Genomic DNA, 57671 nt, shown 5'->3' with positions numbered 1-57671 from the left:
CAGAGCTCGGCGCATAGTCGATCCCGAGGTCCAGGCCGTAGGCATAGGATTCTTCGGCATTGATCGTGTAGGTGTTGAACACGCCCGGAGAGACTTCGTTGAGCACGTTGTACTGTGCATTGGCGTAATCCATGTAGAACAGGTTCGCCGTCAGGAACATCTGATCCCCCATCAGCCGCGCACGTGCAAAGAGCTCGTAGTTGTCGATGGTTTCTGCTTTGAACTCTTCCCAAGTGTAGGTCGTGAAATTCGGCGACAGGCCGCCCGGATTATAGCCTTTGCTGTAAAGCGCGCCCACGGTCCACTCGGGCGTCAGCTCATAGGACAGCGCCAGACGCGGCAGCACTTCGGTAAAGGTTTCGTCGTAATCGGCAGGTTCAGTGATCCAGTTTGAGGTCCCGGTCCGCTGGATGCGGTCTTTCTCGATGCGAAGCCCCGCATTCAGGCTCCAGCGATCGGCAAAGTTCCACGTCGTCTCGCCAAACAGCCCGAGATAGGTTTTCTCGTCTTCATACACCGTGTCTGGGGCGACGCCATCGGCTTTGGCGATGAACAGCCAAAGATCGTCGCTGCGGTCGACCTTCTTGGCGTAGAAGCCCACGAGGCCGGACAGCTCATCCTCCGTGTCACCAAAGGAGAGTTGGATTTCATTGGACACCTCATCGGATTTAATGATCGCATCCCCGCGCCCGATCCCCGTGGTGCGCAGCGTGTCGGCCTGACTGACCTGCAACTGATTGAACAGTTTCATCCCGTTGAAAAAGTCGTAATTGACATCGAGCGTCGCGGTGTTCACCTCGACATCGAGGCTCGGCAGAGAGGTCGCGTAGCTGTTGTCGAGATCGTCATAGGGGGTGGTTGCCATTTCCTGCGTCGGGCGATTTCCGTCACTATGCGCCAGCGTCAGCATCATCTCGAGACCGGCAATTTCGGCCGGCGCCCAGAGCAGCTTGCCGCGCAGGTTAAGGTTCTCGAAATCGAGATTGGCGTCTCCCGGCACAAAGCCCGGGTTGGTGTAATCGATGATCCCGTCGCGACCGGAATAATCCACCGCAATCCGCCCCGCCAAATCGTCGCTCAGCGCATTGGAATAGGCAAAGGACAGACGCCGCGTGTTGTAGCTGCCGTATTCGGCGCGGTAGGCGCCTTCGGGGGTGAAGGTCGGATCTTTGGTATTCACCACGATCGCCCCCGCGATGGCATTGGCGCCTTGTGAGGTGGTCTGTGGCCCGCTGAACACTTCGACGGTGTCGACATCCCAGGTCGAGGAGGCCCCGAAGGTCAGTTCGTAGAAGTCCTGATAATGACCGTCGACGCTGACCGTGCCACGCGGCACGGTGCCGCCGAAGAACGCCACGGCACCGTTTTGCGGCCCCTGTGTGTCGATGCCACGGATCACCGGCGCGCTGACATTGTCCGGGTAGATCACGTTGGGTGTCGAGGCGACCACTTCGTCGATGGTGGCACGGCCGACCTTTTGGTTTTCGATTTCCGCCTCACCGACCACCGAGACGGAGGTCGCTGTCTCGGACAGGTCACGGTCCACCTTTTCGCCGCTCACGATGATCGGGTCGAGCATGATGATCTCGCCTGCGCCTTGTGCCATCGCGCCGTGTGCAGACAGGGACGCGACCAAAGCCATGAGACTGGTGGTGCGGATGAATTTAGATTGGGCTGTTGCCATGTTTCCCTCGGGTGTTCGCAGTGACTGGCCCGCTGGCTAGGGAAGTGGCTTGCAGCATTTCGTTCCGCATTGCATTACGCATTCCGCATGTCAACTCGCCTATTGCGGAAAACCATGCAAATTTGTACCTCCGTTGCACCGATGCACTTAAACTGACCAACATATCTCAATTTCGGGGGCGCGCAGACGTTGAGCCAGCACACACCGACCGTCGACACACCGGAGACAGCGAAACCGCGCGATGGCACGGTGCAATCGGTCTCCATCGCTGCGGATTTCTTGCGCGTGCTCTCGGCCGCCGAGCAGGCTTTGCCCTTGGGGGAGATCGCCAAACGGGTCGGAACCGGGCGCTCAACGGCACACAGATACATGCAATCTCTGGTCAAAGAGCGGCTCGCGCAACAAGACGCTGTCAGTGGCCATTACGATCTCGGCCCCTTGTCTCTGTCGATCGGCGTGGCTGCCTTGCGCCGTGTGGATCCTGTCGAGATTGCGGGGCGCTACATCAAAGAGCTTTGCCAGACCCATGCGCTCAGCGCCGGTGTGGCGATCTGGACGGAGCGCGGCCCCACAGTTGTGCGCTGGCACAACAGCGCTTATTTTGCGATCTCCGCCATCGGGCTTGGCACCATTCTGCCCATCGACAACACCGCTTGCGGTTTGGTGTGTCAGGCCCACCTTCCGGCGCGCTCCATCGCTGAGGCGCGCGAGCATCAACCCGAAGATTTTCGCGGCACGCCACCGACAGCTGCGCTTTTGAAGCAGGTCTATGAAGAGAGATGGTGTGAGATGACCAACCATCTTCTGTCGAATGTCGCCGGCCAGGCCGCTCCGATATTCGATGCGCAGGGGGAATTGGCGTGTATCGTGACCTCCGTCGCCGATCTGGGTCGGATGCAAACCGCAGATCAGCTTTCTGCGCTGAAATCTGTTGCCGATGCGATCAACCGTGAGACGGGCGGATCACACGCTTTCGCATGAGCGGGCAGATGTGCGCGCCTTGCGCGCCGCAGGGCGGGGTACGATCATCGGCAGGCCGGTTTCCGGGTCCTCCACAATCCGTGCCGACAAGCCAAAGACCTCCGCGACCATGTCTTCTGTGACAATTTCAGAGGGCGCCCCTTCGGCCATAATGCGGCCGTCCTTGAGCGCGATCATATGTGTGGCAAAGCGACAGGCCTGATTGAGTTCGTGCAGCACGGCGACAATGGTCCGGCCCGCCGCGCGCAACTCTTCCAGCAGTTCTAAAAGCTCCATCTGATGCGCGATGTCGAGATAGGTCGTCGGCTCGTCGAGCAAGAGGATCGGTGTTTCCTGCGCCAGAGCCATGGCAATCCAGACCCTCTGGCGCTGACCGCCCGACAGCTCTGACACCATCCTCTGCGCATGGGGCGTCATGCCGGTTGCTTCCAGCGCGCGGGTGATCGCCTCGCCATCTTCTTTCGACCATTGGCGCAAGAAACTTTGATGCGGAAAACGCCCTCGCGCCACCAGATCGGCGACAGTGATCCCATCCGGCGCGGTGAGGCTTTGTGGCAAAAGCCCGAGTTTGCGGGCAAAGGCGCGCGGCGGATAGTGCCGCACATCTTGCCCCTCCAAAGTGACGCGCCCGGATGTCGGCTCCAGCAGACGTGACAAGGCTCGCAAAAGTGTCGACTTCCCACAGGCATTCGGCCCGACCACGACGGTGAACGAACCGTCCGGGATCGACAGGGACAGGTCGCGGGAAATCTCCCGGCCCTCATAGGCCAATGTGATATTTTCGGCCTGCAAGGCCCCTGTCTGTCGCATGCTGCGCCTCATTTAACTGAGTCTTTCTGTCGGTATTGCATTGTGGAACGCATTCTGCAATATCAGTCGCAATCTTCCAGAGAGCCATACGCCATCTGCGCCGATCTCAAGCCCGAAAGAGTTTTTCCGCATGAACCGCCGCACTTTGCTTAGCAGCGCCTTCGCCCTTCCGTTGACCCTGATCACGACGCCGCTTTGGGCACAATCCGATGCGGATTGGCCGCGCGCCCTGACGCATGACAGGGGCACGCTGACGTTGAAAACCGCCCCTCAGCGCGTGATCTCCACATCGCCGAGCCTCACCGGGCTGCTTTTGGCCATTGACGCGCCGCTCGTTGCCACCGCCGCCACCACGCCGGGCGAGCTGACCGATGAGGCAGGCTATTTTAGCCAATGGGCCGAGATAGCACATGCGCGCGGTGTCGAAAGCCTCTATGCCAATCGGGATTTTGACATTGAATCTTTGATTATCGCAGGCCCCGATCTGGTCGTCGGCTCCTCGACCGGCGCAGACAGCCTTTTGCCCTATCTTGCAGAGGTCGAGGCACAGGGCCTTCCAACGCTTATCCTCGATTACTCCGACACAAGCTGGCAGGCCATGGCGCGCACGCTTGGTCGCGCAACGGATCGCGAGGCGGAGGCCGAAACCGCGATCCAGGATTTCGAAAGCCGGGCGAAAGAGGCCGCAGACCGGTTGGCGCTGAACGGGCGCCCGGCGACTCTTGTCGGCTATGACATCGCGGGAACCTATTCCATTGGCCGCGATCACAGCCCGCAGGCCGAGGTTCTTGAGGCGCTTGGCTTTGCCATCACGCCCCTGCCAGAAGAATTCAAAAGCGCCGTGACCCGTGTCTCCAACATGGATTTTATCTCGCGCGAAACCCTGAGCGCGGCCATCACCGAAGAGACCGTTATCCTGCTCAGTGCCGATGGCAAGGACGTCGAGGCCTTTCTGAACGACCCGCTTTTGGCCAATCTGCCCGCTGTGCAAAAGCGCCAAGTCTATGCGATGGGTCTGTCCTCTTTCCGCGTCGATTATTATTCTGCCCTTGAGATGATCGAAACCTTGGACGCCGCGCTTTCGGCTGAATGATGCGCCCCACGATTGCCTCCGCACCGCTGCGACAGCGGGTGATGCCTCTGGCCCTGACGGCGATTTTGCTCTGCGCGGCGGGGCTGATCAGCCTGACGGTCGGCGCACGCGCCATTCCAATCGCTGAGATCACACAAAGCCTGACCGCCTATGATCCGACCAATGATCTGCATGTCATCATCCACGCCCTGCGTCTTCCGCGCACCGTATTGGCGCTGCTCGCCGGGGCCGCTCTCGGTCTTGCGGGGGCCTTGATGCAGGCGGTGACGCGCAATCCTCTGGCTGAGCCGGGCCTGCTGGGCATCAACGCAGGCGCCGCCGTGGCGGTGCTTTTGGGCGTGAGCCTTTTTGGTTTGACCCGCATCGACCAATACCTCTGGTTCGGCATGTTTGGCGCAGGGCTCGCGGGCGTTGCCGTCTTCCTTCTGGGACGCGGCCATGACGCAGGGGTCGACCCGGTGCGGCTTGTGCTGGCAGGCGCCGGATTGTCGGTCATGCTGGGGGCTTTGAGCGGCATCATCATCATCAACGCGCCCGCAGAGGTTTATGAAGACTTTCGGCAATGGGGGGCGGGATCGGTCGAGGGACGCGGTGGTCCGGTTTTGATTGCACTGTCAGCGACCCTGTTGTTTGGCGGCGCGCTGACCATGGCGATTGCCCCCGGCTTGAATGCGTTGGCGTTGGGCCGTGATGTCGGTCGAGCTTTGGGCGCGCGTCCCGTGCTGATCTGGAGTTTGGCCTGCCTTGCCATCCTGACGCTTGCGGGCGGGGCGACCGCTGCCGTTGGCCCTATCGGTTTCGTCGGGCTGGTGGCGCCGCATATCGCCCGGCTGTTTTCCGGGCCGGACTATCGCTGGATCCTGCCGTATTCCGCGTTGATTGCGGCGCTTCTGCTGCTTCTTGCGGATATTCTCGGGCGCGTGCTTGTCAGCCCTGCCGAAGTCGCCGCCGGCATCGTGGCGACCATCCTCGGTGGGCCGTTCTTTGTCTTTAGCGTCCGACGCTTCAAGATGGTGCGGCTCTGATGCGGCCCTCTGTTCTCTCCATTGGTCCCATCTCCTTGGCACTTCATCCGCGGGCAATGATTGTAACGGTGCTTCTGGCGGTGTCCATTTTGGGTCTCGGTGTTCTGTTGCTCACCACGGGGAAAATGCCCATCGGCCTCGACGATTTTGTCGCCGTGCTCCGGGGCCAAAGCGACGACAGCCCCGCCGCCAAGGTGCTCTGGCGTATCCGTCTGCCGCGTGTGCTGACCGCCTGCCTTGTGGGATTTGGCCTTGGGCTTGCGGGGGCTGCGTTTCAAACTGTCTCGCGCAATCCGCTTGGTTCCCCCGATGTGATCGGTTTCACCACCGGGGCCGCGACGGGCGCCATCGTACAGATTGTGATGATCAACTCCGACCCGCTGAGCATCGCGGCCATGTCGATGCTGTCCGGCCTTGTGACCGCTTTTGTCGTGCTGATGCTGGCGCGCAAGTCCGGGCGATCAGAAGGCTATCGCCTTGTTTTGGTGGGCATCGGTGTCGGCGCGACACTGTCGGGCGTCAATACGGTGTTTCTGGTGATGGGCGATCTGGATCAATCCATCGCCGCGCAACTTTGGCTTGCGGGCTCTCTCAACACCCGCACATGGGCGCATGTCTGGCCCGCCGCGCTGGGTCTGATGCTGTTGGCGCCTGTCGTTTTGAGCCTCTCGCGCAGGTTGGCGCTGTTTGAGATGGGTGATGATGCGGCGGCGGCGCTTGGCGTTTCGGTCGAGCGCAGCCGCATTGCTGCCATCCTCGCCGCCGTCGGCATGACCGCGATTGCCACCGCCGCCGCAGGGCCGATCAGCTTTATCGCACTGGCCGCACCGCAACTGGCGCGCCGTGTGAGCGGCATGGCGCAAATCCCCTTTTTTGCCGCCGGCCTCATGGGAGCGGCTTTGTTGTTGGGTGCGGATTTGATGAGCCAGCGTCTGCCAACCGGGCTGAGCCTGCCGGTCGGGCAGATGACCGGGCTTTTGGGTGGCGGCTATCTTTTGTGGGTGCTGACGCGGCGTTCACGGTGAGGAGACAAGAGAATGACACAGAAACCTCTGCATATCGGCATGACGCTTGCCCCGACGTGGCTGTCCGGTGAAGGCTGGCGACGGCCTGACAGCGGGATCGAGGGCCTGTTGGGCTATGATTATTACATCGACATCGCCCGGCGCGCCGAGGCCGCTAAGCTCGATTTCGTCTTTCGTCCCGACGTTTTGGCCGTCAACAAAGCCATGATGGGGCAGGGTGGTGGTATGGGCGGCCTCGATCCGACGCTTTTGTTGGCAGCGATTGCGCATGCGACCGACAGGATCGGGCTTTTGACCACCGTTTCCACCACTTTCTATCCGCCGTATGTCCTTGCGCGAATGATCATGTCGCTGCATTGGCTGTCCAAGGGGCGCGCGGGCTGGAACATCGTGACGGCGCTCGATGGGCAGAGGAACTTTTCGCTCGACGACATGCCCACGCCAGAGGATCGTTATGCCCGTGCCGCCGAGGTGACCGAGATCGTGCTCAAGCTCTGGGCGAGCTATCCGCGGGACGCCATTCTTCAGGATCGCGACAGCGGGAGGATGGTTGATCCTGAGTTGGTTCAGCCAATCAATTATGAAGGGGACTTTCACCGGGTCGAAGGCCCCTTGGGGACCCCGAACATGGGGGGAGGCGACTATCGCATTCCGCTTATTCAGGCGGGGGCCTCGGAGACGGGGCGTGATTTCGCGGCGCGCGTGGCCGATGCCACTTTTGCCTCGACCCCCGATATGGAGGTTGCCATCGAGCTGCGCCGCGATTTGCGCCGTCGCGCGAAGGCGCATGGGCGCGGCGAAGAAGCCGTGCGGCTTATGCCAGGGATGAGCCTGTATCTGGCTGACACGGAGGCCGAAGCCCGCGATCTCTACCGTGCCACCCATGCGCGGGCGGATGACGCCCGCAAGTTTGCCAATATTCTGGAAATGACCGGCCTCGACCTGAGCGATTGGCCAAAGGAACGGAACATTCGGGCCAATGATCTGCCGCCACCGCCCGCCAAAGTGCGGTCGCGCACCCATGCGGGGCTCTTGCGGCGCGCTATTGAGCGCCATGAGCCGACGGTGGGCGATCTTTTGCGGATGCCCGAAGTCATGGGGTCGGCGCATTGGCAGGTGATCGGCACTGTTGCGCAGGCGGTGGATGAGGTGCGCAGATGGCGGGACGCGGGCGCGCTCGACGGGTTCATCCTGTTTCCTGGCGGCTCGGTCGATTGCATGCATCTCTGTCTTGACGCTCTTTGTCCCGCGCTCAGTGACGCAGGTTTGCTGCGCCGTGACTATCATGGCACAACATTCGCCAGCCATTTAGAAAGACCATAAGCGGTGTTTTGACCTCACGTTGACGGGTTGAGGCCTCAGATGAAATTAATTAACATAATACAGATTATCCGATTTTCTTATTGTGGCCGGGTGCGTGCACCTTTGAACATCAAAGAACGGCATAAAGCCGTCTGAAACAACTCCGCGACCGGCGCAACAATACGCCTGGAAAATGCTTTGGCTGGAAGACCCCTGCACTGGAAGACCCCTGCAGAGGTCTTCCGAGAAAGGATGCGGGCGGAGATGGGTCGATCACCTTCCCCTTGGAAGCAATAGAAGTAGCGCGGACAGATGGCCGAAAAGTTACCCTTCGTCTGCCAACAAAGGCGCCGCTCGTTCGCCAATCATGATCGCTGTCGCGTTCGTTGGGCATGAGACGATCTTGGGCATGATGGACGCATCTGCTACAGCAAGCCCCTTCAAGCCATGAACACGCAGCCGGTGGTCCACCACCGCATCTTCGCCAGTCCCCATTCTGCAGGTCCCGGCCGAATGATAAACTGAACTCGCGGTGCTTCGCACATAGGCGAGCAATTCGTCGTCGCTTTGCAAATCCACTCCAGGGCGCATCTCTCGGTCGACAAGACCCATCAATGGTGCCTGCCCGACGATGCGGCGGGCGGTGCGCAATCCCCTCACCAGTGTCTCAGCGTCGCTTGGCGCATCAAGGAAATTCGGAGCAATGACAGGAGCATCCTTTGCAGATGGGGAGGAGATCGTCACCGTTCCTCTGCTGTCTGGACGCTGGAGGCATCCGGCGATCGTGAAGCCCGCAAAGGGATCGAGCCCGTTGCGCAAATCAGCACTTGAGAACGGCATGACGAAATACATGATGTCGGGCCGCGCAAGCGTCGGGAGCGTTTTCAGAAGGCCGCCGCTCTGCCCACCTGCATAGGCAAGGGGTCCGCGGCGCAACACTGCGTATCTCAAACCCATTGCCGCAAGCGACAACGGATTGCGGACAGCAAGATTGACCGAGGGAAGCGCCTTCGCCTCCAAAACCAATCGTGCCTGCACATGATCCTGAAGGTTTTTTCCAACCCCGGGCAAGGCATGGCGGACCGGGACACCCGCGGCGCCCAGCACGCTGGGATCGCCGATCCCCGATCTCTGGAGCAAGGCAGGTGAGTTCAACGCACCGGCAGACAAGACGACAAGACGCTTTGCCTCAACGTCCTGCGTCGTGTCTCCGACGCGATACCGTAGCCCTGTCACACGGCCCTCATGGAGCGTCAGTGTCTCGACCATAACATTGGTGCGCAGGCTGACATTCGGGCGTCGCTCGGCCCTTCGCAGGAAGGACACTGCCGTGCTGGCCCGGCGACCGTTGCGAGCGGTCATCTGGAACCGGCCTACACCCTCGGATTGGGCGCCATTGAAGTCCGGCGTCTCATCATAGCCTGCCGCACGGGAAGCGGCGATAAAGGCGTCGTTCAAAGGATGCTCGTCCCGCAAATCAGAGACCCCAAGCGGACCGTCGACACCGTGATAGGCGTCAGCGCCACGCTCTTGGTGCTCGGAGAGACGAAAATAGGGGAGCACGTCGTCATACCCCCAGCCTTCGTTGCCCAGCTCTCGCCAATGGTCAAAATCTTCGCGAACTCCCCGCATATAGACCAGACCGTTGATTGAGCTGGAGCCGCCGAGCACCTTGCCCTGAGGGGCATAGCCGCGCCGACCATCGAATCCCGGAATGGGCTCCGTCTCGAAACACCAGTTCAAACGTTCATTGAAAAACGTCTTTGCGTAGCCGAGTGGAATATGGATCCAAGGATAGCTGTCGCGTCCTCCGGCTTCGAGAACGAGTACACTGCGTGTGCCGTCCTCGCTCAGGCGATCCGCCAACACACACCCCGCCGAGCCTGCCCCGACGATAATGTAGTCAAAACGTTCCAAGATCTCTCTCCAATGAGTTGATAAATGCGCGGGCGGTCAGGAACGCGGGCGGCAATCGGCCGCAAGCCCGATCCGCCCGCGCGTCAATTGTTATTCGACCCGGTAGGTGTCGTAATCGATCTTGTCGAAAATTTCGGTCCGCGCGAGGTTGTAGAGCGTTTTCGCGTCGTCGCGGTCCACGCCGTCCAGCAGGCCCTTCCACTTTTCGACGAGTGTCGTGAAGCTGGCCAGGCTGGCCTCGTAATCGGCAACCCCTCGTTGCTCAGCGATCCGTTTCAGGCCGCCGATATCATCGGCGACAAAAGCGTCGCGCGCAGCCAGAAGGCTCTCGGAAGGTTCGAGGATCTGAACCCCCAAGGCCTCTCCGCCATCGTAGCTTTCCTGAATCTTTTCATCCATGCCGCCCAAATAGCGCGCGATCGACCGAGCGCTTTCATCCAGCAGAAGATATCTCTGATCACTGCTCAGGCCCGCCCAGAACCGTTCGTTGAACGCCCATGTGGCATGTGAAAAGAACGGCCCCATCGGCAGCTTTATGATCGAATCCACCACCTCTCCGGTCCGCGCACCCTCGGTGATCTGTGCCTCATCAAGGGCGACGCAGTCGAGAGCCCCCCGCTCAAGGCTTGCGTAGATTTCGCCTGAGGTCAGGTTCACAGGGACTGCGCCGATGTACTCTGCAAATCGTGCCCAGCCGTTGCCTGCCGTCCGAATGGAGAGCCCCTTGAAATCGTCGAGTTCATTCGGAGTCCCGCGGCAGTGGAACACATACTGACCGGTCGACAGATTCCCGCCGAAGATCACGTTATTGTTCTCCCAATCGCGCATGCCATACTCATCAAGCAAGCCAAACTCGGTAGCGGCCATCGAGATGACAGCCATGTCCGGTTCGATCCACCCCATGTCACCGATGAGCGCCCAAATGGGCATCTGCGCGGGGATATAGCCTGCTGTCACAAAGGCGGCGTCCGCCACCCCATCGGCAAGCCCCTCAAGCACATCGCCGCCGGGCAAGAGAACGCCGCCGGCAAAAATCTGGAAGTCGATTTCACCATTGCTCGCCTCGCGCAAAGCGTCAGCCCATGGGTCTCCTCCCAGCACGGTCTGCGGGTGATCCGGCTGCAGCAAGGTGGAATAGGTGTAATCTGCGGCCATCGCCGCGCCGCCCCACAACGTCACCGCCAGTGTCAGCGCGTAACTGGGCATATTGAATGTCTTGGTCATTTGAGTCCTCCCTGTTTGTCACGTGATGGCGAACCATCGCCTTCTTCACCGGCGCGCAGACGAAAACCTCCCAGGCTGCGCGCCGAAGAATAAAATGTCCTATTTCATCATCATGCCCGGCAGCCACAGCGAGATGATTGGGAAAGCAATCAACACCGCCAAGACGAGCAGATCGGTCAAGAGGAACCATGCGGCGCCGCGGAAGATCGTCGGGAGACGAACTTTGTCGCCAAGAGCGGCCTTGACCACATAGACGTTCAGCCCGACCGGCGGCGTGATGAGGCCGATCTCGAGCAGTTTGATGGTGATGATACCGAACCAGACCATGTTGATGCCCAACTCGCCGAGCAGTGGCATAACGACAGGTAGGGTCAGCAGCATGATCCCTATCGAGTCGATGAACATGCCAAGGAAAATGAAGATCAGCGAGATCATCAAAAGGATGACAAAGGTGTTGTCGCTGACGCTCAACACTTTGTCCGCGAGGAATTCGGGCACGCCAGTCAGCCCCATGAGCCGGATGTACATCGCCGCGCCGACCGCGATCACGAACATGATCGTGGTGGAAACCGCTGCATCCTTAGCCGCTTCCAACAGCATTCGGATGCTGAATGAACGGCGGACCACAGCGATCACACACACCAGAAGTGCACCGATGCCCCCGGCCTCCGTGGGGGTAAAGGCCCCGGCAAAGATCCCGCCGAGAACGCCCAAGATGATCGTGGGCAGCGGCCAAATGTCTCGGAAGGCCTCGAGTTTTTCTTGGCGCGTGAAAGTTTCGTTGGACTTCGGGGCAATCTCCGGGCGTAGCCGTACCCTGATCGTGATCATAAGGCCGAATGCGAAGGCCGTCAGGATGCCGGGGATGAACCCCGCAAGGAACAGCGCGCCGATCGAGGTGCCGGTGAACAGACCGTAGATCACCATCAGGATCGAGGGCGGAATAAGGGAGCCCAGCGTGCCTGCCGCGGCGATACAGCCGGTCGCAAGCGCTTTGTCATAGCGCGCCTTGAGCATTTCCGGGACCGCGATCCTTGCCAGGGCCGCAGAGGTGGCGACCGACGATCCGGAAGCCGCCGCGAAGAGCGCGCTGGCTGCAACCGAAGCGGTTGCGAGGCTACCGGGTATCCTGTTGAGAAGAATTCGCATGGAGGTAAACAGCCCTGTCGTCAATTCAGAGCGGGCCGCAAGATACCCCATCAACAGGAACATTGGCACGGCGCTGAGTTCCCAGGACGCAACGAAGTTGTAGGGGATTGCATTCGCGATGCTCCAGGCCGCCCGGAAGTTCAGGACAGACGCGATCCCGCCGATCGACACGGCGATCAGGGCAATCCCAATGGGCATACGCAGCGCCATGAGAAGCAGTGTGACGGCGATGCTGATGAGGCCGATGTCGACCTTTGAGATCATATCAAGCAACATGTGACTTACTCCGGGCTATGGTTTTCGGCATCGGCATCGCTCTCGCTCTCGGAGAGCCAAGCATCTCGTTCGAAGCCGATGAGGAAGGCGATCAAGTGCCAGAGGCTGACGAGGCTTGCCGCAGCGAAGCCGATCGGCAGCGCGAAGCGCGGCGGCCAAGTGATGATCTCAAGCGAGGCCCCTCCCATGAGGAAGTCCTTGCGGGCGAAGGACGTCATAGCAGTGCCCCAAGTATGGTAGGACAGCATGCCATAGATCAGCACCATCGAGAGAAGGGAGAACACCACGCAGATGACTTTCAGCCAGACGGGAAACAGCCCGTAGAAGACGTCTACCGTGATCGAACTGCGCGTCCACTCCACGAGCCCGAGCGGCAGGAACACCGCGATCACCATGTAGTAAGCCGAAACGACTTCGAGCGTCCCCTGAATGGGGTTATTGAAGAACAACTTCATCACGACATCGGCGCTCACATGCAGCATCATCACGACGAGCAGCAGCCCCGCAATCATGGCGAGCCCGTTGAACAGGCCGTCCACGGCACGGGTCGCAGAATTGGTGTTGATCATATTTCCCCCCTCCCGAGAGTGTTGTCACGCTCATACAGCGTTCGTAAAAATGAGGCGGTGCTGAAGACTTTACTGCGGCGCTGGACAAGACCTTCCGGGCCTTGAATAGGCAGCGCGCAGCCTTTGGCCTGAGCTATGCGCTCAGACGGAAACTTGTGGGATGTCTCACTGATCGTCGATTGGGGCGCTCGTCTCGGCTCTCCCCAAGGCGCACAGGCAAGGCACGGCTTTGAGGGGCCGTGACAGCAGGTCTATTGCGCCAGAACCGGAGTCAGCCAGAGGGCGCGAGCTATCTTGAAATTTTTCATTCTTCCTCCCTTTAGTCCACGCCAAGAGCCGAACGCAGGCGGAGACACTCCTCCTCCTGCAGGCCAGGCTTACCGTCTCTCGGACCGCATCTCCTTTGTGGCACATGGCCCAAGCAGGCGCGTTCGAGCATCTCCTCATACTCGATCCGAACGGATTAAGTTTAGTAATCTCATCATTAGAGAAATTGTCAAACATAAAATTTTAAAAGACATATCTCCCCAAAAATCTCTCTAGGATTTCTTCGGTCATCCATTTTATTTATGTTTTTCCAGAGGAATTTGCCTCTGCTCTGATGTCCGCATTGTCTCATATCAGAGAGATGACTTGCCAAAACCTCACTTATTTCTTTGACATAATCCTATAAATCAGGATTAATTTAATTATTGGGGCCACCGTGGCGTCAGTATTTAATATATTGGTGACTGAGGCTTGGCACGATTCGCGACCGTAGAAGCAAATATTGTGGGAGGCCGTATCTTGAGGCATGACGTGCGAACATTTTGTCCAAGACGCAAACAGTTCTGAGGTGCCGGGAGGACTCCCGGGCGCAAATACAACTGCCTAAATGAGGCGCCGTGAAGAAATGCGTGCCCTTGATGCGGCTCAAATCGGAACCGAAAGACATTCTCAAACGAAGTTGTCCCGCTGAGCGAGGGAGATACGGCGTGCGATCTTAGCCTTGCGCATAGGATCTTGCCGGCCAGCCGCGCAGGACAATCGACACCAAACAGATTTCTTTCCGACACGCGGAGGACGTGGAGGAGAGAGAACAGACCGCGACGGACCGCAGGTAGAGTGCTGTCGTCGAGGCCTTGCACGCGGATTTTGCGATCCGCTTCAGCGATACAGGCCCCTGTGCCTGTGTTCACGAAAGATTGAAACTGGAAAGAGGAGAGACCAGGTGGAAGATCATTTGATGTTCATTGACGGGACACTTTGTTCCGCCACGAAAGGCGATTGGCTGGAATCATTGGACCCTTATAGCGGAAAGGTCTGGGCGCGGATTCCGCGAGGGAATGCCGACGACGCCGACCGCGCAGTCAAGGCCGCGCGCAAGGCACTCAAATCGGGCCCATGGGCCGAAATGTCCCCCACCAAGCGCGGCCATATCATGCGCGCGATTGGCGATGGCATCGCCAAAAATGCCGACAGGCTCGCTGCGATGGAGACCTCGGACAACGGCAAAATCCTTTCCGAAATGAAAGGGCAAATGGCCGCTATCCCTGAATTCTGGTACTATTATGCTGGTCTTGCAGACAAGATCGAAGGATCGCTGCCGCAGGTCGACAAACCCGATACGCTTGCGATGACTGTGCGCGAGCCGGTGGGGGTCGTGGCTGCGCTGACGTCTTGGAATTCGCCACTCATGTTCGTTGCGATGAAATGCGCGCCTGCTTTGGCAGCAGGATGCACGGTGGTGTTGAAACCTTCGGAATTCGCGTCAACAAGCTCGCTCGCGTTTGCGCAGATCGCGAAGGAGGCGGGCCTCCCTGATGGGGTCATCAATATCGTCACCGGGCTGGGCCAAGAAATCGGCGCCCCTCTGATTCAGCACCCGATGGTCGACAAGGTAACGTTTACCGGATCGGATTCCACCGGCCGTATGATCTACCAGATGGCGGCCGCCTCGATGAAACGTGTGACGATGGAATTGGGGGGCAAATCTCCGAACATCGTGTTCGAGGATGCCGATCTCGATGCTGCCGCAGTTGGCGCCGTAGCGGGAATCTTTGGCGCCGCCGGACAGATGTGCACGGCCGGGTCACGCCTGTTGGTTCAGAATTCGATCAAGGAGGCGTTTACAGAAAAGCTCATCGCCCTCGCGCGCGAAATCCGTATGGGCGACCCGACCTCGCCAGAGACCAACATCGGGCCGATCGCCACCCCTCCGCAGTTCCGCAAGGTTCTGGAGTACATCGACACAGCAAATTCCGAGGGCGCGCGCTGCATCATGGGCGGAAAGGTTGCGACCGTGGATGGCAGCACCGACGGGCAGTTTGTCGAACCCACGATTTTCACCGATGTCAGCAACCACATGCGTGTCGCTCAGGAAGAGATCTTCGGTCCGGTCCTCTCCATCATCGGTTTCGAAGATGAGGCGGAAGCGGTCGAAATCGCGAATGACGTGATCTTCGGGCTCGCGGCGGGTGTCTGGACCGGGGACTTCGGACGGCAATATCGCATGGCGCGTGCGCTCGAGGCCGGAACAGTCTGGGTGAATACCTACCGCGCCTACAGCCATCTGCTGCCTATCGGCGGAATGAAACAGTCAGGCCTCGGGCGCGAAGGAGGACTTGCAGGGATCGATGATTACCTAGAAACGAAAAGCATCCTTTTCTCGACGGCCAAAGGGCCGACGGCGAACCCGTTTCTTCAGCAATAGCTGGTCGCGCTGACCCAACACGCCTCCGAGCACGTGGTCCCGCACGACGTGTTCGGAGGTGACCGCATCTGTATCACCTGCGGCTGATCGGGTCTCAACATGGAAAACAGGCGCCAAGACGGGCGCCTGTTTCGTGTTCCGAACTTCGTGTTCCGAACGTGGATTAATTTAACCCATAGGTTTCGACGTCGATTTTGCCATAGATTTCGCGATCCAAAAGCGCCTTGACCGCGGTCACATCCGTGCGGTCAATCTCCGACAAAAGCGTGTTCCACTTGTCGACCAGCGCCACCATGTCTTCGATCAATGGTGTGGGGTCTTCGATGCCGCGCTTCTCCATCGAAGTTTGCGCAAGATTGGCGACGAAGTCGTCGGAATAGGTCTTCAGCGTCGCCAAATCCTCTTCCGTCGGCTCGACCAAAGCGATGTCTTCGGCGCGCGCCGTATCGAAAGCGTGGTCGATGATACCGGCATAGTTCACCATCAGATTGGCCGACGCATAGGACAGAGAGTCCAGAATTTTACGACGCTGTTCAGGCGTGCGTTCACGCCAGAAGTCCTGATTCATGAAGAACCCGCCGGTGGGCAATGACCCAAGCGACAGAAGATAGTCGGACTTCGCCAATTCGCTCAACCGCCAGAACACGGTCAGGAATTCCGGGCTGCCCGCGACACAATCCAGCGATCCGCGTTGCATCCCCGTGTAGATCTCAGTTGATGGAACACTCACCGGCACAGCGCCGATATAGTCGATGAACCCAAGCTGCGCGCCGCCGGTGCCACGCATCGATTTGCCTTTCAGGTCGGCAAGGCTGTTCACCACACCATCGGCGCAGATGATATTCCAGATTCCGATGGTCAGACCCGCCCCGTAGATCAGATTGTGCTTGGCGTATTCTGCCATGATCTGCGGGTTGGTGTACCGCAGTTCCGTGGCCGCGAAGTCAAGCGCCATCTGATCGCTGCCGATGAACCCGAGATCGGAAATCACATTGTCGAAGGGCAGATCCGACGGCAGCTGAGACGCGTTCACATTGGCGAGCTGCGACACGCCAGAGGTCAGGCCGACCAGTGATTTCTCTCCCGGGATCAGCGTTCCCCCCGGATAGATTTCAAACTCGATCTCACCATCGGTCACTGTTTTGATCCGTTCGGCGAAATCCTCAAGGAAATCCGTCGTGGGCGAATTTGCCGCGTTGTAGGTCGAGGCCCGAAACAATTCCGCCGAAGCGCCGCCCGGCCCGAGGGCCAGACAGGCCGTTGCGGTCAGCCCCATTAGGATATTCTTCATTTGCATTCTCTCCTCCCTGGTTTGAGACATCTTGGGTGCTATGGACGTCAGTCCATGAGTCCGGGCAGAAACAGGCTGATGGCCGGGAAACTCACCAGAAGGATCAGCGTGACAATGTCGGTTGCGACAAACCACCCTGCCCCTTTGATGACCTCGGTCAGCTTGACACGCGACCCAAGCGCGCTTTTCACCACGAACAGATTGAGGCCCACCGGCGGGGTGATCAGGCCAATTTCAAGAAGCTTGATGACAATGATGCCGAACCAGACCGTGTTGACCCCGAGCTGCCCCAGCACCGGATCGACCAAAGGAATGGTCAAAAGCATGATCGCAACACTGTCGATGAACATGCCGAGCACCACATAGACCACGGCGATGACCGCGATGACGGCCAGCGGCGACTGGGCGATGCTCAGCAAAAGCTCAGTCACTTTGAGCGGCAGCGTCGACAACCCCAGAAAGGACGAGAACATGGTCGCGCCGATGGCGATCAGAAACACGGTACAAGTGCCTTCCGCCGTCGCGACCAACGCCTGGCGGAACCCGGCCCATGTCATCGACCGCCGCGCCAGCGCAATGATCAGCGCCATTGATGCGCCCATGGCACCGGCTTCTGTCGGCGTGAAGATACCGGCAAAGATACCGCCGAGGACGCCAAGGATCAAAAACGGAAGCGGCCAGATATCGCGCAGCGACTCCCATATCTCGGCCCGTGTCACGGTTCCGGTAAAACGCGGGGCCAAGCTCGGGTTCAGGCTCGCGCGGATCGTAATCATCGCAATGAACGCCACCGCCGACAAAATCCCCGGCAGCACACCGGCCACGAACAGCGCTCCAATCGAGGTGTTGGTAAAGATGCCAAACAAGATCATCAGGATGCTGGGAGGGATCATCGATCCCAAGGTGCCAGCCGCCGCCACCGATCCGGTCGCCAACGAAGCTTTGTAGTTGATCCGCAGCATTTCCGGCACGGCGATGCGCGAAAATGCGGCGGCTGTCGCCACGCTCGACCCGGAGGAGGAGGCAAACAGCGCCGATGCGATCACCGTGGCCGACGCCAAGCCGCCCGGAATGCGCCCGACAAAAATCCGGGCACTGGCAAACAACCCCCGCGTCAAACCGGCCTGCGCTGCGATGTATCCCATTAAGAGGAACATCGGCACTGCGCTCAGGCTCCACTGCGAGATAAAATCCAGCGGCACGGCGGTCAGGATGGCCCAGGCCGCGCTCAGATTGAGGATCGCCGCGATCCCGATGAAGGCCACAATGCCGAGCACCACGCCGACCTGCATCCGCAGAACAAGCAGCACCAATACGGCAATGACACCGACCACTCCGATTTCAAGACGATCCATAATTAAGCAGCCTCCTGCGGCGTCGGGTTTTCTTCATCCGTGATTTCGGGAGAAATGAGCCTGTGCCAGTCCGGGCGGGTCGCCACCTGCACCAGACGCAAGGTGCTGATCAACACGGCCAGACCAAAACCGAGCGGCAGGAAAAACGACGCAGGCCAGACTGTGATCGGGATCTGGGCGTCCACAAATTCCCTCTTCGCGAATGAATCGATGGCATCCCAAAAGGATCTGTAGGTGAGAAAGCCAAAGAACAGCCCCTGACCGATGTAGGCGAGAGCGGCGCAGAGCCGTTGAAATGATCGCCCGAACAGATCGTAGAACAAATCCACGACGATCCCGCTATTGCGCATTTCCACCAGTGGAATGGTCAAAAATACGATTGCGACCATATAGTAGCGCGACACAATCTCGGGCGTGCCCGTGATCGGTTCGCCCGTCACGAAGCGCCAACTGACATGGGCGGTGACATGCACCATCATCGACACGAGGCAGATCATGCAGACAAGCATGAGCGCCCACGCCGCCATGTTAAGAACGCGTGTTACAAAGGCCATGGTCCTCTCCTCCCTGTAAAGACCGTCGCCGTCGATCACTCGACAGAGGACATCGCCGCGCCTCCACACGCAGCCCGCCCCACCCGACGTCGTGTCGCATGGCTCTCTTCCTCCAAAGGAGACATGCTATTGTCGGTATTTCTCACTTTATGAGACATTATGAATTTTACTCTGTCAACAAGTTTTACATATGGAATTAAGTTTTATATAACATGCACTCCCCCATCCCATGCATGTCCAAGACGACATCTCCAGATGTGGACCGGACTTTTGTGCTGTAGTTATGAACGTGCATTACATATCGCTGATCTTATTGGATCGAAGGTTCCAAGCTCCGCGATCTGTCAGAGATGGAACGGCAAAAAGCGACACGTAAGAGAATGACAGACGGCGTGTGAGGTCAGTAGAAATAAGTCCCTCTATATCGGATATATACATCCGACGCTGCGCCTCTCGCACAACTGGCCCGGATCGAAGTCTGACGCATGTCCTCCTCAGCACCCCTTCGATGTCTTGTCTGTCGTCGTGTCTTCTGATGTGCTGTCGGCTGCAAATCTGTCCATAAGGGCATGGTTCGGGCGTCTGGTCAGGTCATTTCGCCTGCCTTCAGCTTCCGGACAGGCTGCGTCAAATGCGCAATGATTTCTTCCGCTTCATGCCGCCGGTCTGAAAACCGCTGAGAGATGTGGATGTGCCGGGCAAGAGAAATCCGCCGGGCGGCGGTGATGCGGGACATATCGGGGAGAGACGCATGCGCGGCATAACCGTCCAGAAAGGCCATGTCTCGAGCCGGGGTCGTGCCAAGCCCCTTATGATGCCGAAGCGCCAGCTCATCGAGATGGGCAAGAAAGTTGCCGAGATCAATCGCCGGGTCCCCCATGGCCACCAGATCCAAATCCAGAAGCGCCACACTCCCCGCCGAACAGATCACCTGATCCGGATAGAAATCCCGATGCAAAAGGACCGGTTCCGCCGGTGTTTCAAGACGCGCAATATCAGGGGCAAGCGCCCGTTCGACCGCCTGAAACGCCGAGATATTCTCTGGCGCACGCGCTTTCTCGGCTGCAAGAGCCTGTGTCAGGACGGCGCATTCCTGTGCAAGTGTCCAGTCGCGCGCGACCTCGACCCCACTGGTGTGCAACCGGGCCAGCGCCTCTCCGGTCTGCCGAAGGGCGTTGCGCAAAACCTCTTCTGACGTGCCGTTCAAGAGCAGACACGTCAGATCAGGCCCTTTTATTTCCTCCTGAAACCAAAGACATGCCTCTTTCATTTCTGCGAGAACAACAGGAACCTGAACCCCATACCTGCCATCCAGCCCGGCCGCGCGCACAGCAGACTGAAGCGCAGGCGTGCGGCGATCGGCGCGGCCAAAGCGCAATTTGCCATAGGCCGCACGCCCCACCGTGTCGGCATAGCGGAAAACGGCTCTCCGACCGGGTTTCAGACGGAGACAGTGCACCTCGCTCGGTGTCCAGCCAAGCGCGTCAGCGACAGTGGCCGGGGTTTGAGCGATATGGAATGCGGGTGTGCCCAGAGGGGCCAAAAGTGCTTCGACCCGTTGCAACAGCGCCGCGCAGCGCTCTGGCCAGTCCGGGTGACGATCCCGGAAGGGTTCGATCAGCAATCCCGCGAGGGCGGCGGCGCGATGCGGGCGGATGTCCTCCGCTGTCATCCCGTAGCCGTCGAGAAACGCCTGGCTCAGATCTTGTCTTGTGCTGGGGTCATAATCGAGCCGGGCCAGAAAGCTTGCGACATCGCACAGAGGATCGCCCGTTCCGGCACGGTCCCAGTCGATAAAACACACTGCGTCATCGGGGGTTACGATCACCTGATCGGCGCTGAAATCACCATGGCAAGCCGCAACATTGGGACGACACGCGGCAAGATGCCCGGAGAGCATCACGGCACAATGCAAGGCACGCGGGGCAAGATCGGGCAAAAGATCTGCCAGATCGTGCAGCGACCGAGACGGGTCGGTCGCGGGCAACGGGCACAGCCCGCGCATCGGGTGCCGGTGCAAGTCTGCCAGCCGTGCACCGATCCGGCGATAGAGCTCAGGGCTTGGACTGTGATCCGCCGCCCGGCCGGCCACCCATTCGATGTCAAGCGTCGCTTTTTTCGCATCACTGGCAAGCAGCCGCGCGCCGCCGAAATCTTCGCCCAAATAGGCCCCGGCGCGGGCCTGATCAAAGAGACCGGGCGCAAAGGCCCGGCGCAACCCGCCGTCAATGCGCTGCACAAAGCGGCGGTTGGGTTTGAAGGTCACAAGACTGTCGGGATCGGCTTTGCGCAGTTTCCGGGCCGCCGGAATTTTCCTGTCACGCCAGACCGGCAGGGCAACGAGACAGGCGGCCACATCCCAAATCCCGTGTTTGCGCCAGTTCGGACGCGACAGATAATCCGTAAAACGCGCTTCGGGGGCCGTTCGCAGGACAAAGAATTGCCCGTCGGCGCGCCGAGCCGTGGCTGTGGCATTCACCCCAAGCTTGTAGCGCAGATAGGTCAGTTCCGCGGGATGCCCCAAAAGCCGGGCGACATGTTCGGGGTCTAAAAGCGCGGCCAAACCGGGCAAGCCGGGATCACGGGCGACAAGATCGCGGTCAGCCTTGCAGAGCATGTTTGCCTCCGCTCTGATGGGCAAACAATCGGGCGAAACCGGTCTTTGTTGCGGCCAGACGGTCCGGCGTCCCGTCTTCCTGCACCCGACCGTCTCCCATCAAGATCACCCGATCGAAACAGCGCGCCAGCGTCAGGTCGTGGGTGATGATCAACGTGGTTCGATCCCGCGCCAGCCGCAGGATCGCCCGGCGCAGATGGGCTTCGCTTTCGGCATCCAAACCGACAGTTGGTTCGTCCAGCATCAGGATCGGGGTTTGACGCAGAGCGGCCCGCGCCAAAGCGATCCTCTGCCGTTGACCGCCAGAGAAATTCGCGCCGCGTTCGGCCACTTCGGTGTCATAGCCATCGGGCATGGCGGTGATGAACTCCTCCGCACCGGCAAGCCGCGCGGCGGCGCGAATGTCGTCGTCACTGACCTCCCGCCCTGCCCCAAGGGCGATGTTTTCCGCGACGGTTCCGGCAAAAAGCACCGGATCCTGCGGCAGAAAGGTGATCTGGGCACGCAGGCTGTCGAGTGTCACGGCATCGACCGGCGTGCCGTCGATGAGGATCCTGCCACCCTGTGCCTCTCTCAGGCGCAGCAAGAGCCAGAAAATCGTAGACTTCCCGATGCCAGATGGCCCGATCAAGGCAACAGATTGCCCCGCCGGTATATCGAGGGAGAACTCTTTGAGAACCTGCCGCCCGTCGGGGTAATCGAAACCCACCCTGTCAAAGGAGATATGCCCCTGAAACACCGGCGCCGGGCGGGCCTCGGCACGGTCGCGAATCTCCGGTTCCGTGTCGAGCAGATCGAACACGCGTTCTGCGGCGGCAGAGGCCTTGGCAAGACGCCCGGAGTATTTCGCATAGTCTCTCAACGGCCGGAACGTGTTCTTGAGATAAGTCAGGAAAACAAGCAGATCGCCCGGTGTGAGCCGCCCGGCAAGCACCGCATGGGTGCCGAACCACAAGACTGCGGCGGTGGTCAGACCGATCATGACATCGACGCTGCGTTCCATCAGAGCGCCAAGACGCCCGGTCTTGATGCTGTCGCTTTGGCTGGCACCGTTGGCGGATTGAAACAGCCGCCCGGTGGCCTCTTCGAGGCGCAGCGCCTGTACGGATCGGATCGCGCCAAGCATTTCAGAGGCGCTGTCGGCCAGGCTGGCCTCGCGTTTGCGCTGCACCCGGCTGGCGGTTTTGATGCGGTTGCCGATCCGCGTGGTCATCAAAAGCAGCACAGGCACCGGCAAAAGCGTCAGAAGCGCCAGCGTCCAGTCGAGCCACATCATCACCGCAACCATGCCGGTGAGAATGAAAACATTGGTCAAAAGCGGCATGACGGCGGTGGTGGCGGTGTCCTTGAGCATGCCGACATCGCCGATCAGGCGCAGGGTCAGATCGCCCGGACGGGTGGTGTCGTGAAAGGCAGGCGGGAGCTTTTGCAGATGGGCAAAGAGATCGCGCCGCAAGCCGGTCAGCGCCCGACTGCCCGCCACGGCAAACAGACTTGTCGAAACGAATTGAAACAAGGCGCGCAAACCGATGACAAGCGCCAGCCCCACAGCGCAGAGCGCGATAAAGCCGTTGAGACCGGAGAGGGTCAGCCCACCGATCAGCGTGACCGTGAAAGGGCCTTCGGTCGGGGTGCGCACCACCCGGTCGATGATGAATTTGAGCGGCCAGGGTTCCAAAAGGCGCATGGCCGTGGCCATCAAAAGCGCCAAAACGCCGGAAATCAACGTGCCGCGAGACCCGGCCAGATAGGGGCTAAACCGGCGCAACATGCGTATGAACGCAGGTAAAGCATCGCGCAGACGGTCTTTGCGTTTGCCGCGCAACGTCGTCGAACCGCCCATGATCACAGCCCCTCGGAGAGCATAGGCAGGTGGCTCCGTTCGAGCACAGTTCTGGCATTGGCCTGCCAGGTGTGATGGGCGATGACATGGCGGTGCCCGGCCTCTCCCATACGCCGGGCCCGCTCCGGGTCTTGCGCGAGGGTGGCAATGGCCCGGGCCAAGGCTGCGGGGTCATCGGGCGGGCAGATCAGGCCAGTGTCGCCATGCGTCACGATCCGGGCCAGATCGCCGACATCGCTGGCGATCACCGGCAGGCGCGCGCCCATATATTCATAAAGCTTCAAGGGCGAAAAATAGAACTCCTGAGCCGCCGAATAGGGCGCGATTCCGACATCCGTTCTGGCCAGCCAGTCCGGCACCGCGTCATGCGGGATCAGCCCGGAAATCTCGCCGCCGAGCGCTGCGATCCGCTCAGAAAACCGCGCACGCTCCGGTCCGTCACCGACGATCAACAGACGAATATCGGGCCGGGAGGCATGCAAAATCTCCATGGCGCTGACCAGCACATCAAGATCGTGCCAGGGTTTGAGACTGCCGACGAAGCCGACGGTAAAGGGTCGGTTGCCCTGACGAGGGCGGTCATACATCGCGGGGTCAATGGCGTTGGGCAGATGAAGCACATTTTGTGCCCCGTGATCCTGCGCATAGCGGACGACCTGAGGGCTGACGCCGGCGACAAGGGCGGCGGACTGCATGGCCGCTTGCGTGGCCGTCAAACAGTCCTGCGGCAAGATCATCTCGCGATGCCGTTGCTGTTCTTCCATCAGAGGCGCGTTGACTTCGAGCACGGAGGGGACGCCGGCCTCCCGCGCCCATGTCATCGCGCTGTGCGACAAAAGTGCGTGGCGTTCATAGACAAGGTCGAACGGCCCGGCGTCGCGCAAAATGTCCGGCAGGGCAAGGTCGAGCGCCCTAAGCGCCTGCATCCGCGCCTCAGCGTTGGATTTCGACGGTAGAGAAAAAGGCACAACGGGCGTCGTCTCAAGCCCCTTCGGGCGTGTGCCCTCACAGCGTGGCGAGAACAGGGTGACCTCGGCCCCCATGCTCTGAAACGCGCGGACCATGGATTGCACATGCACAGAGGCCCCTTTTGCACCAAACACCGGAATGCCAGGATCGAGGCAGATGTAAGCGATGCGCATCAGAGGCCTCCCTGAGTGGCCACAGCCCGGTCATCACAGCGCAGCCTATCGAAAATCCGACCCAATTCGGCGGCGTTTTTGTGCAGGTTGAAATCGGCTTCGATCCGCGCACGGGCGTTCCGCGAGAGCGCGGCACGCAGCTCGGCGTCGCGCCAAAGCCGGGCAAGCTGATCAGCGAGATCGCGGGGATTGCCCTCCTGCGCCAAAAGCCCGGTTTCTGCCTGTGTCACCAGTTCAGGAATGCCGGTCACAGGGGTGGCGACGACCGGACAACCAAGCGCCATGGCCTCAAGCAGGACGGTCGGCATGCCATCGCGATTGCCGTCTGCCCCCACAATGCAGGGACAGGCCAAGAGCGTCGCCTTTTGCATCGCGCGGATGATGTCGTCTTGCGGCATCGGACCGATCAGGTGCACGGTTTCGGACAGGCCGGAGGCGTCAATTTGGTCCTGCAGTTCCTGTTGCATGTTGCCGCCGCCGACGATCCGGCACGGCAGGCGCAGCCCCTTGTCACGCAGGATGTGCAGAGCCTCGACAAGAATATGAAACCCCTTTTTTTCGACCAGACGCCCGACAGCTAGAATCTCATGCGGCTGATCTTGCGGGGCGGACCAAGAGAAGGCGTTCAGATCGATACCATTGAAAATCCGAACCAGCTTTTGGGGATCACAGCCCAAACTCTCGTTCAGATACCGCACATTGTAATCGGAGACCGTGACCACGGCATCTGCATCGGCCAGCTTGAGCGGCAGGTGATGATCCTCATCGTAATCGCAATAAATATCCTTGGCATGGAGCGTCACCGACCAGGTGATCCCGGCCAGAGCCGCGGCGATGCGGGCAACGGTGGCCGCCAGCGTGCCGAAATGCGCATGCAGATGGGTGATATTCCGGCTCAGACAGTCCAGCGCCAGAAGGATGGCCTGATACAGGTCGCTCTCACTGCTCTCCGGAAACTGCATCATGGCCGTCATCGCCGTGGGGCGCAGGGCGTAAAGCGTCTTTTGTGCCTCCCAAAGCGAGTCCTGTTTGCGCAAAGGCTGACGCAGGCGCGTCACGGGCGCACGCACTTTCGAAATGATATTCTGGAAATGCGTTTCCTCGACCGGTCGCAGCGCAAAAATTTCGATCTCGCGCCCCTCTGCCTCATGGGCAAGGATTTCGTTGACGACGAAGGTCTCCGAAAACCGCGGATAGCGTTTGACGACATAGCCGATCTTGCCAGTCGTCTGTGCCGGAAAACCAAGGGGAGACGGGGAGGAAACGGTCATCAGAGAGCTTCTTTCAGTGCTGGGGAGGAGGAGGTGATCGACGGGTCCCGGGCGAGAATTTCGGCGGTACGGTTGCGGACGCGTTCAAACCCGCTCATGTCGAGAGGGCGGGCGGGCTGCGCCGCTGCTTGTGGCCGCGACAGCCACTGGCTCAGACTGTCGGGGGACAGATGTTCGGGCAAAAGCATATCCACGGCGCCTGCGCGCGACAGCCGTTCGGCCCGGATCACCTGTTCGCGGCGCGGGCGGGTGCGCGGGACGATGAGCGACCGTTTGCCAAAGGACAGCGCCTCGCACACGGTGTTGTAGCCGCCCATGGTGATCACGCGATCGGCTGCGGCAAACAGTGAGATCGGTTCCGGCAGAAAACGCAGGACCTGCATGTCGTCACGTTCGCCAATCTGGCGCGTCAGAGCGGCTTGATCCTTTCCGGGCATCTGTGTGCCGGTCAAAATGATGCCGCGCCGGTTCGGGGGCAGCGTCGTGCGGGCAAAGCTGTGGCAAAGATCGGCCCCGTCCTTGCCCCCGCCCACGGCACAGAGGACGAAGGGACGGTCGTCCTTGTCCGGCAAAGATTTCGTGGCGGCCTCGGTGGCACGGGGCAACGACAGCCGATGTCGTTGATCGAGATACCCCATAAAGCGGCTGCGGGCGCGGAAATCCGCGCTGAACCCATATTCTTTCGGCAGATCGAAAAAGGCGCGGTCGCCATAGATCCAGATCTCGTCAAACCAGTCACGCAACGCACGCTGGTTTCGTTGCCGGAGCCATTGCGCCCGCACGGTTTCCGGGCTGTCGATGATATCGCGCAACCCGAGGATGACACGGGCACGCCCGCGCTTGCGCAGCATGTGTAAAGCCGGATCAAGTTCGCCCTGACAGCCGCGCGGCACATTGTCGACAATCATCAGATCGGGGTCGAAGGCCGCAAGCGCCGCCTTGATCGTCTCGGCGCGCAGCGCCGCGATCGTGCGCAGATCAAGACCAAGATGCCGGGCCTCATAGGTGCCCTCGGCGGTCTTGCCATAGGCCGGCAGGGTCAGCATGTCGACGCCTTCAGGGATATGAAACCCACCCGCCTCGTGCATCCCCGCAATCATCAGGATGTCGGGCCGGGGCTCGATGCTGCGCAGGGCCTGGGCCAACAGAAGATTGCGGCGCAGATGCCCAAAGCCGACGGTGTCGTGGGAATACAGAACGATGCGCGGTGCAACGCCATGCCGGGTGATTTTCGCACCGTTTGCAGAGAAATGTTTCATCGTCTGGTCCACCGATCCTTTTGCGGTTCCCGCAGGCGTATTGCGGGGCTGTTTTGCGTATCGGATAAGGTGGGCAGCCAAGATTGGAATTCAAATTAGAACTTTACGAGGCCACGCCCGTGAAGATTAGAAGTTTATAAGAATGCCGTCTCAGGTGCTGTGTTCTTCTGTCAGGTGAATTAAATCGGGTCTGCTTGCAGGGGGATGACAGACCTGCGGCCGCACAGGGCGTGGTATGCGCCAAGAGGAGGATAAGGGATGAAAATCCGGGCAAAGCTTCTGGTCAGCCATGGTTTCGTGGCCCTTGTGGTCGGCTGTATCTGTGTCCTGATCCTGATTGGATTGCAGGCCACGGACGACTCCCGGCATTCCTTTGAACGCAGCTATGAAAGCCTGCGCGAGATCAATGAACTGAACTCGGACGCGAACCGTCTTTCCGAACAGATCGCGGAGCTGTTCACCGTGGGTCTCGAAGGACGCGACGAAGTGACCGAAGCCTATGATCATCTGATCGTTCAGCTTGATGTGCTGCACACCGTACTGGAGGCCGATCTGGCGGAGGCAGCGCCCGAAGACCGGGAAAGCGCGCAGGCCATGCTCGACTGGATCACCGAACTTCATACCGAGGTGGAAAGTCTCGGCGCCGCCGGGATGGAGATTTTCGATCTGTTGTCGAAAGGCCAGCGCGAGGTGGCGCAATCGCTTTATGCTCGTCGGGTGGAGGACGATCTCGATACCAGTATCGGCACGCTGATCGACGAGGCGATCCGGCGCAATGCCCGCAGCGTCAATGCCGAGATCGACGCATGGAACGAGCTGACCGAACGCCAGCGGCTTTTGGCCATCAGCATCTTCGTCACGGCGGCGCTGGTTGCGGTGGGCACGGCTTTGCTTTTGGACAAACAGGTGTCGCGCCCGCTTGCCGATCTGTCGGCGGCGGCGGACAATCTGGCAAGCGGTCACGGCGAAATCGCGCTCGACACCCGGCGCAGTGACGAGCTTGGCGATCTGGCCGAACGGTTTCAGGAGATGGTGCAACGGATTTCAGAGCAACAGGCCAGTCTGCGGGCCGCCCGCGATTCATTGGCCGAACAGGTCTCTGAGCGCACCGAAAGCCTGAGCCAGCGCACCGAACAGCTTGAGGCCGCGAATGCGCGCCTGCGCGAGCTGGATTCGAGCCGAACCCAGTTTTTGGCAGACATCAGCCACGAGTTGCGCACGCCACTGACGGTGATGCGCGGTCAGGCGGAGGTCGCCCTGAGAAATCCGAACCCGTCGAGTGAATTGCTTCAGGCTGCGATGCAGGCCATGGTACGCAAGACCGGTCAGCTCGGCCAACTCGTCGATGACCTGTTGTTCCTCGCACGCTCCGAAGCCGGGGCGATTCAGGTGATCCCCTCCCCGACCATGCTTCAGGAAACTCTGGCGGAGGTGACGATGGATGCCCGGTCCCTGCGCGCCGCCGATGGGATACGCATTGCCCTGCATCAACCGGAAGACCCGGTGATGGTCGATGCCGATCCGGCGCGTTTGCATCAGGCGGTGATGATCATTCTCGACAATGCAATCCGTCATGCGCCGCGCGACAGTGTGGTGTCGATCGACCTGAAACGGTCCGATGATATGGCATACCTGTCGATTTCGGATATGGGCGAGGGCTTTCACGAAGCGGATATTCCGCATGTGTTCGACCGGTTTTATCGGGGCCGCAACAGTCGCGGCGCTGGTGGCAAGGGCAGCGGTCTCGGTCTGGCCATCGCCTATTGGATCGTCAGCCGCCATCACGGTCGGATCTCCATCGGGCAGGCGGAAAACGGCACCAACGGCGCGCGGGTGGATGTGATCCTGCCGCTGCTCACGGAAACGGAGGGGACGGACCGCCATGCATGATATTCTTCTGGTGGAAGATGACGACGAAATCGCGGATTTCATCCTGCTCGGGCTGACGAACGAAGGCTATAACGTCCGACACGCAAATTCTGCGGCGGCGATGTGGGAGGTGCTTGCGGAACGGCAGGTGTCGCTTATCATTCTTGATCGCATGTTGCCGGATGCAGAGGGCGCGATCCTCTGCGAAACCCTGCGGGACACTCATCCCGATCTCTTTATCCTGATGCTTACGGCAAAGGATTCTCTCGAAGACAAGCTGGCGGGTTTGCGGTCTGGTGCAGATGATTACATCACCAAGCCGTTTTCGTTCGAAGAGTTGTTGTTGCGTCTCGAGGCACTGCTGCGGCGACGCGAAGGCGGCATTTCGGAAAAGAACGGAACCCTGTCCTGTGGTGTCTTCGAGTTCGATCTGACACATAAATCCGTACAACGCGAAGGTCGGGAACTTGGCCTGACGCCAACCGAATTCGCCCTTTTGAAATATCTGGCCGACAATGCCGGGAGCGTCGTGAGCCGGATGGACATTTTGTCCGGCGTCTGGGGCAAGAATTTCGATCCGAACACGAACATCGTCGAGGTCTATATCGCCTATCTGAGACGTAAGGCAGACGGTCCGTTCGATGAAAAGATGATCCGCAATGTGCGTGGCTTTGGCTATGTGCTGGAAGTCTGAGCCTGGATTCGCGGCGGTTTAAGCGCACCCTGTTGAGGGTCGGCGGGTTGCCGAACGCCGACATGCAATACCGCTCTCAGATCGCGATATGAAAGCGATTTTTCGGGCGCCTGAACGGAGCGCCCGAAACATATCGCAATCAGCCCTGATCCGTCACAGGCGCAACCGTCAGCTTATCTCGCTTCGAATACGCTATTCTCGGTCACCTCCGCGCGCAGGTGTTCACGCCTGTCCGCGCCTTCACAAATAGGGCCGTAATCGCCAGGTTCGCGGTGCAGCGCGAAGTTAAATACATTCTCGCGCAATTCTTTACAGCGGTCTAAATCGATCTCTGCCGTGGCGATCTCATCTCCGAGCCCTTGGGTCATCGCGATGATCTCGCCAGTCGGGGCAATGATGCAGCTCCCGCCAATCAGATCACAGCCTTCCTCGCGACCGGCCTTTGCCGTCCCCACCACCCAGCAACCGTTGGCATAGGCCCCTGCTTGCATCGAAAGGTGGTTGTGAAAATCCTGTAGATGATCGTGCTCAGGGGCCTGCGGGTAGTGCACAGGTGTGTTGTATCCCAACATGACCAACTCTGCCCCCCGCAGCCCCAGCACCCTAAAGGTCTCAGGCCAGCGACGGTCATTGCACAGGCACATACCCAGCTTGCCCCCCATTGCATCATGGACCTGAAAACCGAGGTTCCCATGCTCGAAATAGCGTTTTTCCAGATGCTGGAAGGGGCGCCAATCTTCCGGCTGGAAGTGACCCGGAAGGTGGATCTTGCGGTATTTCCCAACAATTTCGCCCCCGTCATCAACGATGATCGAACAGTTGTAGCGATGCCGCACACCCTCTTCGACAACCTCTTCGGCGTAGCCAAGGTAAAAACCCATTCCGAACCGTTTGGCCGTATCGAACAACGGTTGTGTCTCCGCGCTCGGCATTTCCGTTTCAAAGAACGCAGCAAGTTCGTCCGGGTCCTCGATCATCCAGCGTGGGAAAAACGTCGTCAGCGCCAGCTCCGGAAAGACGATAAGCTTCACGCCACGCGCATACGCCTGTTCCATCAATGCAACCATGCGGGCAACGGCCGAAGCGCGGGATTCATCGCGGGCGATCGGACCGAGCTGAGCGGTGGCGACAATCAGTTTGCGGCTCATGAGGTGGCTCCTTGTGCTGTGTCTCGCTCTCGTTGGTCTTTGGGCTGCTCTGGCCCGGCCTGCGCCACGACAACCTTGGCCAAAAGCGCAACGCCTTTGGCGATTTGATCCGGTGCGGTGTATTCGTGGATATTGTGACTGATGCCCTCTTTCGACGGCACGAAGATCATCGCGGAGGGGCAATGGGGCGCAAACATCTGTGCATCGTGGCCTGCCCCCGACGGCATCCTACGGGACTTAAACCCAAGCTCGGCTGCCCCCTGCGCAACGCTTTCCACCAGATCAGGATCGAAGGCGACCGGTGCGAAGCGCGCAAGGCTTTGACGTCGGATCGTACAGCCTTCCGCCTCCGCGAGCGCTTCCGCTTTGGCAAACAAACGCGCTTCGGCCTTTTTAAGAACCTCTTCGGATGTGTTCCGCAAATCCACCGTCAATCGCGCCTCTTCGGGCACGACATTCACAAGATCCGGCGCAAAATGCATACGTCCCACAGTTGCGACCTGCGGCGCGCCAAACTCCTGTGCAATGGCCCGTGCTTCCAACGCGATCCCGACAGCCACGACCCCTGCGTCATGACGCATCGCCATCGGCGTTGTCCCCGCATGACAGGCTTGGCCAGAAATGGTGAATTCGGACCACGAAATGCCCTGCACCCCGGTCACCACACCAATATCCAAGTCTTCGGCCTCAAGAACTGGCCCCTGCTCGATATGCAGTTCGAGATAGGCTGAGGGGGTGAGCGCCCCAACGGGCTCAACGCCCCGTGCATCGATCGCGTCCAGGGCTTCGGAAACGCTCATGCCATCGATCCCGACGGACGCCAGCATCTCAGCAAGATCAAGCTCCCCCTGCGCCACGCCAGAACCCATCATATCCGGTTGAAAGCGCGCGCCCTCTTCGTTGGTGAAAAACGCAACCGCCACCGGTCGCTCCGTCTCAACGCCGGCGTCGATCAGGCTTTCGATGACTTCGAGGCCTGCCAGCACACCGAGATTGCCATCATACAACCCTCCGGTGCCGACAGTGTCGATATGAGACCCCATGACGACAGGCCGCTCCGTGTGTCCGAACCTGTTCGGACGAATAGCCCAGGTATTTCCGATGACATCGGAGTGAACCTCCAGCCCCAGCGCCTGAAACCACCCAGTGACAAGCGCACGCCCGGCTTTGTCCTCTTCACTCAGCGCAAGACGTTTACAGCCACCATTCGGCAGTCCGCCAATTTTCCCAAGCTCGAAAATCCGCGCCATGAGGCGATCCGTGTCGATCCGAATGCTCATGCCGTAACCTCACCGCGCACCTCGGCGGCCGTGCGCCCGACCAGCTGCTGATAAAGTTCGGGATCGCTGTCGCCCTCGGACCCGAAGACCAGCACACGGCTGTTCGAACTGAGGCCAATGGCCTGCGCCGCATCTGGCTGTGCGGCAACCGCAAGGCAAACGGCCAACCCCGCAACAGCAGACTCGCCCGCGACAATCGCAGGATCGCCTCCCATTGGGCTCGCAAGCCTCCGCATCACAGTAACCGCATCTGCATCCGTTACGGACACGGCCGCAAAGGCCAAAGGCTTCAGCACATCCCACGCCAGCAGGGAAATCTCACCACAGGCCAAGCCCGCCATCACTGTATCAAGATCGCCCTCAACAGCCGTCGGTGTACCATGGCGCAAAGACTCAAGCCAACAGGCAGATTTGTCAGGATCAGCAAGAATAATTTTTGGAGCTTTTGCAGCGCCATAGCGCCGACGCAACAGAGCCGCAACCGCAGCAGCGGCGCCCCCAACGCCGGTTTGCAAAAACACATGGGTTGGGGGCTCTAGGCCATCATCCTCAAGCTGATCCGCAGCCTCAGCGGCCATGATCTCGTAGCCTTGCATCACGTTTTTCGGGATTTCCGTATAACCCTCATAGGAGGTATCGGAGACCACAAACCAGCCCTCGTTGCGGGCCGTCTCATCGGCTTCGCGTACGCTTTCATCATAGTTGCCAGACGTCCGTCGCACTTGCGCGCCGAAGCTCTCAATAGCGGTCTTGCGGCCCTCCGAGACGGTTGCATGTATGAAAATCACGCACTGACAGCCAAAGGTCTGTGCGCCCCAAGCGACGGAGCGCCCGTGGTTCCCATCTGTCGCACAACACACAGTGATCTCAGACAGAATATCGCCGTAAGTGCCCTTTAAAATCTCGTCTACACTCGGCTCGGGCGCGCCGGTACGGTTGGAAATTTCCGACATAATGAGCCGAAGCACTGCGTAAGCGCCCCCAAGCGCCTTAAAACTGCCAAGCCCAAACCGCCCGCCCTCATCTTTGTAATGAAGGCTCGCCAAACCGGCGTTCCGGGCCATATCCGGCAGAGCGTGAAGCGGCGTGCGCGCATATCCGGGCCAAGCCGTGATTGTCTCTCGGGCCACCGCGAAGTTTGCATCGTTCAAAACGGCTTCCTGCTCCGGCGCGTACTCTGCATCCAGAGCGTAATCGCGATTGAACACAAGTTCAGACGCCGCGCCATTGCCGAGTGTGTTGGTGAATTTGATCGTATCAGTCATGTGATCTTCCAAAATGAATGAGGGTCAGGCTTTTGCGCCCGAACGCCGTCGGATGGCTTCGGCCAAAACGACAAGCGCGATGTTTCCGAATACGATCAACACAGCGAGCGCGTTCAGACTTGGAGAAAGGTTGAATCGGAAATCCGATGCGACGAGGACCGAGAGCGGTTGTTCGCGGCCACTCAGAAATGCGGTCAGCACATACTCCGATGAGGACAACACAAAGGCGATGACCCAAGAGGCCAGAAGCCCATTGCCCATGAGCGGCAGAACCACCCGGCGAAAGCTCGACCATCCGGACGCCCCGAGATCCGCGGCGGCTTCGATCAGTCTGCGGTCCAGCCGGATCAGCACGGAGGCGATGATCAGGGTGGAAAATGGCAGGATGATGATCGACTGGCCGGCAATCACCGTCCAAAGTGAACGGTCGATATTCACTTCTTTGAACAGAATAAGCTGCGCCACGGCGAGGATCAGACGCGGGACAAGGAACGGCAGCAGCAGCGCGGCCGCGAAGATCCCCTTCCAGCGCACCGGATAAAACACCAGCGCGAGCGCGGCGGAGGCCCCGAGCAAAGTGGACAGGATCGCCACCGGGAAGGCGACGAAAAGCGTGGTCAAAAACCCGGCACCCAAACGGGCATCCGCGATAATATCCGCGTACCAAGCCGCGGTCAGACCCTGGATGGGGAAGGCCATGACGTCCGCATCATTGATCGAGAAGAGGAGGATCATCGCGATCGGCAGATACATAAAACCGAACACCAGATAGACCCAGACTGTTGCTGCACGCGTCATCACACATCCTCCGCAACGAGACTGGAACGGCGAATGGCCAAAGCACCAAGGCCGAAACAGACCATTAAGATCGAGAGCATCGTCCAGGCGATGGCCGAGCCGAGCGGCCAGTCGAATGCCGTCCCGAACAGATCGTTGATGGCTGAAATGATCGTGATGCCTGATGCGCCGCCTAAGAGCTGAGGCGTGAGATAGTCGCCTGCGACCATAACAAACACCATAAGTCCGCCCGCGACCAATCCCGGTACGGTCAGCGGAAGGATCACGCGCAAAAACCGTGCGGGTGCTGGCGCTCCAAGATCAGCTGCCGCCTCCAGCCATCTGTCGTCAAGACTTTCAAAAGCGAGCCACAGCCCGATCACCATGAACGGAAGATAGTTATAAGTCAGCGCAATATGGGTCGCCAAAGGGCTGAACAACAGACCGGAAAACGGTTCATCAATCACGCCGAGCCACATGAGGCTGCGGTTAATCGCGCCTTCTGCACCAAGAAGAACACGCCATGCGAAAATACGGATAAGATCGCCCGAATAGAGCGGGACCAGCAGCAAGGTGAGCAGGGTCGATTTCGCCGCGTGAACGCGTTTGGCGACAAACCATGCCACGGGATAGCCGATGACCGCCGTCAGAGTGACCACCAAGAACGCGGAGCCAAAGGCGCGTGCGATCAGGCCGCGATAGGTTTCCGAACCTGCGATTTTGGCATAGTTGGCCAAGGTCAGATCGTAAGAAATGGTCACGAAATCGACCTGAAAAAACGAATAAGCCAAGAGGATCAACAGCGGCGCACAGCATAACGCGATCAGCGCCGCGACAACCGGCAAGGCCAACCAATCCCCGACAGATAGGATGGAACGCCGCATCAAACCGCTCCCGCTTCTGGGGGCGTGACGGCGCGCGCCTCCACGGCAGCGGCCCAGACTTTGGCAGTGTCAAACGCCAAGGTGATGTCCTCGCCGACCGAGGGCGGCGCCTCTCGGTGGAGGACCTGCACGACCTGGTCCCCACAGGTACAATCCAACAACCAGTCGGAGCCGCGATAGACCTGATGAACCACGCGGGCTTTAAGCTGTGCCTTGCCTTCAGTCTCTGCTTGCGCAACGCAAACCTGTTCGGGGCGCACACACAGTACGGCTTTGCCCCCTGCGTGCAATGTCGAGACACCCGGCACAGCGAAGGACCCGAAGGCGGTCTCCAGCACAACATTGGCGCCTTCACGCGCTTTCACCTCGGCGGGAATGCACGCCGCCCCCCCAATGAAATCCGCGACATAGGCGGTTTCGGGTTGAGCATAAATCGCTTCAGGAGCCCCCTGCTGTTCAATGAGTCCGTCCCGCATGACGATGATCTGATCAGACAGAGCAAAAGCTTCCTCTTGATCGTGGGTCACATGCAAAAAGGTCATACCCAGACGACGCTGCAAGTCTTTCAGTTCGATCTGCATATCCTTGCGCATCCGGCGATCCAGCGCGGAAAGCGGTTCATCGAGAAGCAGAAGACGCGGTTCGTTCACGATGGCCCGTGCCAGAGCAACACGCTGCTGTTGCCCTCCGGAGAGTTGGCGGGGACGCCGGTCGGCCATGGCCTCCATTTGAACGGTCTTGAGAGCGTTCATTGCGAGCAACTTGATCTGGGTCTTCGCGACATCGCGATAGCTGAGCCCGAAGGCGACATTTTCCAGCACGGAGAGATGTGGGAATAACGCATAGTTTTGAAAGACCGTATTAATCGGCCGAAGGTTGGCGGCAGTTTCGTCAAGACGTTTGCCATCCAGTGACACTGCACCGGAGCTGACGCTCTCGAACCCTCCGATCATGCGTAAGATCGATGTTTTACCACAGCCAGATGGCCCGAGAAGCGTCACGTAGCTGTTTTCCGCCAGCGCAAAATCAACGCCGCGTACGGCGTGAACCGTGCCATAGGTTTTGGTCAGTTTGAAAGCTGCGAGAAGCGGACGCACAAAGCGCCCGCGTCCGTCCAGCTGTCGCGGGGAAGGCGATGTCATCAGCTGGCTTTCACTTCATTCCACAAGGCAACCCAATCGTTGTAGCGCGCCGGGTTTTGTTTCCAGACGAAATTGTCCATCACGGAGAGATCCTTGATGAAGATTTTGTCTTGTTCTTCCTCGCTCAGAAGATCGCGCGCCGCAGAGGTCGATTGCGCGTAGGGACCACCGACCGCGAGCATTTTGCCGTAATCCGGGCCAAGCAAATAGTTGATCAATTCAAACGTCGCATCGAGGCGCGCGCCAGAGACGTCTTTGGGCACTGCGATTGTATCGCACCAACCGATCACCCCCTGTTTCGGCTTGGCCATGCCCATTTCGATGCCTTTGGCTTTCAGGTCGTAATAGGGCGGCACCCAAGAAAAAGCGCAAACCACTTCGCCCGTCGCAAACAGGTTGGTAAGATCCCCGATGGAATTCCAATAGGTCCGCAGCTTGCTTTTCTGGATCATCAAAACCTTTTTGATTTCCGCAAGTTGCTTGTCATCCATGTCGAACATTTCGGTCTCGGGGATCCCAAGATACATGGCTGCGATCATGATGCCTTCAAGGGCATAGTCGCGCATGGCCAGCTTGCCGTTATAGGCGTCGCCCTCGAAGAACACGGACCAATCCGGCTCTTCATCCATCAAATCGGCGCGATAGACGATCGGGTTGATACCCCAATAGAACGGAATGCCGTAAGTCTCGCCATCAACTTTCCCGAGCGACGTCGCGTTGAACGTCTCGTAGAGCAGCGCGGCATTCGGCACTTTGTCGAAGTCAATCGGCTGGAGCAGATCGGAGGCCGTATAATACTCGACTTTATCGAGGCCTGGCGTGATCAGATCGACAGAAGAGGCCCCGCCAGCCCGCAGCTTGGCGAATTGTTCGTCGTCAGTGCCGATAAAGGTCTTCGTGATCGAGATGTCGTGACGATCCAGGAACGCTGCGAGGTAGTCATCCTTGGCGAGGTTTTCCCACGTCATCCAAAGAATGTCTGTGCTCGCGTTGGCGCGGGCGGCCGGTCCGAGCACACCGAGAGCAGTTCCTGCCATGGCGGTTTTGATGAAGTCTCTGCGAAGCATTTGGAATCCTTTCGAGCATGAAAAGAAGAGGAATGTGAACTCCTCTATGCTCTAGCTATGAAATCCCAATTTCACCTATAGAATATTTTTGAAATTGTAATTTCATATCCGGGTTTGCCAAACTTCTGCGCTCAATCACCAGACTCTGATGGGAAATTAGGCAAGTCCTGCACAGAGATTGCAGAGCTAAGATCGTCGACTCGTTCATGCAGACGTTCAATTTCTGCAAGCCGCTCTTTCAAAGCCGCCCCTTTCGTCGCAACGAGCCGCGCACAGAGATGGTTGATGAGGCTGATCGGGACGACCATGCTGTCGAAAATTCCCGCCCCTTTGTTCTGGCATCGCAACGACACTGATGCATTCGCCCCGGTTTCGCCCAAAGTCGGATCGCTAATCATGATGACGGAGGCCCCCGCCTCCCGCGCGATTGTCACGACCTCACCAAGCACTCTCGGCCGCCGCCGCATCGCGATCACCAAGACGGTATCATCGGGCCGAATGCTGGCCAGATCTTCCCCAAGAGACGCCCCCGCATCGCGCGGCAACAGATGGACGTCAGACGAAAAGTTCAGAAGCAGCATGTGCGCATATTGCGCCAAAGCACGTGAGTTACGGTAGCCCACGATCCAAATGCGACGCGCTTGGGCCAAATAGCCGACGGCCTCCTCGAGCCGAGAGATGTCCATAGTCTCCAAGGTGCGCGACAGGTTTTCACTGTCCTGCGCCACATGAAGATGGAAATCCCCCGCTTGCGACAGGGTGTCCTGAAGATGCTCGAACGGCGACCCCCAACCCGCGTTGCGTCGTGAATGGAGACGTGCTTCGTTGTAAGTGCTATATCCCAACCGGCGAAAAAAACGTGCAGCGGTTGCCGCGGACACACCCGCCGTATCAGCGAGTTCCGCAGCCGTATAGCTCGACAGAGAACTTTGTGCCCGCAAGACAACCTCGGCCAATTGCTTTTCACGCGGAGTCAGTTTCGCGTAGGCATTCATGATCCTCTCGTCGATCTGCATGTCATCTGGGTGCTCTTCGTCCAAAACACCGCCTCCTTCTGGCTCGGATGCAAATTACCTGGATTGGTTTCATTTTTGATCTCTTCGGTGTCAATATGCCTCCCTCTGGCGTCGAGGCTCAAGGGGCGCATGAAGCATTGAGAGCCGTGGAAGGTGATCCAGTTGCTCATCAGAGCGCCCGCAGAGACGCCGTCATGGGTTGCTTTGAGATAATGGGAGTCCGTTTCAAAGAACGCTAGAGCCGCGCGATGAGAATATTCTCATGCTGTCCATGCAGCGCGCGGCAATTTCCCCGGCGCATGCGCTTGGCCAAAGATCTATGAGCAGAACGGCCCATGATCGCGCCCATCAAACGGGGCGATCATGGGCCGTAAACATTGGTTTTGCGGGCCGCCAAAGCAGCTCGGCAAGGTTTACCCGAGCGGCAATCTCTGACGCACCAAGGTTGTCCAATAGGAACTACCCCACGCGATCACATCGTCGTTGAAATCGTATTTCGGGTGGTGCAGCGCTGCGGACGGGCCGTTGCCGACATTGATCATCGCGCCGGGCACCTCGTTGAGCATAAAGGAGAAATCCTCTCCGCCCAGCGTCTGCGGCATATCGAGGAACACGTTCTCGACGCCCGCCACCTCTTGCGCGGCCTTGGCGGCCAGTTCGGTTTCACGCTCGTGGTTCACCGTCACCGGATAGTGGCGCAGGTATTCGGTCGTGCCCACCGCACCATAGGCGGCGGCGATATTGCCGACCATGGCGGACAGGCGCTCCTCGATCATGTCGCGCACCTCTTCGCGCAGTGTGCGCACTGTGCCGGTCATCGTCACGTCTTGGGGAATGACGTTGAACGCATTGCCCGCCTGAATGGTGCAGAGCGAAATCACCGCGCTGTCGATGGGGTCCATATTGCGCGAGGTCAGCGTCTGAACCGCCTGCAACAAAGCGCCTGCGATGGGCAGCGGGTCAATCGTCTGATCCGGTCGCGCCGCATGGCCACCCCGCCCGGTGATGGTGATTTTGACCTCATCGACTGAGCCCATGATCGGCCCCGAGTTGATGATGAATTGCCCAACCGGAAGGTTCGGACGGTTGTGCATGCCGTAGACCTCATTACAAGGCCAGCGGGTGAAGAGCCCGTCCTCGATCATCGCGCGCGCGCCCGCGCCGCCCTCTTCGGCGGGTTGGAAGATAACGATCACGGTGCCATCGAACGCCCGGCTCTCCGCCAGATGCCGCGCCGCCCCCAAGAGCATCGTCGTGTGACCGTCATGACCGCAGGCGTGCATTTTGCCCGGCACCTGCGAGGCGTAGGGCTTGCCGGTTTCTTCCACGATAGGAAGCGCATCCATATCGGCGCGCAGACCGATGCTGCGCCCGGAGACATTGCTTTGTCCCCGGATCACCCCGACGACGCCGGTCTTGCCGATGCCCTCATGGACCTCGTCAACGCCCGCGGCACGAAGCGCCTCGGCCACCTTCTGCGCAGTGCGCTCCACGTCATACAAAAGCTCGGGGTTCATATGCAGATCGCGGCGGAACTCCGTCAGATCGGCGACCTGTTTGGCGACCCAATTCTCGACAGCCATCTCAGGCCTCCTTCTTCATTCTGTAGCGGAAATCGCAGTGGCTTGCGCCTTTCATGATCGTCTGGGTCCGGGTCATTTCGATCTCCGGGTTGTAGCCGATGCAGAAATCGCCATCGCGGTTGCAGGACAAAAGATGACCGATGTCGCCCAGCCCCATCTCCTGATACATCTCCGCGTACCGGCATTTCACCACGTTGAAATCCATCTTTTCCTCGGACATCTCGAGGGTCTCAATTCTGAGCGCATCCTCGCGGGTCCAGTTCGGCTGGATCGCGGCGAAATCCGTCAGGTCGGGCGCATGGCCCAGCTCTTCGGCCAGCATCGCGCCCTGTTCGATGGCGGATTTTGAACAAGCCGCACCGATCACGGCCTCGGCCTCTTCGCGGCCAGACCGCTCGGTGATCACGTCGAGCACATGTTTGAGGATCATCGCCTCAATCCGGCGGCGCAGCAGGATCGGAACGTCGTTCAGGTCCATCTTTTTTTCTTCGGTCATAGGTTCACTTCCTTATGGTCCTGGCGCTTGAGCCAAGCCAGATAGGTGGGGGCAAAGCGGCGCACAAAGCCATGCACCGGGAAAGGATGCGGCTCGGTCACCGGCAGGGCCAGTTCGTCTTCGGGTTGGCCGGTGGCGGCGCGGGCCAGTTCGCGGCCCAGTGAGGTGCCAAGCGCGACGCCGCGCCCGTTACATCCGACCCAGGCCCAGCCATCGGGGCCGAGTTTGTGAACACGCGGGAAGCGGTCCCAGTTCATGCCGATATAGCCCGACCAGACATGGGTCATCTCAGGAACGCCCAACTCGGGGAAGGCCTCGGCGAGACTTTTCGCCGCTTTCTTGCGCACGCGGTTGGCGACGTCAAAGGACCCCATCACGGCACCGCCGGTGATCAACCGATTGCGCGCATCATAGCGGAAAAACCGCAAATCCCCACGCGTGTCGGACACCGCCTGACGCCCCGGCAGGATTTTCTGACGCAGGTTGTCGCCCACAGGGGCTGTTGCCATTTGCCAGCTCAGAACCGGCACCACGGAATGCGCGATGCGGGGCGCCAGACGCGGGGCCAATTCGCCCGTGTAAGCGTTGGTCGCGAGGATCAGCGCGCGGGCCTTGAGTGTGCCCTGCGCGGTCTTGATCACCCATTCTGAGCCGACGCGCTCATAAGACACCACAGGACTGTCCTCATGGATCATCGCGCCCAGATGCTCCGCCACCCGCGCCATTTCGCGCGCGAGGGCGAGCGGGTTGATATGCCCGCCCGTCGGGTTGAACATGCCGCCGTACCAGAAGTCAGTGCCCAGAATGTCGGCGCATTGTTGCGCGTCTTTCAACTCCGCCGGAAAGCCATAGCGCTGCCACGCCTCGACCCGTTTTTGCGACAATTTCACACGTCCGGGGCTATGAGCGGGCTGGAACCAACCGTTCTGTTCCGCTTCGGCCCGCATGTCGAATTCGCGCACCAGATCGAACAGCACATCACCCGAGTTGCCGATCAGCCGCACCATGCGTTTGCCCGCCTCGCCATAGCGCGAGACCCAGACATCGGGTTCGGCGGAGGTGAGGATCGGAATGACCTGACCGTTGTTGCGGCCCGACGCGCCCCAACCTGCGGCTTTGCCTTCGACGACGGTGACCGCATGGCCGCGTTTGCGGGCCTCGATGGCGGCAGACAGGCCAGTGAACCCTGCGCCGATCACGGCGACATCGGTTTCCTCGACGCCTGCAAGTGGCGCGGACAGCGGACGGTCTGGCGCGGTGGCGGCCCAGAGGGATTTGGGAAACTCGACAGACATCATGCGGCTCCTTCCGGGATCAAACCGGTTACCTCTTGCGGCAACCAGAACCAGCGCAGCGCCTCTTCTTCGGCGGACAAATCAGGGCCGGAGCAACAGTCCAGAGTCTTAGCGCTCTCGGCCAAGGCTTCGGCCTGCGCGATACAGGTGGTGAAATCAGGCACGGTATCGGTGCTGGCGGCCTGCCCCTCCCACAGCGCGGAGAGCGCGGAGGGGCAAGTGTCCTCGAACGCAGGCGTCGCGCGCCAAATGCCCTCGACGGCGTCCAAACGGTAATAGGCCAGCATGTCGAGACCGTGCTCGGCGACAAAGCGGATCGCGGTGGCGATCTTGTCCACGTCTTCATCCTCGAAGAACCAGTTCACCCCGAACCGCGCCCAGCCGGGGCGGAAGATGGAATGGCCATGCTGGACAGCGGCCTCATGGCGCGCGCTGGTCGTCAGGTCAATATCGAGCAGAGAATGACCATAAGGCCCGGCACAGGAACAGCCGCCACGTGCCTGAATGCCGAAGAGGTCATTGAGCAGCGCCACGACATAGTTGTGGTGCAAGAGCTTGCCTTTGACACGCAGGTTAAACGAGAAAATTCCCAGACGCGGCACGTTCGACGGTCCCAAAAGTTCCATCCCCGGAATGGCGCGCAGCGCCTCTTCCATCCGGCGGGTCAGAACGGTTTCGCGGGCCTCGACACGGGCCTCGTCCATGTCACGCTTGAGCTGCATCACCATGCCGGCGCGGATGTTGTCGACGATGGCCGGCGTGCCGCCTTCTTCGCGATGCTCGGGATCGGTGATGTAGCTGTGGCCTTCGGAGGTGACATAGCTCACCGTGCCACCGCCCGTCAGCGTCGGGCGCGCGGTGTCAAAGAGGCTGCGGTCCGCGATCAGCACACCGGACGCCCCCGGGCCGCCCGGGAATTTATGCGGAGAGATCACGGCGGCGTCGATCCGGTCGCCTGCACCCTCAGAGGTTGCCGAAAGCTCCACCGGCATATAGGGCGCGGCGGCGGCGAAATCGGCGACACAGAAAGCTTCATGCGCGTGGAGCAGCTTGGCGATGGCGCGCAGGTCGGTGCGCACGCCGGTGACATTCGAGGCGGCCGAGAAAGCCCCGATCTTGAGCGACGCGTCGGCATGGGTTTTGAGGGCCTGCTCCAGCGCCTCAAGACAGATCGTGCCCGCCGCGTTCAAAGGAATGCGCACCAGTTCTGCGCCGCTCTCACGCCAAGGCAGATCGTTGGAGTGATGCTCATAGGGGCCGACAAAAACGACCCCCTCAGAGAGACCTTTCATCGCGAAGGCCCGCACCAGCTTGTCGACCGCGCCCGTGGCGCCAGAGCCGGTGAAGATCACGGCATGGTTTTCGTCCGCATCGACCGCCGAACGCACCGCTTCGCGCGCCATTTCGCGCAGCTGCGTGGTGCGCCGCCCGACAAAAGAGGTCTCCGTGTGGGTGTTGCCATAGTAGGGCAGAACATGGGCGCGGATCGCGTCTTCGATGAACCCGAGCGCGCGGCCGGAGGCAACATAATCCGCATAGATCAGCGCCCGCGGACCGAAGGGGCCGGACATCGCCGCCCCCTCGCCAATCAGAGCGCTGCGGATATCTTTAAATTCCAGTGACATCATAAATCCTCAGGCGGCATCCGTGTGCAGCGACGGGGGTGTCCAGTCGCGGCCCGGAATGGAAGAGAGCAGGTTTTGCGTGTAGGGGTGCTGCGGGTTGGCGAAGACCTCGGCGGTGAGCCCGCTTTCCACAATCTCGCCCTTTTGCATGACGATGATCCGATCGCAAAGCTGAGCCGCGACGCGCAGATCGTGGGTGACGAAGAGCAAGGACAGGTTAAGCCGGTCGCGCAGGTCTGCGAGCAGTTTGAGCACCTGCGCCTGCACCGAAACGTCAAGCGCGGAGACGGGTTCATCGGCGACGATCACCTTCGGCTCCATCGCAAGCGCGCGGGCGATGCCGATGCGCTGACGCTGACCGCCGGAGAACTCATGCGGAAAACGGTTGGCAGCCGCAGGGGACAGCTCGACCAGCTCCAAAAGCCGCTTCGCGTCTTCGCGGGCCTTTTTCGGATCGGCCCCATGCACGATAGGTCCCTGCGCGATGAGATCGACCACGCGTTTGCGGGGGTTGAGCGAGGCCATCGGGTCTTGGAACACCATTTGGATGTGCTGACGCAGGGCGCGCAGTTCTTTCGGCGTCGCGGCCAAAAGATCGGTGCCGTCCAACTCCACGGAGCCTTGGTCGCATTCCAAAAGCCGCGTGACGATGCGCGACACGGTGGTCTTGCCAGAACCGCTTTCGCCCACCACGCCAAGGGTCTCGCCCTGACGTAGTTCAAAGGTCAAATCCTTGACCGCCGTCACGGCTTTGCGCTTGCCTGACAGCAAACCGCCACGCGCGGCGAAGGTCTTTTTCAACCCTGTGCCCTTGAGAACGACAGGCGCATCAGAGGCGGCTTTGACCGGCGGCGGCGTCAGCGCAGGAACGGCGCCGATCAGCGCGCGGGTGTAGGGGTGTTGCGGGCGGTTGAGCACCGCGTCCGTCGTGCCGCTTTCGACCAATTCGCCACGGCAGAGCACGGCCACCTTATCGGCAATCTCCGCCACCACGCCAAAGTCGTGGGTGATGAAAAGAACGCCCGCACCCTCTTCCTCCTGCAACTCACGAATGAGTTTGAGGATCTGAAGCTGGGTCGTCACATCGAGCGCCGTGGTCGGTTCATCCGCGATTATAAGTTTCGGCGACAGCACCAAAGACATGGCGATCATCACCCGCTGACGCTGGCCGCCGGAGATCTGATGCGGGTAGGCGTTATAGGCCGAGGCGGGCTCCGGGATGTGGACGCGCTCCAACATCTCAAGAGCGCGGGCCTTGCGCTCCGCCTTGGTCATCTTGGTGTGGAGCCGCAGCACCTCGTCGATCTGCCAGCCCACGGTTTTCTGCGGGTTGAGCGCGGTCATCGGCTCCTGGAAGATCATCGAAATATCCGCGCCGCGCAGCTTGCGCATCTCGGCATCCGATTTGCCGCGAAGCTCTTCGCCCATGAACCGGATCGCACCGCCGGTGACACGCACATGCGGCTCCGGCAAAAGGCCCATGATGGCCCCTGCACAAAGCGATTTGCCGGAGCCACTTTCGCCGACGAGACAGACAATCTCGCCCGCGTTGATGGTCAGATCGAGGCCTTCGAGGGCATAGGGGCGATCCGCGCCCTTGGGCAGGGAAATCTCCAGCTTGCACAGATCGAGAACGGGAGGAGGTGTCTGAGTCATTTCTTCTGCCTCGGATTGAGCGCATCGTTCAGCCCTTCGCCCAGAAGCGAGAAGGACAGCACAGTCAGGATGATCGCAATGCCGGGGATCACCGCGCAGTAAGGCGCGGAGCGCAGCACGGCGCGGCCTTGACCGATCATATTGCCCCAGCTTGCGTAGTTCGGGTCGCCCAATGCGAGAAAGGCCAGCGCGCTTTCCATCAGGATCGACAGCGCCATAATCACAGACGCGTAAACGACGATGGGCGGCAAAGCATTGGGCAGGATTTCGCGGAAAATGATCGAGGTGTTCGACACGCCGAGATTGCGCGCGGCATCGACGAATTCCCGGTTACGGAGCGACATGAACTCGGCGCGCACCATACGGGCGGGGGCGGTCCAACTGACGATACCAATGGCCAGCGTGATCCATTCGATCTTGGACCCCATGATGGCGACGAGCGTCAGCAAGAGGACAAAGTTCGGGATGGTCTGAAAGGCCTCGGTGATGCGCATCAAGACATCATCGACCCAGCCGCCGAAGTGGCCGGCCAGCGCGCCGATCACGACGCCAATGACGATGGCCACAAGGGTCGCGACCACGCCGATCAAAAGCGAGATGCGCGCGCCGTAGAAGACACCGGAGAGCACATCGCGCCCCAACTGGTCGGTGCCCAAAGGTGTGGCCCAGTTGACGAAGGGCGGGGTCAGGGGATCGCCCGCGCGACGCAGCGGATCGCCGGGATCGATGATCCCCGCCGTCAGCGCCATGACCACGACGAGGACAAAGAGCACGAGGCCAAGCAAAGCGGCACGGTTGCGTTTGTAGCGGCGCCAGAACATGACGTAGCGCGGCGGTTCAGGCGGTGCGATTTCAGTGTCGGCGAGGGTCATGCGAGTTCGATCCGGCTGTCGAGACGTGCATAGAGCAGGTCGGTGAGGAAATTGACGACGACAACGATGAGGGCACAGAGAAAGATGATGCCCATAAGCGTATTCATGTCGCGCTGAACGACGGACTGGTAGGCCAGTTGCCCCAGCCCCGGCAGGGTAAAGATGGTTTCAACCACGATGGAGCCGCCCAGAACGGTCGAGAATTGAAGCCCCAAAAGCGTCACCACCGGCAAGAGCGCATTGCGCATGATGTGGTGGATCATGAGGCGACCTTCGCGGGCGCCCTTGGCGCGGGCGGTGCGGACGTAGTCGAGATCGGCAACCTCCATCACGGAGGCCCGCATCAGGCGCAGGTAGAACGCCAGATAGATCAGAGACAAAGCGGTCGTCGGCATGATCAGGTGACGCACCACATCCCAGACGTGATCCCAGCCGGTGTAGAAAGCGGCGATGGTCTTGATCCCGCCGACAGGCAGCCAGCCGAGCTTCACCGAGAAGACCAGCATCAGCATGAGCGACAGGAAAAACGACGGCGTGGCGTAGAACACGAGGCCCAGCACCGAAATCAGGTTGTCGGTCGCAGAATAGGCGCGGCGCGCGGCAATGGCGCCCAAAACGATCCCGGCGCAAAAGGCGATGCTCAAAGAGGCGGCCATCAGCATAAGCGTGGTGCCGAGGCGGTCCATCAAAACGGTCGCAACGGGTTGCTCATAGACAAAGGACCAGCCGAAATCGAAAGACGCCAGTTTGACCATATAGCGCCAGAGCTGCACCCAAACGGGTTGGTCAAGACCGTATTCGACCCGAAGCCGCGCGATGAAGGCGGCATCTGCGCCCCCCATGTCGCCCACAAGCGCATCGACCGTGTCGCCGGGCGCCAGTTTGAGCAAAAGAAAGGTGCCGATCATGATCAGGATGACCACGGGAATGGCCTGAACCAACCGCCTCAGCGCGTAAGTCAGGATCGGGGGCATGTGCAGTGTCATTGTCTTTGGATCCTTCGGGATCATGGGCAAATGTCAAAAGAGCGGGCGCGCAGGAACGACGCGCCCGCCAGAGTCAGATCACTGTTCGAGCCAGAGATCGTACCAGCTCGACGAGTTCCACCGCGGCGTGTTGTGGTGGTTGCGGAGCTTGGTCGAGGTGACGGAGATGAACGGGTGCTCGATCGCGAAGATCACCGGCAGCTCTTCCATCGCACGGGCCTGAATCTCGTGATACATTGCGGCGCGTTTCTCGACGTCCAGCTCGGAGGCCGCATCGTCGATCATCTGGTCGATCTCTTCGCTCTTCCAACCGAACTGGTTGGTCCAGGGCGTGCCATTCGGCTGACCGGAGCGCAGCCACACCATGGTGGACACAGCCGGGTCAGACCGGAACTGGTGCCAGCCGTTTGCAGTGTCGAAATCATGGTCGCGGTAGACGCCATTGAGGAAGCCCGGCGCGTCGTTGGTGAGAATCTCGACATCAATGCCGATCTCTTTCATCGCCTGGGCGTAATATTCCGCCCAAAGCTGGGTGTATTCCCCCCAAGGCGCCGGACGGTGTTTCAGGTGAAAGCGGAAGCCGTCATCCTGCACCGGATAGCCCGCTTCGTCGAGCATCTGCTTGGCGAGTTCCGGATCGTAGTCATAGGTCGGCACGTCATCCGTGTAGTTGATGCCACCTGCGCTCGGCACCGGACCGCGGCCCGGTTTGGCAAAGCCATGCATGATCGTCTGGATCGCGTAGTCGATGTCCAAACCATGATACATCGCCTGACGCACTTTCAGGTCGGCGAGGATCGGGTTGCGGTGATTGAATTCAACGGTCGAGTGGGCGACGTTGTTTTCATAGCCCATGGTGCCCACGTCAAAGCGATCATCCTCACCGAAGCGCGCCACATCGGCCATGGACACGCCGATAAAGCCGGACTCATGCACTTCGCCCGCTTCCAAAGCGGCGGCGGCCGCAGATTTGTCCGTGATGAAACGCCAGACGATGCGGTCGAGATAGGGGTAGCCCTCACGCCAGTAGTCTTCGTTTTTCTCGGCCAGAACATATTGCCCGCGCTGATATTCGACGAATTTGAACGGGCCGGTGCCGACGGGCGCGGTGTTATACTCGTTTTTCAGGATGTCGGTGCCTTCGAACAGGTGTTTCGGCACCGGATGACCCAGATCGGGCATGGCGGCGACAAAGAGTTCGAGCGGCATCGGTTTGGAATAGTTGAACACCGCCGTATGCGGGCTCGGGCAATCGACGCTTTCAAGATTGGCCTGAAGCGCGGAGGAATAGTTCAGCAGCTCTTTCCAAAGCTCCATCGCCGAAAACGCCACGTCGTCACAGGTGAAGGGTTCGCCATCGTGCCAGTTCACACCTTCGCGCAGCTGTACCGTGATCGCCAGACCGTCGTCGGAGCTGGACCATTCGGTCGCCAGCACCGGCTCGTAGCCGTCATAGCTTTTGTCGATCAGCGGCTCCATGATCTTGCCGGTGATGTTGTACACCCCGGTGGACGCACGCAGGCCCGGATTAAGGATGCGCTGTTCAGAAATCATGTGGATGACGGCGGTGCCGCCTTTTTGGACCTCTTCCTGCGCTAGGGCCGAGAAGGCCACGGAACTCAGAGCCCCGGTCATGGCGAGCGTCAGCCCCGCCTGCTTCATCGTCAAACTCATCTTTTCTGGTTCTCCCGGTCAAGTTTTTGCCCTCTATCGGGCCTGTGCGGACGTTTTGCCCCCTCACCTGAGTGTAGCACAGCGCATTCGTCAACATCAAAAACCAACTTTTAATACAAGATTGGAAAAAAATTCTACACAATGATTAAATATTGGTGCTACCATCCTCATTAAACCGACAACACTGGGACAGAACATATGATAAAAACTGCATGGATCACCGGCGCGGGCTCCGGCATCGGCGCGGCCATGGCAAAGGGCTTTGCGGAGGCCGGTTATCGCGTGGCGCTGACCGCGCGCGGGCGCGACAGCCTCGAGGCCGTGGCTGACACCCTGCCCGACCCAGCGGCCGCTTTGATCCTGCCCGGTGATGTCACCGATCGTGCGGGCATGGCGGAGGCCGCGCAAAGCATTACGAACTGGTCCGGTGGCCTCAATGTGCTCTGCAACAACGCCGGTCTCAACATTCCGAAACGCAGCTGGGCCGACCTCGATTGGGAAAGCTGGGATCGGGTGATCGATGTCAACATCACCGGCGCGCTCAATGTGATTGCCGCCTGCCTGCCGATCATGCGGGCACAAAAGGACGGTGTGATGATCCACACCTCAAGCTGGGCCGGGCGGTTTCATTCACCGGTCAGCGGCGTGGTCTACGGCGCCTCGAAACATGCACTTTCCGATCTGTCGCTGAGCCTCAACGACGAAGAGGGCAAGAACGGCATCCGCTCCACCGCGCTTTGCCCTGCCGAGGTGGCAACCCCGCTTTTGGCGAAACGCCCTGGTTTTGATGCCGCGAAAATGGCCGCGATGATCCAGCCCGAAGATATGGCGAAGACCGCGCTCTTTGTGGCGGAAATGCAGCCCGGCATTTGCTTGCCCGAAATTGTCCTGAGCCCCGTTCGCACGTAACGCATAGATAAAGAGACTCGCACATGACCCACGCCCTCCCCCATCCTGTCAAAGGCATCGACCATTGTTTTGCCCTCGTCGACGATCTCGACCACGCCGCCGCACAATATAAAGCGCTTGGTTTTACCCTCTCGCCGCGCGGCACACATTCCGCCGCCAAGGGCACGGCGAATTACACCATCATGTTCCCCGACGATTACTTCGAGCTTTTGGGCGTCGTCACCCCGACCGAGTTGAACGCCTCCCGGCGCGAGATGTTGGCCACGATGGGTCAGGGGCTTCATGCCATCGCCTGTCGCATCGACGATGCCGAAGCCGCCGCCGAGGCTCTTGGCGCTTTGGGTATTACGACACAAGGACTTGGCAGTTTTTCCCGCCCGGTCCCCCTGCCCGATGGCTCCGAAGGCACCGCCGCCTTTTCCACCGTCAGCTTTACCTCGGATGAGACCCCATTCGGCACGGTGTTTATGTGCCAACACAAAACCCGCGAAACGGTGTGGATTCCGGAGCTTTTGGAACATGCCAACACCGCCTGCGGATTGGACGCCGTGCTTGCGATCTCCGAGACGCCCGAAGAGGACGCCCCGCGCTTTGCCCGGCTTTGGGCCGACAGCGCGGTTCAGACCGCGGACGGGCTCACGACCATCACGACAGGCCCCAATTCTGCGCCGCTCATCCTTGCGACGGCGGAGCGCATGGCCGCTCTTTATCCAGACATCGACATTTCCGGCACGACCAAGGGCGCCTTTACAGCGCTTCGCATTAAAGTGCGCAGCCTTGAAACCCTGCGCGACTGTCTTAAAGATGCGAATGTAAAGATTTGTGACACCGCCTCCGGCCTGGCCGTGGGACCCGAATTTTCAGCCGGTGTAATTTTGGAGTTTGTTGCCGCATGACAGAGCCTCGCCCCCGCAAAACCGGATCGAAACCAATCGAAAGCATGACTTTCGACGAAACCGATCAACGCATTCTGGAAATCCTTCAACAGGACAGCGACACGCCGATTCAGGCCATTTCCGAAGCGGTGGGCCTGTCGACAAACCCATGTTGGCGGCGGATCAAGCGGATGGAAGAGGCCGGCGTGATCAAGAAACGCGTGGTCCTCGTGGATCAGATCCGCGCCAATGTGCCCCTGACCGTGTTCATCGGCGTCAGCACCTCACGCCACGAGATCGATTGGCTCAACACCTTTCGCGCGTTGATCGACGAGATCCCGGAAGTGGTCGAAGCTTACCGCCTCACGGGAACTGTGGATTACATCCTCAAGGTCGTGGTGGCAGATATGGCCGCCTATGATGCGGTCTATAAACGCATGATTCAACGGCTCGAGTTTAGCCAGGTGAATTCCATGATCTCCATGGAAGAACTGAAATTCACCACAGCCATTCCAACAGACCATTTGTAATGAGCGGCACCGCGGTCCGCAGTGGCCACGGACTGTCGGCTGCGGTGGCGTCTCGGCGATCACGCTAAGGGATGACGTTGGCGCAACACGCTCTCAACACGAATGGGAACGTCTCTGACGTCAAAGCAAGAGGCCTCTCGCATTCGAAAATGGAGAGGCCCCTCATCGCGAACGATCAAAGATTAAAGTCGGTCAGACGATCCCGCCGCCAGCGCCCGACACTTTCGGACGTTCCGACGCCACCTTTGCGCGGTACCCTGAGGCGCGGTAGGTCACAACCGGATCAATGGCCGCCCCTTTCTCCAATCGCGCCATTTGCAGGATCGGATCGACATCCGTGCGGAACGCTGCGCGCAATGTGGCGGAGGCCATGAGCGCGTCGTTCGCGTCCTGATACCCGCCGAGCGCCGCACGATCGACGAGGCTCGCCTGAACATAGGCGCGCTGAATTTCCATCGCGGAGATCATCAGGCTCTCGATCGGATCGGTCACATTGTGGCTCTGGTCGATCATATGCGACAAATCGAGACCCGGCGTGCCCTCGGCATCCACCAGCTCGTTCCAGACGAGGAACAGGCGGTAGGGTTCGATGGTGCCGCTGTCGAGATCGTCGTCGCCGTATTTCGAGTCGTTAAAGTGGAAGCCACCGAGTTTGCCCGCGTGAATGAGCCGCGAGACGATCATCTCGATGTTCACATTCGGCGCATGGTGGCCGAGGTCCACGAGACATTTCGCCTTCTCGCCCAATTCCTGCGCGGTCAAAAGCGAGGTGCCCCAATCCTGAACCACGGTGGAATAGAAGGCCGGTTCATAGATTTTATGTTCGGAGAAAATCGACCAATCGTCCGGCAGACCTTTGTAGATGTCTTTCATCGACGACAGGTAGCGTTCGAACTGGCGGCCCATGTGGGTCTGGCCCGGAAAATTCGCCCCGTCGCCAATCCAGACGGTGAGCGCCTTCGACCCGATGCTCTCGCCAATCTCGATACATTCGAGGTTATGTTCGACGGCCTGCGCGCGGGTCGCGGCGTCTACATGCGAGAGCGAGCCGAATTTATAGGATTGCGCCTGATCCGGCTGGTCCTGAAAGGTGTTGGAGTTCATCGCATCAAAGCTCAACCCGTGCTCTTCGGCCTTCGCCAAGAGATCAGAAGGCGCGGCCTTGTCCCATGGAATATGCAGCGACACGGACCCTGCGGCGCCGGTCAATTTATGGATCACGCCGCAGTCGTCGAGCTTGTCGAAAATATCGCGCGGCTCACCCTCGCCGGGGAAACGCGCAAAACGTGTCCCGCCGGTGCCCGTACCCCAAGACGGCACCGCCACGGAAAACCCCTTGGCGCGCTCTTTGATGGTGTCGATATCGACACCATTGCGGGACAGTTTTTCGCCCAGGGCGTCGTAGTCTTTTTGCAGGTCAGCGTCGCGTGCGGCGTTCTGAGCCTCGATGATGGTGGTGTCGATCATGATTTCCTCCCGTGAGAACTGCGCGCCCTGCCCCGTTTCGAGCGGGGCGCGCAGCTTGGTCTGTGCGGTGACTTTTGGCCCTTAGCGGGTAAAGGCCTGCACGTTGCCGGCATCTACGTTGACGATGTTGCCGGTCGATTTTGCGGATTGTTCCGACGCAAAGAAATAGGCCGCTTCGGCGATGTCCTCAGGCAGGACGGAACGCTTCAGCATGGAGCGCTGGCGATACATTTCCTCCAGCCCCTCTTTGTCGGTGCCATAGGTGCCCGCGCGCTGTTCCAGCCATTCGCCTTCCCAAATCTTCGAGCCGCGCAGAACCGCATCGGGGTTCACGACATTCACACGAATGCCCGCCTCAGCCCCTTCGAGCGCCAGACAGCGTGCGAGGTGAATTTCAGAAGCTTTCGCGGTGCAATAGGCCGACGCGTTCGGGCTGGCCGCGAGGCCGTTTTTCGACGCCACGAACACGATGGACCCGCCGATGCCCTGCGTGCGCATCACTTTGAACGCTTCGCGGGACACGAGGAAGTAGCCCGTGGACAGGATGTCCATGTTCTTGTTCCAGAGCGCGAGCGTGGTCTCTTCGACCGGCGCGGAAGAGGCGATGCCTGCGTTGGAGACGAGGATGTCGACCCCGCCGAATTCGACAGAGGTGTCGGCATAGGCCGCCGCGACAGCCTCTTCGTCGGTCACGTTCATCACCACGGAACGCACGGCATCCGCGCCGTATTGTCTGGCGAACCCACTGCGGACCTCATCAAGCGCGGTCTCATTGATGTCCGCGAGCATGACGCAAGCGCCCTCTTGCAGATAGCGCGCCGCCGTCGCAGCCCCGATCCCGCCAGCGCCGCCGGTGACAAGCGCCACGCGACCGGCCAGAGATTTCGGCTTTGGCATCCGCTGAAGCTTGGCTTCTTCGAGGAGCCAATATTCGATGTCGAAGGCTTCCTGTTCCGGCAGGCCGCAATATTCGGACACCGCAGCAGAGCCGCGCATCACATTGATGGCGTTGACGTAGAACTCGCCGGAAATCCGTGCGGTGGCGCGGTCCTTGGCAAAGGTGATCATGCCAACGCCCGGCACCAGATAGACCACCGCATTCGGGTCGCGCAGCGCGGGCGAATTGTCATGTTTGCAGCGCTCGTAATAGGCGGCGTAATCCTCGCGGTAAGCCGCGATCTGCGCATCCAGACCGGAAAGCACCTCGTCGATGTTGTTTTTCGCGGGGTCGAAATCCAGCACCAGCGGGCGAATTTTGGTGCGCAGGAAGTGGTCGGGGCAGGACGTCCCGAGTGCCGCCAAATCGCGCATATCTTTCGCGTTGACGAATTCGAGCACGGTGTCGGAGTCGTCGAAATTGCCAACCATGTGCTGCGCGCCGGAGACAAAGCCACGGATCGCCGGCATCAGTTTCGCGGCCACGTCGCGACGGGCCGCAGGCGCAAGGCTCTCATGCACCGCCCCACCAAAGGCCGGGATGTCCGCCGTTTTGTCTTCGAAATAGGCAATCGCCTTGTTGATGATGTCGAGCGTCAGCTCATAGCAGGCTTTCGCATCGTCATCCCAGGTGAAGAGACCATGGGATTCGAGAACGACGCCCTTAGCGTCGGGGTTCTCAAGGCAGAATTTTTCGAGCCACAGGCCCAGCTCATAGCCCGGCTTTTTCCACGGAAGCCAACCGATGTCGTTGCCAAAGATCTCTTGGGTCAGGGCTTTGGAGTCTTTCGAGGCCGCAATCGCGATGATCGCATCCGGATGCATGTGATCGACGTGCTTGCGCGGCACGTAGGCGTGAAGCGGCGTGTCGATGGAGGCCGCGCGCGGGTTCAGGTTGAAGGTGCAATGCGGCAGATAGCCGACCATTTCATCCTCGAACGCAAGGCCGCGATATTTACCTTTCAGCGCACGGAGTTTGTCCATGTAAAGGGTCGCGAACCCGTCCATTTTGATCGAGCCCACGTCCCCGCCGGAGCCTTTGACCCAGAGAACCTCGGCCTTTTCGCCCGTCAGAGGATCATCCTCCATCACTTTCGCCGACGTGTTGCCGCCACCGTAGTTGGTCACGCGCTTGTCGGACCCCAAAAGGTTCGAACGATACAGCAGTTTTTCAGGCTCGCTCATATCTTTCGCTTTGGCATCATCCCAAAGCGAAGCGAGCCGCGTGGACGCGGATGTCATGGTGATCTCCTCCCGATCATCAGGTAGTGGATGGTCTTGTATTGAGCCAAATCTGCGTGGGCTGCGTCAGATTGTCAATCATAAATAATCAAAACCAATCATTATGCACGTGCAGAATGATTGAAATGACATTTTATGATTGACAATGATCGTTTCGAGCGCCACGCTTCAGCTACGGGAGGAATTTCATCAATGCACGAGAGAGAGCGCCACGGAATCATTCTGTCCGCCGTTCAGGAACGGCCGGTTGTGACCGTCGTCGAGCTTTGCAGCCTGACAGATGCGTCCGAGGCTACTATTCGTAGAGATATTGCGGCTTTGCATGTCGCAAAGAAACTGCGTCGTGTGCGGGGCGGAGCCGAAGCGCTCGCGCCCAATCCCTTCCCCGGGCTTGCGGGTCGTCCTTTTGCTGTGAACGAAACGCGCAACATCAAGCAAAAGCAAGCAATCGCGCGCGCCGCCGTCGACATGGTCGAAGACGGAGAGCCGATCATCATCAACGGCGGCACCACGACGTTCCAGATGGTACATCCGCTCGCGACGCGTCGCTGTCAGGTGTTCACCAACTCGTTTCCGATTGCCGAGCATCTTTTGAAGACCTCGAAAAACTCGGTGCTGATTTCCGGCGGCGTGATCTACCGCGAGCAAAACATCGTGCTGTCGCCTTTCGACAATGACGTCACGCGCAACTTCTACGCGCGCCGCATGTTCATGGGGGCGCAAGGCGTCGCACCCTTGGGCGTGATGGAAGCCGACCCGCTGCTCATCCAGGCCGAACAGAAACTGATCGGTCAGGCCGATGAACTTGTGCTGCTGGTCGATTCCACGAAATTCAAAAACCGGTCGAGCCTTGTGCTCTGTCCGCTTGATCGCATCGACGTGCTGATCACGGACGAGGGCATTGGTGATCGGGAGGCGGCCATGATTGAGGCCGCCGACATCAAACTCATCGTCGCGCCATCCAGCGCGGCGCAGGAGGACGTCGCGTCCTGATATTGCTCGGGGCGCAAAATTCAACCAGGAGACTTAGGGAGGACTCCACATGAAAAAACTATCGAAACTGCTGACCACCGCCGCCATCGCGACGGGCCTGTTCGCAGGAGCTGCGTCTGCCGAGGACATGCGCATCGCTCTGGTCGTGAAGGCTCTGGGGATCGGTTTCTTCGAAGCAGCCGCAAAAGGCGCCGAAGAGGCCGCATCCGAACTGGGTGGCGTGGAAATCATCTACACCGGCCCGACCGACACCACGGCCGAGGGCCAGATCGAAGTGATCAACTCGCTCATCGCGCAGAATGTCGATGCCATCGCCGTGTCCGCCAACGACACCGACGCGCTCGTGCCGACACTCAAAAAAGCGATGCAGCGCGGCATCACGGTGATTTCCTGGGACTCCGGCGTGGCCGAAGACGGTCGCCAGATGCACCTCAACCCCTCGTCCAACCCGCTGATCGGCAACATGATCATCAAGCTGGCCGCCGATGAATTGCCTGAGGGCGGCGAAGTGGCCGTCTTGTCCGCCACCACCACCTCCACGAACCAGAACATCTGGATCGACGAGATGAACAAGGTGATGGGCAACTACCCGGGCGTCGAAGTCGTCGCGACCGTCTACGGCGATGACCTCGCGGACAAATCCTACCGCGAAGCCACCGGCCTCATGCAGTCCTACCCGGACCTCGACGCCATCATCGCGCCGACGTCTGTGGGCATCGTGGCCGCCGCTCAGGCCGTGGTGGACGCTGGCAAAGTGGGTCAGGTCAATGTGACCGGTCTCGGCCTTCCGTCTGAAATGGCGGGTGCAATCGAAAGCGGCGCGTCCAAATCCTTTGCGATCTGGAACCCGATCGATCTCGGCTATTCCGCGACGATGATCGCCTATCACCTGTCCAAAGGCGACGCCGTGGCGGAGCCGGGCGCCAGCATCCCGATGGGCCGCATGGGCGAAGTGACGCTTGATGAGACGAACTCCGGCGCAATGGCCGATCCGTTCGTTTACGACGCGTCCAATATCGCAGACTTCAAAGACATCTTCTAACTCCCGAAGACGGTCTTTGCGGGCGGCGCTCTCCACATCCAGACACTGGACCAAGGCGCCGCCCAACTCCACTTTTTCGACAGACATACAGCCAATGGGGTAGCCATGGGCCACGCACAAACACATGCCGCGCCGGTGCTCGCGCTTGACGGCATCACCAAGACATTCCCGGGCGTCAAAGCGCTCGACGGCGTCACGCTTGAGCTTTTTGCCGGGCAGGTGACGGCGCTGATCGGGGAAAACGGCGCGGGCAAATCGACCGTGGTGAAAACGCTCACGGGGATTTACCAGCCGGACGGCGGGCGCATTCTCGTGGACGGCGAAGAGGTGCGGTTTCCGACCGCGCAGGACGCCTCTGCTGCGGGCGTGACCGCGATCCATCAGGAAACCGTGCTGTTTGACGAATTGTCTGTCGCGGAAAACATTTTTCTCGGCCATGCCCCCAAAGGGCGTTTTGGCCTCATTGACCGCGCCGCCATGCACCGGAAAGCCCAGAGCATTCTCGACGGGATCGGGGCAGAGATCGATGCAGGTGTGCGCCTCAAGGATCTCGGCATCGCGTCGCGTCACCTCGTTGCCATCGCGCGCGCCCTCTCTGTCGAGGCCCGCGTTGTGATCATGGACGAACCGACCGCCGCGCTGAGCCGCAAAGAGATCGAAGAGCTTTACGAGCTTGTAGATGCGCTCAAGGCGCAGGGCAAAGCGATCCTGTTTATCTCTCACAAGTTCGACGAAATCTTCCGCATCGCCGACCGCTACACCGTCTTTCGTGACGGGCAGTATATCGGTGCGGGCGACATGGCGGACATCACCGAAGCCGAGTTGGTGAAAATGATGGTCGGGCGTTCGGTCGACCAGATTTTCCCGAAACGCGCCGCTCAGATCGGTGAGGATGTGTTGGTCGTCGCGGGCTACAGCCACCCCACCGAATTCGAAGACATCCACTTTACCCTGCGCCGTGGTGAAATCCTCGGGTTCTATGGGCTTGTGGGCGCGGGGCGCTCGGAATTCATGCAAAGCCTGATCGGTGTAACACGGCCCTCGAAAGGCGCGATCCGGCTGAACGACAAAGTGCGGGTCATCCGCTCGCCTGCCGACGCCATCGCCGCCGGGATCGTCTATGTCCCCGAAGATCGTGGCAAACAGGGCGCGATCCTCGACATGCCGATTTTCCAGAACGTCACCCTGCCCTCCTTGCCGCGCCTGTCCAAAAACGGCTTCACCCAGATGGCAGAAGAATTCGCGCTTGCCCGCCAATACACGGAACGG

General features: G+C 59.8%; 46 protein-coding genes (2 of these 46 cut by a window edge). 14 read left to right on the top strand and 32 right to left on the bottom strand.

Going from position 1 to position 57671, the window contains the following annotated elements; translation table 11 throughout:
* Positions 1 to 1684 carry the 5' portion of a TonB-dependent receptor gene (locus tag LC094_RS15960; RefSeq protein ID WP_226553791.1) on the bottom strand. Its footprint begins 413 nt before the window's first position, so 1684 of the gene's 2097 nt are visible here — the first part of the coding sequence; its start codon is at positions 1682 to 1684; its stop codon lies beyond the left edge, outside the window.
* A 189-nt stretch (positions 1685 to 1873) separates the two neighbouring features.
* On the opposite strand from LC094_RS15960, the gene LC094_RS15955 reads away from it, so the two are divergent.
* Positions 1874 to 2665: an IclR family transcriptional regulator gene (locus LC094_RS15955; protein ID WP_226553790.1), complete on the top strand. Its 792-nt coding sequence runs from the start codon at positions 1874 to 1876 to the stop codon at positions 2663 to 2665.
* Here LC094_RS15955 and LC094_RS15950 read toward each other — a convergent pair.
* A complete protein-coding gene (locus LC094_RS15950) occupies positions 2648 to 3475 on the bottom strand; it encodes an ABC transporter ATP-binding protein (RefSeq protein ID WP_226553789.1) in 828 nt (275 codons plus the stop codon). The two genes, LC094_RS15955 and LC094_RS15950, sit on opposite strands and share 18 nt — an antisense overlap.
* 130 nt (positions 3476 to 3605) lie before the next feature.
* On the opposite strand from LC094_RS15950, the gene fepB reads away from it, so the two are divergent.
* From fepB to LC094_RS15930, 4 genes are read left to right on the top strand one after another with little or no spacing between them, the layout of a single operon-like run.
* Positions 3606 to 4568 (top strand): Fe2+-enterobactin ABC transporter substrate-binding protein, encoded by a 963-nt coding sequence (gene fepB, locus LC094_RS15945; protein WP_226553788.1) that lies wholly within the window; start codon positions 3606 to 3608, stop codon positions 4566 to 4568.
* A complete protein-coding gene (locus LC094_RS15940) occupies positions 4568 to 5593 on the top strand; it encodes a FecCD family ABC transporter permease (protein WP_226553787.1) in 1026 nt (341 codons plus the stop codon). Before fepB ends, LC094_RS15940 begins: the two co-directional genes overlap by 1 nt.
* 56 nt (positions 5594 to 5649) lie before the next feature.
* Positions 5650 to 6618, top strand: a complete 969-nt coding sequence (locus LC094_RS15935) for a FecCD family ABC transporter permease (protein WP_226553786.1) — start codon at positions 5650 to 5652, stop codon at positions 6616 to 6618.
* A 12-nt stretch (positions 6619 to 6630) separates the two neighbouring features.
* The gene (locus tag LC094_RS15930) at positions 6631 to 7941 is read left to right on the top strand and encodes an NtaA/DmoA family FMN-dependent monooxygenase (protein WP_226553785.1); all 1311 of its coding nucleotides are present in this window, start codon (positions 6631 to 6633) and stop codon (positions 7939 to 7941) included.
* Positions 7942 to 8244: 303 nt separating this feature from the next.
* Here the strand turns inward: LC094_RS15930 and LC094_RS15925 are convergent, their stop codons facing one another.
* From LC094_RS15925 to LC094_RS15910, 4 genes are all read right to left on the bottom strand, one after another.
* A complete protein-coding gene (locus LC094_RS15925) occupies positions 8245 to 9837 on the bottom strand; it encodes a GMC family oxidoreductase (RefSeq protein ID WP_226553784.1) in 1593 nt (530 codons plus the stop codon).
* 90 nt (positions 9838 to 9927) lie between these two features.
* Positions 9928 to 11061 carry a TRAP transporter substrate-binding protein DctP gene (gene dctP / locus LC094_RS15920; protein WP_226553783.1) on the bottom strand — a complete coding sequence of 378 codons (1134 nt, stop codon included), beginning with the start codon at positions 11059 to 11061 and terminating at the stop codon, positions 9928 to 9930.
* Between the two features lie 99 nt (positions 11062 to 11160).
* Positions 11161 to 12471: a TRAP transporter large permease gene (locus LC094_RS15915; protein ID WP_226553957.1), complete on the bottom strand. Its 1311-nt coding sequence runs from the start codon at positions 12469 to 12471 to the stop codon at positions 11161 to 11163.
* 20 nt (positions 12472 to 12491) lie between these two features.
* Positions 12492 to 13055, bottom strand: a complete 564-nt coding sequence (locus tag LC094_RS15910) for a TRAP transporter small permease (RefSeq protein WP_226553782.1) — start codon at positions 13053 to 13055, stop codon at positions 12492 to 12494.
* 1210 nt (positions 13056 to 14265) lie between these two features.
* Between LC094_RS15910 and LC094_RS15905 the strand changes: the two genes are divergently transcribed.
* Positions 14266 to 15747, top strand: a complete 1482-nt coding sequence (locus LC094_RS15905; protein ID WP_226553781.1) for an aldehyde dehydrogenase — start codon at positions 14266 to 14268, stop codon at positions 15745 to 15747.
* A 163-nt stretch (positions 15748 to 15910) separates the two neighbouring features.
* Here LC094_RS15905 and dctP (LC094_RS15900) read toward each other — a convergent pair whose 3' ends face one another.
* From dctP (LC094_RS15900) to LC094_RS15865, 8 genes are all read right to left on the bottom strand, one after another.
* Complete coding sequence (dctP, locus tag LC094_RS15900) at positions 15911 to 17044, bottom strand: TRAP transporter substrate-binding protein DctP (protein ID WP_226553780.1); 1134 nt, start codon at positions 17042 to 17044, stop codon at positions 15911 to 15913.
* Between the two features lie 41 nt (positions 17045 to 17085).
* Positions 17086 to 18393 carry a TRAP transporter large permease gene (locus LC094_RS15895; protein ID WP_226553779.1) on the bottom strand — a complete coding sequence of 436 codons (1308 nt, stop codon included), beginning with the start codon at positions 18391 to 18393 and terminating at the stop codon, positions 17086 to 17088.
* Positions 18394 to 18395: 2 nt separating this feature from the next.
* Positions 18396 to 18947: a TRAP transporter small permease gene (locus LC094_RS15890; protein WP_226553778.1), complete on the bottom strand. Its 552-nt coding sequence runs from the start codon at positions 18945 to 18947 to the stop codon at positions 18396 to 18398.
* A gap of 586 nt (positions 18948 to 19533) precedes the next feature.
* On the bottom strand, positions 19534 to 21564 hold the full coding sequence (locus tag LC094_RS15885) for an aminoglycoside phosphotransferase family protein (protein ID WP_226553777.1): 2031 nt from the start codon (positions 21562 to 21564) through the stop codon (positions 19534 to 19536).
* Positions 21548 to 23407, bottom strand: a complete 1860-nt coding sequence (locus LC094_RS15880) for an ABC transporter ATP-binding protein (protein WP_226553776.1) — start codon at positions 23405 to 23407, stop codon at positions 21548 to 21550. Before LC094_RS15880 ends, LC094_RS15885 begins: the two co-directional genes overlap by 17 nt.
* 2 nt (positions 23408 to 23409) lie before the next feature.
* Positions 23410 to 24549 carry a glycosyltransferase family 4 protein gene (locus tag LC094_RS15875; protein ID WP_226553775.1) on the bottom strand — a complete coding sequence of 380 codons (1140 nt, stop codon included), beginning with the start codon at positions 24547 to 24549 and terminating at the stop codon, positions 23410 to 23412.
* Entirely contained in the window at positions 24549 to 25820 is a 1272-nt protein-coding gene (locus tag LC094_RS15870; RefSeq protein WP_226553774.1) for a glycosyltransferase family 4 protein, read from the bottom strand. Before LC094_RS15870 ends, LC094_RS15875 begins: the two co-directional genes overlap by 1 nt.
* Positions 25820 to 27079 (bottom strand): glycosyltransferase family protein, encoded by a 1260-nt coding sequence (locus tag LC094_RS15865; protein ID WP_226553773.1) that lies wholly within the window; start codon positions 27077 to 27079, stop codon positions 25820 to 25822. Before LC094_RS15865 ends, LC094_RS15870 begins: the two co-directional genes overlap by 1 nt.
* A 258-nt stretch (positions 27080 to 27337) precedes the next feature.
* Here LC094_RS15865 and LC094_RS15860 point away from each other — a divergent pair, with 258 nt between their 5' ends.
* The gene (locus LC094_RS15860) at positions 27338 to 28969 is read left to right on the top strand and encodes a sensor histidine kinase (RefSeq protein WP_226553772.1); all 1632 of its coding nucleotides are present in this window, start codon (positions 27338 to 27340) and stop codon (positions 28967 to 28969) included.
* Positions 28962 to 29642: a response regulator transcription factor gene (locus LC094_RS15855; protein ID WP_066708885.1), complete on the top strand. Its 681-nt coding sequence runs from the start codon at positions 28962 to 28964 to the stop codon at positions 29640 to 29642. Before LC094_RS15860 ends, LC094_RS15855 begins: the two co-directional genes overlap by 8 nt.
* A 173-nt stretch (positions 29643 to 29815) precedes the next feature.
* On the opposite strand, the gene LC094_RS15850 is transcribed toward LC094_RS15855, so the two are convergent.
* The 16 genes from LC094_RS15850 to LC094_RS15775 all read right to left on the bottom strand — a co-directional run bounded on the left by LC094_RS15850 (position 29816) and on the right by LC094_RS15775 (position 48408).
* Complete coding sequence (locus LC094_RS15850; protein WP_226553771.1) at positions 29816 to 30790, bottom strand: N-carbamoyl-D-amino-acid hydrolase; 975 nt, start codon at positions 30788 to 30790, stop codon at positions 29816 to 29818.
* Positions 30787 to 32070, bottom strand: a complete 1284-nt coding sequence (locus tag LC094_RS15845) for a M20 family metallo-hydrolase (protein ID WP_226553770.1) — start codon at positions 32068 to 32070, stop codon at positions 30787 to 30789. The genes LC094_RS15850 and LC094_RS15845 overlap by 4 nt, the downstream gene beginning before the upstream one ends.
* A complete protein-coding gene (locus LC094_RS15840) occupies positions 32067 to 33335 on the bottom strand; it encodes a diaminopropionate ammonia-lyase (RefSeq protein WP_226553769.1) in 1269 nt (422 codons plus the stop codon). Before LC094_RS15840 ends, LC094_RS15845 begins: the two co-directional genes overlap by 4 nt.
* A gap of 24 nt (positions 33336 to 33359) precedes the next feature.
* Complete coding sequence (locus LC094_RS15835; protein ID WP_226553768.1) at positions 33360 to 34133, bottom strand: ABC transporter permease; 774 nt, start codon at positions 34131 to 34133, stop codon at positions 33360 to 33362.
* Entirely contained in the window at positions 34133 to 34996 is an 864-nt protein-coding gene (locus LC094_RS15830; protein WP_226553767.1) for an ABC transporter permease, read from the bottom strand. The genes LC094_RS15835 and LC094_RS15830 overlap by 1 nt, the downstream gene beginning before the upstream one ends.
* Complete coding sequence (locus LC094_RS15825) at positions 34996 to 36138, bottom strand: ABC transporter ATP-binding protein (RefSeq protein WP_226553766.1); 1143 nt, start codon at positions 36136 to 36138, stop codon at positions 34996 to 34998. The genes LC094_RS15830 and LC094_RS15825 overlap by 1 nt, the downstream gene beginning before the upstream one ends.
* Complete coding sequence (locus LC094_RS15820) at positions 36138 to 37205, bottom strand: extracellular solute-binding protein (RefSeq protein ID WP_226553765.1); 1068 nt, start codon at positions 37203 to 37205, stop codon at positions 36138 to 36140. The genes LC094_RS15825 and LC094_RS15820 overlap by 1 nt, the downstream gene beginning before the upstream one ends.
* A gap of 131 nt (positions 37206 to 37336) precedes the next feature.
* Positions 37337 to 38245: a MurR/RpiR family transcriptional regulator gene (locus LC094_RS15815; protein WP_226553764.1), complete on the bottom strand. Its 909-nt coding sequence runs from the start codon at positions 38243 to 38245 to the stop codon at positions 37337 to 37339.
* Between the two features lie 389 nt (positions 38246 to 38634).
* On the bottom strand, positions 38635 to 39804 hold the full coding sequence (locus tag LC094_RS15810) for a M20 aminoacylase family protein (RefSeq protein WP_226553763.1): 1170 nt from the start codon (positions 39802 to 39804) through the stop codon (positions 38635 to 38637).
* A 1-nt stretch (position 39805) separates the two neighbouring features.
* The gene (locus LC094_RS15805) at positions 39806 to 40300 is read right to left on the bottom strand and encodes an L-2-amino-thiazoline-4-carboxylic acid hydrolase (protein WP_226553762.1); all 495 of its coding nucleotides are present in this window, start codon (positions 40298 to 40300) and stop codon (positions 39806 to 39808) included.
* Entirely contained in the window at positions 40297 to 41598 is a 1302-nt protein-coding gene (locus LC094_RS15800) for an NAD(P)/FAD-dependent oxidoreductase (RefSeq protein WP_226553761.1), read from the bottom strand. Before LC094_RS15800 ends, LC094_RS15805 begins: the two co-directional genes overlap by 4 nt.
* Positions 41595 to 43220: an aminotransferase class V-fold PLP-dependent enzyme gene (locus tag LC094_RS15795; RefSeq protein WP_226553760.1), complete on the bottom strand. Its 1626-nt coding sequence runs from the start codon at positions 43218 to 43220 to the stop codon at positions 41595 to 41597. The genes LC094_RS15800 and LC094_RS15795 overlap by 4 nt, the downstream gene beginning before the upstream one ends.
* Positions 43221 to 43229: 9 nt before the next feature.
* The gene (locus LC094_RS15790; protein WP_226553759.1) at positions 43230 to 44876 is read right to left on the bottom strand and encodes an ABC transporter ATP-binding protein; all 1647 of its coding nucleotides are present in this window, start codon (positions 44874 to 44876) and stop codon (positions 43230 to 43232) included.
* Positions 44873 to 45748 carry an ABC transporter permease gene (locus LC094_RS15785; protein WP_226553758.1) on the bottom strand — a complete coding sequence of 292 codons (876 nt, stop codon included), beginning with the start codon at positions 45746 to 45748 and terminating at the stop codon, positions 44873 to 44875. Before LC094_RS15785 ends, LC094_RS15790 begins: the two co-directional genes overlap by 4 nt.
* A complete protein-coding gene (locus tag LC094_RS15780) occupies positions 45745 to 46734 on the bottom strand; it encodes an ABC transporter permease (protein WP_226553757.1) in 990 nt (329 codons plus the stop codon). Before LC094_RS15780 ends, LC094_RS15785 begins: the two co-directional genes overlap by 4 nt.
* Positions 46735 to 46812: 78 nt before the next feature.
* Positions 46813 to 48408: an ABC transporter substrate-binding protein gene (locus LC094_RS15775; protein WP_226553756.1), complete on the bottom strand. Its 1596-nt coding sequence runs from the start codon at positions 48406 to 48408 to the stop codon at positions 46813 to 46815.
* Between the two features lie 198 nt (positions 48409 to 48606).
* Between LC094_RS15775 and LC094_RS15770 the strand changes: the two genes are divergently transcribed.
* Genes LC094_RS15770 through LC094_RS15760 form a run of 3 tightly spaced genes read left to right on the top strand, consistent with a single transcriptional unit; the run spans position 48607 to position 50722 of the window.
* Positions 48607 to 49317 (top strand): SDR family oxidoreductase, encoded by a 711-nt coding sequence (locus tag LC094_RS15770; RefSeq protein WP_226553755.1) that lies wholly within the window; start codon positions 48607 to 48609, stop codon positions 49315 to 49317.
* Between the two features lie 23 nt (positions 49318 to 49340).
* Positions 49341 to 50213, top strand: coding sequence for a VOC family protein (locus LC094_RS15765; protein ID WP_226553754.1), 873 nt, complete (start codon positions 49341 to 49343; stop codon positions 50211 to 50213).
* Entirely contained in the window at positions 50210 to 50722 is a 513-nt protein-coding gene (locus tag LC094_RS15760; protein ID WP_226553753.1) for an Lrp/AsnC family transcriptional regulator, read from the top strand. The genes LC094_RS15765 and LC094_RS15760 overlap by 4 nt, the downstream gene beginning before the upstream one ends.
* 192 nt (positions 50723 to 50914) lie before the next feature.
* Here LC094_RS15760 and rhaI read toward each other — a convergent pair whose 3' ends face one another.
* Positions 50915 to 52189: an L-rhamnose catabolism isomerase gene (gene rhaI, locus LC094_RS15755; RefSeq protein ID WP_226553752.1), complete on the bottom strand. Its 1275-nt coding sequence runs from the start codon at positions 52187 to 52189 to the stop codon at positions 50915 to 50917.
* 81 nt (positions 52190 to 52270) lie between these two features.
* The gene (locus LC094_RS15750) at positions 52271 to 54367 is read right to left on the bottom strand and encodes a bifunctional rhamnulose-1-phosphate aldolase/short-chain dehydrogenase (protein WP_226553751.1); all 2097 of its coding nucleotides are present in this window, start codon (positions 54365 to 54367) and stop codon (positions 52271 to 52273) included.
* 192 nt (positions 54368 to 54559) lie between these two features.
* On the opposite strand from LC094_RS15750, the gene LC094_RS15745 reads away from it, so the two are divergent.
* From LC094_RS15745 to LC094_RS15735, 3 genes are all read left to right on the top strand, one after another.
* Positions 54560 to 55360 carry a DeoR/GlpR family DNA-binding transcription regulator gene (locus LC094_RS15745; RefSeq protein ID WP_226553750.1) on the top strand — a complete coding sequence of 267 codons (801 nt, stop codon included), beginning with the start codon at positions 54560 to 54562 and terminating at the stop codon, positions 55358 to 55360.
* Positions 55361 to 55409: 49 nt separating this feature from the next.
* Positions 55410 to 56402, top strand: coding sequence for a rhamnose ABC transporter substrate-binding protein (gene rhaS, locus LC094_RS15740; protein ID WP_226553749.1), 993 nt, complete (start codon positions 55410 to 55412; stop codon positions 56400 to 56402).
* 105 nt (positions 56403 to 56507) lie between these two features.
* On the top strand, positions 56508 to 57671 hold the 5' portion of the coding sequence (locus LC094_RS15735) for a sugar ABC transporter ATP-binding protein (protein ID WP_226553748.1). Its footprint extends 363 nt past the window's final position; only the first 1164 of its 1527 coding nucleotides appear in the window; it begins with the start codon at positions 56508 to 56510; the stop codon falls past the right edge of the window.

The organism is Celeribacter naphthalenivorans, assembly GCF_020524585.1.
GTDB lineage: Bacteria > Pseudomonadota > Alphaproteobacteria > Rhodobacterales > Rhodobacteraceae > Celeribacter > Celeribacter naphthalenivorans.
The sequence above is the reverse complement of the archived record's forward strand: the minus strand, read 5'-3'. Positions and strand labels throughout refer to the sequence as shown.

What these genes read in the sequence shown, in the direction of transcription:
- LC094_RS15950 (WP_226553789.1), bottom strand. Translation starts at nt 3,475, where the DNA reads ATGCGACAGACAGGGGCCTTGCAGGCCGAAAATATCACATTGGCCTAT.
- fepB (WP_226553788.1), top strand. Translation starts at nt 3,606, where the DNA reads ATGAACCGCCGCACTTTGCTTAGCAGCGCCTTCGCCCTTCCGTTGACC.
- LC094_RS15940 (WP_226553787.1), top strand. Translation starts at nt 4,568, where the DNA reads ATGCGCCCCACGATTGCCTCCGCACCGCTGCGACAGCGGGTGATGCCT.
- LC094_RS15935 (WP_226553786.1), top strand. Translation starts at nt 5,650, where the DNA reads ATGATTGTAACGGTGCTTCTGGCGGTGTCCATTTTGGGTCTCGGTGTT.
- LC094_RS15930 (WP_226553785.1), top strand. Translation starts at nt 6,631, where the DNA reads ATGACACAGAAACCTCTGCATATCGGCATGACGCTTGCCCCGACGTGG.
- dctP (WP_226553783.1), bottom strand. Translation starts at nt 11,061, where the DNA reads ATGACCAAGACATTCAATATGCCCAGTTACGCGCTGACACTGGCGGTG.
- LC094_RS15910 (WP_226553782.1), bottom strand. Translation starts at nt 13,055, where the DNA reads ATGATCAACACCAATTCTGCGACCCGTGCCGTGGACGGCCTGTTCAAC.
- dctP (WP_226553780.1), bottom strand. Translation starts at nt 17,044, where the DNA reads ATGCAAATGAAGAATATCCTAATGGGGCTGACCGCAACGGCCTGTCTG.
- LC094_RS15895 (WP_226553779.1), bottom strand. Translation starts at nt 18,393, where the DNA reads ATGGATCGTCTTGAAATCGGAGTGGTCGGTGTCATTGCCGTATTGGTG.
- LC094_RS15890 (WP_226553778.1), bottom strand. Translation starts at nt 18,947, where the DNA reads ATGGCCTTTGTAACACGCGTTCTTAACATGGCGGCGTGGGCGCTCATG.
- LC094_RS15885 (WP_226553777.1), bottom strand. Translation starts at nt 21,564, where the DNA reads ATGCTCTGCAAGGCTGACCGCGATCTTGTCGCCCGTGATCCCGGCTTG.
- LC094_RS15880 (WP_226553776.1), bottom strand. Translation starts at nt 23,407, where the DNA reads ATGGGCGGTTCGACGACGTTGCGCGGCAAACGCAAAGACCGTCTGCGC.
- LC094_RS15875 (WP_226553775.1), bottom strand. Translation starts at nt 24,549, where the DNA reads ATGCGCATCGCTTACATCTGCCTCGATCCTGGCATTCCGGTGTTTGGT.
- LC094_RS15870 (WP_226553774.1), bottom strand. Translation starts at nt 25,820, where the DNA reads ATGACCGTTTCCTCCCCGTCTCCCCTTGGTTTTCCGGCACAGACGACT.
- LC094_RS15865 (WP_226553773.1), bottom strand. Translation starts at nt 27,079, where the DNA reads ATGAAACATTTCTCTGCAAACGGTGCGAAAATCACCCGGCATGGCGTT.
- LC094_RS15860 (WP_226553772.1), top strand. Translation starts at nt 27,338, where the DNA reads ATGAAAATCCGGGCAAAGCTTCTGGTCAGCCATGGTTTCGTGGCCCTT.
- LC094_RS15855 (WP_066708885.1), top strand. Translation starts at nt 28,962, where the DNA reads ATGCATGATATTCTTCTGGTGGAAGATGACGACGAAATCGCGGATTTC.
- LC094_RS15850 (WP_226553771.1), bottom strand. Translation starts at nt 30,790, where the DNA reads ATGAGCCGCAAACTGATTGTCGCCACCGCTCAGCTCGGTCCGATCGCC.
- LC094_RS15845 (WP_226553770.1), bottom strand. Translation starts at nt 32,070, where the DNA reads ATGAGCATTCGGATCGACACGGATCGCCTCATGGCGCGGATTTTCGAG.
- LC094_RS15840 (WP_226553769.1), bottom strand. Translation starts at nt 33,335, where the DNA reads ATGACTGATACGATCAAATTCACCAACACACTCGGCAATGGCGCGGCG.
- LC094_RS15835 (WP_226553768.1), bottom strand. Translation starts at nt 34,133, where the DNA reads ATGACGCGTGCAGCAACAGTCTGGGTCTATCTGGTGTTCGGTTTTATG.
- LC094_RS15830 (WP_226553767.1), bottom strand. Translation starts at nt 34,996, where the DNA reads ATGCGGCGTTCCATCCTATCTGTCGGGGATTGGTTGGCCTTGCCGGTT.
- LC094_RS15825 (WP_226553766.1), bottom strand. Translation starts at nt 36,138, where the DNA reads ATGACATCGCCTTCCCCGCGACAGCTGGACGGACGCGGGCGCTTTGTG.
- LC094_RS15820 (WP_226553765.1), bottom strand. Translation starts at nt 37,205, where the DNA reads ATGCTTCGCAGAGACTTCATCAAAACCGCCATGGCAGGAACTGCTCTC.
- LC094_RS15810 (WP_226553763.1), bottom strand. Translation starts at nt 39,804, where the DNA reads ATGGCTGTCGAGAATTGGGTCGCCAAACAGGTCGCCGATCTGACGGAG.
- LC094_RS15805 (WP_226553762.1), bottom strand. Translation starts at nt 40,300, where the DNA reads ATGACCGAAGAAAAAAAGATGGACCTGAACGACGTTCCGATCCTGCTG.
- LC094_RS15800 (WP_226553761.1), bottom strand. Translation starts at nt 41,598, where the DNA reads ATGATGTCTGTCGAGTTTCCCAAATCCCTCTGGGCCGCCACCGCGCCA.
- LC094_RS15795 (WP_226553760.1), bottom strand. Translation starts at nt 43,220, where the DNA reads ATGTCACTGGAATTTAAAGATATCCGCAGCGCTCTGATTGGCGAGGGG.
- LC094_RS15790 (WP_226553759.1), bottom strand. Translation starts at nt 44,876, where the DNA reads ATGACTCAGACACCTCCTCCCGTTCTCGATCTGTGCAAGCTGGAGATT.
- LC094_RS15785 (WP_226553758.1), bottom strand. Translation starts at nt 45,748, where the DNA reads ATGACCCTCGCCGACACTGAAATCGCACCGCCTGAACCGCCGCGCTAC.
- LC094_RS15780 (WP_226553757.1), bottom strand. Translation starts at nt 46,734, where the DNA reads ATGACACTGCACATGCCCCCGATCCTGACTTACGCGCTGAGGCGGTTG.
- LC094_RS15775 (WP_226553756.1), bottom strand. Translation starts at nt 48,408, where the DNA reads ATGAGTTTGACGATGAAGCAGGCGGGGCTGACGCTCGCCATGACCGGG.
- LC094_RS15770 (WP_226553755.1), top strand. Translation starts at nt 48,607, where the DNA reads ATGATAAAAACTGCATGGATCACCGGCGCGGGCTCCGGCATCGGCGCG.
- LC094_RS15765 (WP_226553754.1), top strand. Translation starts at nt 49,341, where the DNA reads ATGACCCACGCCCTCCCCCATCCTGTCAAAGGCATCGACCATTGTTTT.
- LC094_RS15760 (WP_226553753.1), top strand. Translation starts at nt 50,210, where the DNA reads ATGACAGAGCCTCGCCCCCGCAAAACCGGATCGAAACCAATCGAAAGC.
- rhaI (WP_226553752.1), bottom strand. Translation starts at nt 52,189, where the DNA reads ATGATCGACACCACCATCATCGAGGCTCAGAACGCCGCACGCGACGCT.
- LC094_RS15750 (WP_226553751.1), bottom strand. Translation starts at nt 54,367, where the DNA reads ATGACATCCGCGTCCACGCGGCTCGCTTCGCTTTGGGATGATGCCAAA.
- LC094_RS15745 (WP_226553750.1), top strand. Translation starts at nt 54,560, where the DNA reads ATGCACGAGAGAGAGCGCCACGGAATCATTCTGTCCGCCGTTCAGGAA.
- rhaS (WP_226553749.1), top strand. Translation starts at nt 55,410, where the DNA reads ATGAAAAAACTATCGAAACTGCTGACCACCGCCGCCATCGCGACGGGC.